This window comes from Bradyrhizobium daqingense (genome assembly GCF_021044685.1).
Lineage (GTDB): Bacteria > Pseudomonadota > Alphaproteobacteria > Rhizobiales > Xanthobacteraceae > Bradyrhizobium > Bradyrhizobium daqingense.
The window spans coordinates 853,062-909,286 of the sequence record NZ_CP088014.1 but is presented as its reverse complement, the minus strand read 5'-3'; the positions used below and the strand labels follow the sequence as shown (position 1 = coordinate 909,286).

The following is a 56,225-nucleotide window of genomic DNA, read 5'->3' as shown; positions in this document are numbered from 1 at the left end:
AAGCCCGCGCCTGCAGCCAACAACAACGAATCGAGCGGCGCGCCGAACTGAGTCTCAGACCCTCATGGTGAGGAGCCGCGCCTTTGCGCGGCGTCTCGAACCATGCAGGCCAAGATGTAACGGCGGGGCCTTCATCCTTCGAGACGCGCGCGAAGTCGCGCGCTCCTCAGGATGAGGGTTTGGCGGTTGAGCGTGCCGCCTAAGCGCTCACGGCGATATCACCCGACTGAATCCGCTTCACGCCGGCCTTGGCCATATCGGCCCAGGCCTTTGCCAGCGAGCCCTGCGTGTCGATGCCGCGGCAGGCGTCCTCCACCACATAGACCTCGAAGCCCGCCTTGCGCGCGTCGAGCGCCGTCCAGGCCACGCAGAAATCCGTCGCCAGCCCTGCGACGAAGACGCGCTTGATCTTGCGCCCCTTTAGATAGCCGGCAAGGCCCGTCGAGGTCTTGCCGTCGGCTTCGAGGAAGGCCGAGTAGCTGTCGACGTTCTTGTGAAAGCCCTTGCGGATGATGAGCTCGGCATGCGGGATCGCAAGGTCCTTCGACAGCGCGGCGCCCTCGGTGCCTTGCACGCAATGGTCCGGCCACAGCACCTGCTTGCCGTAGGGAAGATCGACGGTCTCGAACGGTTTCTTGCCGGAATGCGTTGACGCAAACGAGACGTGGCCGGGCGTGTGCCAGTCCTGCGTCAGCACCACGTTGGCGAACGCTTTCGCGATCTTGTTGATGACGGGCACCACCTGCTCGCCGTCCTTCACCGCGAGGCTCCCGCCGGGCAGGAAGCAGTTCTGCACGTCGATCACGAGCAGCGCGGACGCCTCATCCGGCTTGATCGATGAAGCTGCTAGCATCGCCGTGGGCGCGAGAGTCACCAGCGCCGTCGTTCCAAGCATCGCCAGGATTTGTCGCCGATCAAGCATCGTTCGCCTCCCCTTGGGATGATCTAATTGGGGAAGTATACGAACAGAAGCCCGAAAATGCAGCCGGTCTTGGTGAGGGGTTGCGCTGGGCCGGCCGACAGCGAGTGTTGAAGCGGCTCGGCCTACCCCTTCGGCTGAATCCCATCCCGCACGGCGCGGAAGCGTGCGAAGGCGGGCAGCCACTGGTCGCGCGGGGCGCTGGCGATGATGCGCAGCGAGGCGCCGCCGCTCGAGAAGCGGATCCACTGCACCACGGTCACCGGAACCTTGTCCTTGCCGCTGACGCCGTCGATCCGGGTCTCGAAACCCTGCTGGCCGTTGATGCGGATCGGCTCGGACATGGTGACGCGCGACTCGCGCACGCCGGGAATCTGGAGCGCCGCCTCCTGGGCGAAGCGGGCGCGATCGTCGGCGGCTTGCGGGGTGGCGCCGATCAGCCCGAGGATCATGAACGGTTTCGACTCGTAGCCCGTGCTCTCGTCGCCGTCGGCCAGGATGATGCTCGAGCCCGGCGCCAGCGTGCGGATGTCCTTGAACTCGGCGAGATCGGTGATCTTGAACGGCATCAGCCCGATCTGCTCTTCGGCCGAGACCTGCTTGCGGGTCACGGTGCTCGCAAACATCTGGCGCACCGCCTCATCGGTGTAGATCTTGGTGGCATTCTCCGGGATCTGCACCGCGACATAGCCGGAGAAGCCGGCGCCCGGCACGATCATCGAATAGCGCCGCACCGGGGTCTCGCCGGCCTTGCCGCTTTCGGTGGTGAAATAAGCGAGGCCCGCAGGCGTCTCGATCTTGTCCTGCTTGACGCCATTGGCGCCCGCCGGATTGGAGTTGAAGGCGCTCACGACCTCGCCATAGGCGGCCGGGGGCAGCTCGGTGATCAGCACCTTGACGCCGCCGTCCTCGCTCTCGAAACCCGGAAAAGTTTTTGCCGTATTGAGACCGACCAGCGGCACCATGCCAAGGCGCAGGCCGGGCGGGTAGACGGCGTCGGCAGCAAGCCCCGGAAACGCGGAGGCAATGAGGAGGGCGAGCGCGGCGAGGGGGCGGATCAGCTTCATGGGCACTCTGATTGGTTCACATTGAGGCCGTTCGATGGTCGTAGACCGGGCCGCTTTGTCGCGCGGAGCAGCGTGGTGGGGCTGCCCGGCCGGTCCGCCTTTAACGGGTTTGGCCCTGCCGTAACAGGGTGGGGCAGATGGCCGAGGCGGGACTTGCCGAGGCCCGGACCCGTTAATAATTCCTCTCCCGCAAGGCCGTTGGAGCCCGGATATGGTGCTCCAAAACCCAATGTTTTCACGGCAGAAACGTTGCTTCGGTCCTTGCGGGCCCCTCCCCCCCTCCTATATGAGCCTCAATCATCGCAATATCGCGGATGTTTGATCTTAGGGGGTTTCGGTTTGGGTGCCTTCTGGGCCCAGCCAACCTGCCGCAAAAAGAAGGATATCAGGACCATGGGAAAGGTCATTGGGATCGACCTCGGCACCACGAATTCGTGCGTTGCCGTGATGGATGGCAAGAACGCCAAAGTCATCGAGAATTCCGAAGGCATGCGCACGACGCCTTCGATCGTCGCCGTCACGGATGACGGTGAACGCCTCGTCGGCCAGCCGGCCAAGCGCCAGGCCGTCACCAATCCCGAGCGCACCTTCTTCGCAGTGAAACGCCTCATCGGCCGCCGCTACGACGACCCGATGGTCGAGAAGGACAAGAAGCTCGTCCCGTACAAGATCGTGAAGGCTTCCAATGGCGACGCCTGGGTCGAGGGCGACGGCCAGACCTACTCGCCCTCGCAGGTGTCGGCGTTCATCCTGCAGAAGATGAAGGAGACCGCGGAAGCCCATCTCGGCCAGAAGGTCGACCAGGCCGTCATCACCGTTCCCGCCTACTTCAACGACGCCCAGCGCCAGGCGACCAAGGACGCCGGCAAGATCGCGGGCCTCGAAGTGCTGCGCATCATCAACGAGCCGACCGCGGCCGCGCTCGCCTATGGCCTCGACAAGACCAAGGCCGGCACCATCGCGGTGTACGATCTCGGCGGCGGCACCTTCGATATCTCCATTCTCGAAATCGGCGACGGCGTGTTCGAGGTGAAGTCGACCAACGGCGACACCTTCCTCGGCGGCGAAGACTTCGACATGCGCCTCGTGGGCTATCTCGCCGACGAATTCCAGAAGGAGCAGGGCATCAATCTGCGCAACGACAAGCTTGCGTTGCAGCGCCTGAAGGAAGCCGCTGAAAAGGCCAAGATTGAGCTGTCGTCGACGACCCAGACCGAGATCAACCTGCCCTTCATCACCGCGGACCAGACCGGCCCGAAGCATCTGACGATGAAGCTCACCCGCGCCAAGTTCGAGGCGCTGGTCGATGACCTCGTCCAGAAGACCGTCGAGCCCTGCCGCAAGGCGCTGAAGGATGCCGGCGTCACCGCCGGCGAGATCGGCGAAGTCGTGCTGGTCGGCGGCATGTCGCGCATGCCGAAGGTCCAGGAAGTCGTGAAGCAGCTGTTCGGCAAGGAGCCGCACAAGGGCGTCAACCCGGACGAAGTCGTGGCGATCGGTGCCGCGATCCAGGCCGGTGTGCTCCAGGGCGACGTCAAGGACGTGCTGCTGCTCGACGTGACCCCGCTGTCGCTGGGCATCGAGACGCTGGGCGGCGTGTTCACCCGCATCATCGACCGCAATACCACGATCCCGACCAAGAAGAGCCAGGTGTTCTCGACGGCTGAAGACAATCAGAATGCCGTCACCATCCGCGTCTTCCAGGGCGAGCGTGAAATGGCGGCTGACAACAAGATGCTCGGCCAGTTCGACCTGATGGGCATTCCGCCGGCGCCCCGCGGCATGCCGCAGATCGAGGTGACCTTCGACATCGACGCCAACGGCATCGTCAACGTCTCGGCCAAGGACAAGGCCACCGGCAAGGAGCAGCAGATCCGCATCCAGGCCTCGGGTGGTCTGTCGGAAGCCGACATTGAGAAGATGGTCAAGGACGCCGAGGCCAATGCCGAGGCGGACAAGAAGCGCCGCGAGGCCGTCACCGCCAAGAACGAGGCGGACGGCCTGGTGCATTCGACCGAGAAGGCCCTGGCCGAGCACGGCTCGAAGGTCGCCGAGACCGAGCGCCGCGCCATCGAGGATGCCGTCAGCGACCTCAAGGAAGCGCTGAAGGGCGACGATGCCGAGGCGATCAAGGCCAAGACCCAGACGCTGGCCCAAGCTTCGATGAAGCTCGGCGAGGCCATGTACAAGCAGCAGGCCGAGGCCGACGCCAAGAAGGACGCGGCCAAGGACGACGTCGTCGACGCGGAATTCACCGAGGTCGACGACGACAAGAACAACAAGAAGTCCGCTTAAGCCCCGAGAGGGTGATCATGCGGGCGGCTTGGACCCCACACGCACCAAAGGCCTCCTCCCTCGCGGGGGAGGCCGTCGTGTCGGGAAGGGCGGGCCCGATGCCCGTTACGATCGATCAATTCCCAGCCGTTATGCCGAACGTCGCCGTGCCCTCTTCCGCCAAGAGGCGGAAGGATTATGTCGTTGCGCAGCGGCATCGTTTCGCTCCGACTTGTTTCGCGATTGGATAGACCGAGCTCATCATGTCCACGTCCACCAAGCGCTGCTACTACGAGACCCTCGAAGTCGAACGCGATGCCGACGAAGGCAAGCTGAAATCGTCGTTCCGCAAGCTGGCGATGAAATTCCATCCCGACCGCAATCCCGGGGATGAGACCAGCGAAGTCAAGTTCAAGGAAATCAACGAGGCCTACGAGGTCCTGAAAGACAGGGACAAGCGCGCGGCCTATGACCGTTACGGCCACGCCGCCTTCGAGCAGGGCGGCGGTGGCGCCGGCTTCGGCGCGGGCTTCGCCTCCTCTTTCTCCGACATTTTCGAAGACCTGTTCGGCATGGCCGGACAGCGCGGCCGCGGCGGCCGCGAGCGTGGCGCCGACCTGCGCTACAACATGGAAATCACGCTCGAGGAAGCCTTCAGCGGCAAGACCGCGCAGATCGAGATCCCGGTCTCGGTCACCTGCGAGGCCTGCTCGGGCATCGGCGCCAAGGCCGGTACCAAGCCGAAGACCTGCTCGACCTGCGGCGGCGCCGGCCGCGTGCGGCAGTCGCAGGGTTTCTTCACGCTCGAGCGCACCTGTCCCGGCTGCCAGGGCCGCGGTCAGATGATCGAGGACGCCTGCCCGTCCTGCTCGGGCCAGGGCCGGGTCACCCGCGAGCGCACTTTGTCGGTCAACATTCCGCAGGGCGTCGAGGACGGCACACGGATCAGGCTCGCCGGCGAGGGCGAGGCCGGGGTCCGTGGCGGCCCGCCCGGCGACCTCTACATCTTCCTGTCGCTGGCCCAGCACCAGTTCTTCCAGCGCGACGGAGCGGATTTGCATTGTCGCGTGCCGATCTCGATGGTGACGGCCGCCCTCGGCGGCGAATTCGAGGTGCCGACCATCGAGAAGACCAAGACCAAGGTGAAGGTGCCGGCCGGAACCCAGTCGGGCCGTCGATTCCGCATCGCATCAAAAGGCATGCCGGTGCTGCGCTCGCGCCAGATGGGCGACATGTACGTCCAGGTCGTGGTCGAGACCCCGCAGAACCTCACCAAGAAACAGCAGGAATTGCTGGCCGAGTTCGACAAGCTCTCTTCCGGCAACACCCAGCCGGAATCCGAAGGCTTCTTCGCCAAGGTCAAGGATTTCTTCGGTAATCGGGCGAGTTGACCCGTCTTGACCGTGCCGCCTTCGGCCTATACGTCTTTATGACCATTTTCTGACACGCCGCTCCCGCGGTCCCGTCCGGTCCTGACATGCCCTTGCCATCGTCCGCGCGTGCGTTGAAGAAGCCTCGTCTTGATGACGAGGTGCGGTTTCTCCGGTCGTGGATCGAAAAGCCGCTGCACATGGGCGCGGTGATGCCGTCAGGCAAGCTCCTGGCCCGGACCATGGCCCATTACGTCGATATCGACTCGGACGCCCCCGTGGTCGAGCTCGGACCCGGCACCGGCGCCATCACCTCGGCCCTGATCGAGCGCGGCGTCGACCAGAAGCGTCTCGTCCTCGTCGAGTACAATCCCGGCTTCTGTGCGCTGCTGCGCGACCGCTATCCGCAAGCCAAGGTGGTGCAGGGCGATGCCTATCGCCTGCGCGACACGCTGTGGAATGTGCTGAGCGCGCCGGCCTCCGCCGTCGTCTCCGGCCTGCCACTCGTCACGAAGCCGATGCTGACCCGGCTGCGGCTCATCCGCGACGCCTTCACGGCGCTGGCGCCTGGCGCGCCTTTCATCCAGTTCACCTACGCGGTGGTGCCGCCGATCCCGAAATCGCTGCACGGCGTGTCCACAGAGGCCTCGGAACGGATCTGGATGAACCTTCCGCCGGCCCGCGTCTGGGTGTATCGCAAGGACTAATTCCGCCGGCATCTCTCTTTGCGCGGCGGGCTCGTTTCGCCGAACGCATTGGATTGGATGTCAGCTCCCAAGATCCTGGTCATTCCCGGCTCGCTGCGCACCGGCTCGCACAATGCGAGGCTGGCGGCGGTCGCGGCCTATGAATTCGCCCAGGCCGGCGTCGACGTCACCCGTATCTCGCTCGCCGATTTCCCGCTGCCGATCTATGACGGCGATCTCCAGGCCAAGTCCGGCGTGCCCAAGCACGCCATCAATCTCAAGCGCATGATCGGCGCGCATCACGGCGTGCTGTTCGTCACGCCGGAATACAACGCCTCGGTGCCGCCGCTGCTGAAGAACGCCATCGACTGGGTCAGCCGCGTGCACGAGCTGCACGAGGCGCGCGGCGATGTCTTCCGCAATCGCCCCTTCGCGCTCGCCGGCGCCTCGCAGAGCCGGCTTGGCACCGCCCGCGCGCTCCAGGCGTTGCGCCTGATCCTGACCTCCTGCCACGCCAATGTGATCCCGAGCCAGCTCACGCTGGCCTTTGCCGACCAGGCCTATGACGATATGGACAGGCTCAAGAACGAGGCCGATATCGCCGCGTTGAAAGAGCTGGTGCGACAGTTGATCGACGTTTCCCAACGCATGATGTGAGGTGACATGACGCCAGCCGAGATCGCCCCGAAGGACCGCCTGATCGTTGCGCTCGACGTGCCGAGCGTCGATGCCGCGGAAGCAATGGTCGGCAGGCTCGGCGACAGCGTCACGTTCTACAAGATCGGCTATCAGCTCGCCTATGCCGGCGGCCTTCCGCTGATCGGCAAGCTCGCCGACAAGGGCAAGAAAATCTTCGCCGATCTCAAGATGCATGACATCGGCAACACGGTCACGCGTGGTGTGGAGAGTGTCGCCAAGCTTGGCGCAACCTTCGTCACGGTGCACGCCTATCCGCAGACCATGAAGGGCGCCGTCGAAGGGCGTGGCAGCGCCAGCCTGAAGATTCTCGCCGTCACCGTGCTGACCTCCTACAACGACGACGATCTGCACGCAGCCGGCTACCGGCTCGGCGTCTCCGAGCTGGTCGAGGCGCGGGCGCAGCAGGCACAGGTGCTCGGCATCGACGGGCTCGTCTCGTCGCCGGAAGAAGTCGGCAGCCTGCGCAAGATCGTCGGCCACCAGATGCGTCTCGTCACGCCCGGCATCCGGCCGGCGGGCTCGGCCAGCGGCGACCAGAAGCGCATCATGACGCCGGGCCGTGCCATCAGTGCCGGCGCCGATTATCTCGTCGTCGGACGGCCGGTGGTGGAAGCCGCGGACCCCAAGGCGATCGCTGAATCCATCCAGGCCGAGGTCGCTCAGGCGCTCGGCTGATCAACAACACAGGGAGAACGACGATGGCAAAAGGTTACTGGATCGGACGCGTCGATGTGAGCAATGACGAGGGCTATAAGCCCTATGCCGTCGCCAACGGCCAGATCTTCAAGAAATGGGGCGGCCGCTTCGTCGTGCGGGCCGGCAAGTTCACCACTGTCGAAGGTGCCAGCCGTACCCGCAATGTCGTGATCGAATTCCCGGACTACGAGACCGCGCTCGCCTGCTACAACTCGCCGGAATACCAGGCCAACATCAAGGTGCGCCAGCCGCACTCCGTCGCCGACCTCATCATCATCGAGGGCTATGACGGCCCGCAGCCGTCGTAGACGGGAGCGCCCCGTCGTATTCACGTGATGGACGCACGCTGATCGGCGAGCGGTTCGCCTCGAGCCGCCGGTTCGCCATTCCGTGCGAGACCGGTGGTCGCGTAACCCCCGACACATGCACCGAAGCCAGTTCCAATACGTTCCCGAAGGATCGATTGGTCGCACCACCCGCTGTCGTGGCCGCCTACTCAGCTTCCATTCGTTGACTCTTTTTGTCCCCAAATGGGGATTGCGACGCTGCTCAATTTTCAGCCAAGGTTGCTTTGCTCGAACTGTGCAACAGGACGATGGGTGTCTTCACACAGAAGGGCACCACGTCCCTCGTTGGAGGCAAGCCTACCCGCATCACGGAAATCTTGGATCAAGGAGCGGAAGTCATGGCACTCATCAACGGAACGGCAGGCGACGATACCCTTCCTGGAACGGCAGCTGACGACCAGATCAACGGGTTGGCAGGCAATGATACGATCACCGGGCTGGACGGCAACGACGTTGTGAACGGCGGCGCGGGTGACGACGATATCGATGGCGGCGCTGGCAACGATACTCTGAATGGTAATGCCGGTGTTGATACGATCGCCGGGGGCGACGGTGACGATGCCATCAACGGCGGTGCGGGCGACGACGATCTTTCGGGCGATGCTGGTCTGGACACGATCCACGGCAACGCAGGCAACGATACGATCGATGGCGGCCTGGGTAACGATCAGCTCTACGGTGACGCGGGCGCCGACTCGATCCACGGCGGAGATGACGATGATGTCGTCCACGGCGGTGCCGGAGCGGACACTCTTTGGGGAGATGCAGGCAATGATACGCTGAATGGCGATGCGGGCAGCGACACGCTGCACGGCGGCCTCGGAAACGACACATTGAACGGCGGCCTCGGCGACGATGTCATCAACGGTGATGAAGGCAACGACACGCTGAACGGTGGTCTTGGAAACGACACGCTGAACGGCGGTGCCGACGACGACGTTTTGAATGGCGGCGCCGGTAATGACACGCTGAACGGCGATGCGGGCAACGACACCATGAATGGCGACGCCGGAGATGACACCATGTTGGGTGGCGCCGGCGACGACACCATGAATGGTGGTGATGGCGCAGACGATCTCGATGGCGGCACGGGCAATGATACGCTGAACGGCGACGCGGGCGACGATACGCTTGCTGGCGGTGACAACAACGATACCCTAAACGGCGGAGACGGAGCCGACACGCTAGCGGGCGGAAATGGCAACGATACGCTTGCCGGGGAAGCAGGCGATGACGAGCTGGATGGTGGTAATGGCAACGACGTCCTCGATGGCGGGACGGGAGACGACGTCTTGACCGGCGGTGCAGGTGCCGACATCTTCAGTTTCGGTGACGACACCGCCACCAACTTCGGTGACGACGAGATAACGGACTTCAGTCTCACCGACGGGGACCTGATCCAGGTCGATGCTGCACCAGGATTCGATCCAAGTACGGTCGTGGTCAGCGATGATGGCACCAATACTGTGCTCGACTTCGGCTTCGGAACCATCCAACTCGATGGCGTCACGGGAGGCGCGACGCCATTCGAGACGATCGATGACATCAATGTGGCCGCTGGAGCCACGGTCATCGAAGTCGTGTGAGACCTGTTTGGCGGGGCGGCCGCTGGTCCGCCCCGCTGTTGCATTTCTGAAATCTGTACTCGTCAGTCCGTAAATTGCCTGCCGGTCATGTACTTGCGTCCGCCTGAAAGCCCAGCGGCTGGTAAGAGATCGCTGCTCGGATTGATTCCGGGGCGGTCCGCAGTCGTGTGGGTCTTCGCCTTCAGCGTCTCGGTGAACCTGCTGCTTCTGGTCGTCCCCCTCTATTCGATCGAGGTGTTCGACCGGGTGATTAGCAGCGGCAGCGTCGAAACGCTCGTCGGCCTTACGATGATCGCTGCAGCGGCTCTCGGCTTCAGCGCCGCATTCGATGTCCTGCGTAGCCGCCTCCTCAGTCGGTTCGCGGTCGGGTTCGAGCGGTGTGTCGCTCCAATTGTCCTCGAAGGCACTATCGTGGACGCGGCAAGTCGCGGCGATGGAGGGACGCACGATCTCGTCAAGGTTCGGGAGCTAAGGACATTTCTGTCAAGCGGTACCGTTACAACGCTGATCGACGCGCCTTTTCTGCCTGCCTTCATTCTCGTTCTATTCTTTCTCCACGTCTGGTATGGCGCCATCGCTTTGGTCGGGACGGCGATCCTGCTGGTGATGGGAATCATCAGCCGGTGGATCGCGCGCGTCGAAACCGCCGAGGCGTCGGGAGCCGCCCTGCGGACGCAGGCCGCACTGGACGGGATCGTCCGGCATGCCAGCCTCGTGCGCGCGATGGGGTGGACCCTCGGCGCAGTTCGTGAGTTCATGCGGCTCAACGATCAAGCACTGTCGCCCGTTGTCAGGGCGAGTGAACGTGTCTATGCGATTGGCGCTGCCGCGCGCATGGTCAGGATGATCCTGCAGATTGCCGCGATCGGAGCCGGCGCTTGGCTGGTACTGCAAAATGAGGTGTTGTCGGGCAGCCTGATTGCGAGTTCACTTCTGGTCGCGCGAACTCTCCAACCCATGGAAAGCTTGATCTCGGCCTGGCGCGCGCTCGCCTCCGCGCAGGAGGCCTGGACCCAGGTCCAGGCCGTAGCGGTGCCAGTGTTGGCGCGAAAGAGAAAGACCTTGCTCCCGGTACCGTCCGGCAGGCTGGTCGTTGAGCGCGTGGCCTACCGGCCTGCCGGAGCCAAACGCCCCATTCTCGCGGGCATAAACTTCGAGTGCCGCCCCTCGCAGATTGTCGTTGTCATAGGCCCGACGGGGGCCGGGAAATCGACCCTGCTCCGGCTGCTGGCGGCCCTTGAGCTGCCGAGCAGCGGCACGATACGGCTGGACCATGCCGCCCTCCATAACTGGGACGCCGATCAGCTCGGTAGGTTCGTCGGATATCTTCCCCAAGACGTGCAGCTCGTTGGCGGTACCGTAGCTGAGGCGATCGCCGGATTCGACGAACGCGCGCGCGATGAAGACATCACCGCGGCGGCGATGCTTGCACAAGCGCACGACATGATCCTCTCACTGCAATCTGGCTATCAGACCGAGATCGGCCGCGACGGCAACAAGCTTTCAGGGGGGCAGCGGCAGCGGATTGGCCTTGCGCGAGCGTTCTACGGCGATCGCAAGTTGTTGCTGCTGGACGAACCAAATGCCAATCTTGACCCAGATGGAGAGGAAGCGCTCTGCTCTGCGGCTTTGCAAGTCAGGGCGCGCGGCGCAACGTTGGTCATCGTGACGCACAGGCCTCGCCTCCTGACCATCGCGGATGCGGTATTGCTGCTGAGAGACGGTATGCAACTCGCCTTTGGACCCCCCAGCAAAGTCCTGCCTCTCCGTCCATCCGCCGTCACACCGCTATCGAAGCCGGCCGACGCCCCCCGTGAAGTAGAGTCCCGCGTGCATAGGGCCGGAGGAGCAAGTCGATGACATCGCCGGGCCATGATCGCAACATCGTCATTTCACGCCATGTGGTGACCGGCGATCGATGGGCAACGACCAGCGAACCAAGCTCCGATATGCGGCGCATCGTGGCGTGGGGGTGTGTGTTGCTCGTCTTGCAGTTCTGTTGTATCGGCGTTTGGGCGACTACGGTTCCGCTCCGCAGCGCTGTCGTGGCGTCCGGCTTCACCAAAGTGCATTCGAAGCGCAAAGCCGTGCAGCACCTCGAGGGAGGTATCATAAAGTCGATCTTGGTCAGGGAGAATGACCGTGTCCAAGCTGGTCAAGTCATTGCGCGGCTCGATACCACGCAGATCGAGGCGATGCTCGGTTCGTTCGAGGCGAAATTGTTCGCGGACCTTGCGATGGAAGCGCGATTGGCCGCCGAACGAGCGGGCGAGAAGGAAATACAATTCCCCGCTGAACTGCGGACGAGTTCTGCCGCGGCCGCGGGCATAGCCGTACTAACCCAGCGGGCGGAGTTTGCAGCGCGGTCGACGGCGATCGACGGTGAGCGAAAACAAATCGATCAGCAGATGCTGCAATCGGAAGAAACCATTCGCGGCCTGGAGGGCGACACGAAGGGGGCGGAGCAGCAACTTGCCCTTCTGAACGAAGAGATCGCGGATACGAGTTCCTTGCTCGCCAAGGGGCTCGCGCGCAAGCCGCGGCTATTGGCTCTTCAACGTAGCCAGGCTGAAACGAAGGGCCAGATCGCCCGCAATGCAGCATCAATCTCGCAGGCACGAACGAAGATCGCGGAGTTGGACGATAGGCGTCGACAGTTGGAGCTGGACCAGCAGCGGGACATTGCTAAGCAGTTACACGCCACCAGCTCAGAGGTTGGAGAGCTTCGACATCGAATTGCCGCGTTGCGCGATCAGCTTGTTCGGTCGGAACTGCGTGCACCGGAAAGTGGGAAGGTCGTCGGCCTCAACAGCAGGGGTCTCAGTGCCGTGCTTGCGCCCAGGGAAACTCTACTGGAAATCGTGCCTCTTGAAGATCGGCTTGTCATCGAGGCAACGCTGAAGCCGACGGATCGGCAAGAGGTTTACGCCGGACAGACCGCACGCGTGCGCGTCCTCGCATTGAACATCCGGCGAATACCGATGCTGGAGGCGAAGATCGTTGCAGTTGCCGCGGACGCCTTGAATGACCCCAAAACGGGCGTCGCCTCCTACATGGCCGAGCTCGAGTTAGGTACCACCACGCAGACAGCATATTACCTTTCGTCACTATTGCCTGGAATGCCCGTCGAGGTGTTCGTCGAGACGGGAGAAAGAACCTTTGCGGAGTATTTACTGCAGCCTATGGTGCTGCGGATCCACCGCGCTTTCAGGGAGAGTTAGGCTGCTGGCGCAAAGCCAACGGCTTCTATATTGCGGGAGGAGCGCTTGCACGAGAATGGCAAGGTACTGCCCCACTGGCAGAATGGAGGCGATTTCTACCCTACGGAGAGCGCATGCTCGACGATCGATGCTGAGGATCTGGCAGAACAATCCGTAAATCTAGCCGACCAGAGCATCGTCCAGCGGGCAATGGAGTACTTTGGTTGGAGAATTGCAGAGCTCCTCGAATGCCGCAGCTGCTATGTTGCGGCGGCAGTGCGTCGGAACTCCGGCCAGCAACTGCTTCAAGCGCGGATCGGGCAGGCGACCATCGATCCTTCGTGCACGGCTATGGTGACACGAATTGCTCGCAAGGGCGCTAGCACAGGCTGTACGTTACTCGAACCCGTCCATACGCGGACGACTTTCGTGCGAAAGCTGATCGGACCGGAACCGGTCGTGGAAGGTCATTCTGTAATAGGAAGGTTTACCGCTGGAGACGGCGTGACCGTGGTCTTTATCGCGGGATGGCATTCAACGGGTCTTACTCGGGCCGAGATTCCATGCTTGGGGCGTGCAATACGGGCGATTTGGAGCATGGCCCACGACCTCGCACGGGTGCAGCAACGCCAAGACGATGCGGCGACCTGGCTTGGAGTTTTGGCGTTTCCTGCCCTCATCGTTGACGCAGATCTTCAAGTTCACGAAATCAACAGCAGCGCGCAATCGCTGATCGCCAGAGGCGACCTCCTCAAGGCGAATGGTAACAGAGTGGCGGGGCGGAGCAGTTCGGTAACGATCGCCTTGAGAGCTGCGATCCACGAATCGTTGAGCTCGCGGGCCGATCGGGAATGGCTGGATACGACCGTACCGCTCTCGACTGAGCGCGAGCGGTTTGCCTTCGCCAGGATCGGAGCTGCACCGCCGCCTTGTGATACAGAAAAAGCGCTCGTCATCGTGCCGCAATTCGATGAGGTATCGGGAGCGCGCCGCATCGCCGCGGCTTTCGGCTTGAGCTTCGCGGAAGAACGGATTGTCACTCGAATACTTCAAGGTAAGTGTCCGCGAAAGATCGGTGCTGACCTCCGGCTGACCGAAGCGACCGTGAGAACCTATACCAAGCGCATAATGCTCAAGTTGGGGATCAATCGCCAATCCGAGTTCTTCGTGCTTCATCATCTCACGCAGTCGCCGTTCGGCTCGGGCATGCGCGAGAAGTCGGCCCGCCGCCTTTCCTCCACTGTTCGTTTGAGCGGATAGGTGCCCTGCTTGGAGGGGCTCGATCGACGAACGTCCAAATCGATCTTCGAAGCGCTCACAATGAAATCAATCCGTCCGCTCGCGGCCACCTCTTTCCTTCTTTCGTCGGCGATCGTGGTCGTTGTGTTCGCATTCCCTGGAATTGGCCTCGCCGACCCCATTCAACTTGGTATGCCGGTCGCCTGCGAGCCCGGGCAGACCTGCTACATTCAAAATTACGTGGATCGGGACCCGTCGCCAGCGGCAAGGGACTACAAGTGTGGCACGCTGACATACGATGGGCACAACGGAACCGACTTTCGACTCCCCTCACTGCAGGCGCAACGGGCCGGCGTTGATGTTCTCGCGTCCGCAAGCGGGCGGGTGTCGCGAACTCGGGAGAATCTGCCGGACGGAGCGTTTCAGAAAGCCGAGCGCGAGGCTGTTCGTGATGTCGAATGTGGCAATGGCGTCTTGATCGAACACGACGACCATTGGCAAACGCAGTATTGCCATTTGGCAAGTGGTAGTCTTCGCGTGAAGTCCGGCGACTCCGTCACGCGAGGGCAGCCGCTCGGCCGAGTAGGCCTATCGGGTTTGACCGAATATCCTCACCTCCACTTCACGGTTCGGCACAACGGGTCGATCATAGATCCTTTCGCCTTTGGCTCGAGCCCGGATTCCTGCGGGGGAGGAGAGATGCTCTGGGATGCCGCACTACAGGCGCGGCTTCGCTATCAAGAACGCACCGTTCTGAACGCCGGGTTCGCCACTGCCCCCGTGACGATGGAATTCATCGAGGATGGACGAACGAACGCTGAATTGCCTTCGGCGACCTCGGCAGCAATGGTCGCCTTTGTCCGCACCATCGGTTTGAAATCGGGCGACCTTCAGCGACTTGTCCTCAGCAGTCCCGGCGGCAAGGTGATTGCCGAGAACAACGCTGCGCCCGTCGAGAGCAACAAGGCGCAAGCCTTCCTGTTCACGGGTCGGAAGCGCCCCGCCAATGGCTGGGATCTGGGCACCTACAAAGCGGAATATACGGTCGAGCAAGCCGGCCAAATCGTGCTGAGAGAGCGCTGGGAACTCCCGGTTCAACCGCATTGAGCTGATGTTGTCTTGGGCCGCGAGAGCCCGCAATTGCTATGCGCGCGTGCCAAACCCCTCGTCCGCGCACCTCCGACAGTTCCATCAGTTGCCCAAACGGCCCCCGACCGGTAATAGGGCATTGAAAGGATCACACCATGTCGGACATGCGCTTGATTGTTGCTGGGGCCGGCGGCCGGATGGGCCGCGCGCTGGTGCGGGCAATTGCCGAGAGCAAAGGCGCGGTGCTGGCGGGTGCGCTGGAGGCGCCGGGCTCGGAGCTGCTCGGCAAGGATGCCGGCGTGCTCGCGGGCCTGCCGGCCAACGGCATCAAGCTCTCAGCCGATCTCTGGGCGATGTCGAAGGAGGCCGACGGCATTCTCGACTTCACCGTGCCCGCGGCGACCATCGCCAATGTCGCGATCGCCGCCGAGCGCGGCATCGTGCATGTCGTCGGCACGACCGGGCTGTCGGGCTCCGACAATGCCGTGATCAAGAGCGTCACCAACCGCGCCATCGTGGTGCAATCCGGCAATATGAGCCTCGGCGTCAATCTGCTTGCCGCGGTGGTCAAGCGCGTTGCCAAGGCGCTCGACCCGACTTTCGACATCGAGATCGTCGAGACCCATCACCGCATGAAGGTCGACGCACCCTCCGGCACGGCGCTGATGCTCGGCCAGGCGGCGGCGGCCGGCCGCGGCGTCACGCTCGATGATCATTCCGAGCGTGGTCGTGACGGCATCACCGGCGCGCGTCGGCCGGGCAACATCGGCTTTGCCTCCTTGCGCGGCGGCACGGTGGCAGGCGATCACAGCGTCACCTTCCTCGGCCCGTTCGAGCGGCTGACGCTGTCGCATCAGGCCGAGGACCGCATGCTGTTCGCCCATGGCGCGCTGAAGGCGGCGCTGTGGGCGCATGGCAAGAAGCCGGGACACTACTCCATGGCCGACGTGCTCGGCCTGTCTGACATCTGAACCAGAGCATGATCCGGAAAAGTGTGAAGCGGTTTTCCGATCAGATCATGCTCAAACGACAACGGTAACGGAAAGCAGTTGATGAGCGAACGTCTTCTCGTGCTCGTGCGCCACGGCCAGAGCGAATGGAATCTGAAGAACCTGTTCACGGGCTGGAAGGACCCCGATCTCACCGAGCTCGGCGTCAAGGAAGCCACCGAAGCCGGCCGCAAGTTGAAGGCGCAGGGACTCGAGTTCGACGTTGCCTTCACTTCCGTTCTGACGCGCGCGCAGCATACGCTCGACCTCATCCTCGGCGAGCTCGGCCAGGAGGGCCTGCCGACCTCGAAGGACCTCGCGCTGAACGAGCGCGACTATGGCGATCTCTCCGGTCTCAACAAGGATGACGCCCGCAAGAAATGGGGCGAGGACCAGGTGCTGATCTGGCGCCGCTCCTACGACGTGCCGCCGCCCGGCGGCGAAAGTCTGAAGGATACGCTTGCGCGCGCGCTGCCGTACTACGTGCAGGAGATCCTGCCCGGCGTGCTCAACGGCAAGCGCACCCTGGTCGCCGCCCACGGCAACTCGCTGCGCGCACTGATCATGGTGCTGGAAAAGCTCTCGCCGGAGGGCATCTTGAAGCGCGAGCTCGCGACCGGCGTGCCGATCATCTACCGCCTCAATGCGGATTCGACGGTGGCCTCGAAGCTGGATCTGGCGGGTTAGGCTTTCGCCACGAGCACGTTGCCGTAGGGTGGGCAAAGCGCAGCGTGCCCACCGTGCGTCTGCGATTCAGAAGGATGGTGGGCACGGCGCTGTGCGCCTTTGCCCACCCTACGACACTGCAGCTACTGCATCCCCAGCCGCCCGGCTTCCCAGCCCAGCATCGCCTGCTTGCGGGTGATGCCCCAGTGATAGCCGGTGAGCGTGCCACTCTTGCCGAGTGCGCGGTGACAGGGGACCACGAACGAGACCGGGTTCTTGCCGACCGCCGCTCCGACGGCGCGTGAGGCCTTCGGGCTATTGATGTTGCAGGCGATGTCGGAATAGGACACCGCGCGGCCCATCGGAATCCTCAGCAGCGTCTCCCACACCCGCACTTCGAAATCGGTGCCGATCAGGACCACGCGCAGCGGCTGGTCGGGCCGCCACAGCTTTGGGTCGAAGACGCGCGCGGCGAGCGGCGCGGTGCCTTCGTGATCTTCGACATAGGTCGCGTTCGGCCAGCGCCGCGTCATGTCGGCGAGCGCGATCTTCTCCTCGCCATGATCGGCGAAGGCCAGGCCCGATAGGCCGCGGTCGGTGGCGATCACGATCGCGGTGCCGAACGGCGAGGGATGGAAGCCGTAGCGCAGCGTCAAACCGGCGCCGCCGTTCTTCCATTCGCCCGGCGACATCGCCTCGTGGGTGACGAAGAGATCGTGCAGGCGGCCGGGACCCGACAGGCCGGAGTCGAGCGCGGCATCGAGGATGCTGGCGGAATCTCGCAGCAGCCCCTTGGCGTGATCCAGGGTGAGCGCCTGCATAAACGCCTTCGGCGTGATCGAGGCCCAGCGGCGGAACAGATGGTGCAACTCATCCGGCGTGACGCCGGCCGCATCCGCCATCGCCTCGATGGTCGGCTGCGCGCGCCAGTTCTCCGAGATGAACGCGATCGCCCGGCGCACGGAATCGTAATCGCGCAGGGCGGCGTTCTGGGGGCCCGGCTTGGCCAGGCGCTGGTCATGTATCGCGAGTGTCATCATGGCGGGAAATGTAGGCCTGCCCCGGGAGCGAAACCACCCGATTTCCGATCCGGCGATCAGGTCACCGGATTGTAGGTCGGGCCGCGCCTAGCGGCATTCAGGGCCTCAACCAAGCCTTTGTAAAAACTTGCTTTTTCTTCCGGTCCCAGGAAGCGTGCGATCTGGATCTGGTGGCCGCGCGAGATCAGGTAGAGATGCTCGATGCCGAAGTCCTCGTCGATCTCCATGTCGAGCCGGACCCAGAGCGGATTGAACGTCCATTCGGCGACCTGGCCGCGATGGCTGACGCGGCGCACGCGCAATTCGGAAGAGGTCACCACGATCTCCTCGCGGGCCCGCGCGGCGCGGAAATTGGCCTTGAAGGCCCACCAGATCACGAGAACGTCGAGGCCGAAGAAGAAGAGCACCGGCCACGCGCCCATCATCAGGAACACCAGGCCCGTGACGAAGCTGACGACGCTGACGAACAGCATCACGGCGAGGAAGCCGGTGCGGTTCAGCGAGCGATGCGGCGTCAGCAGCGCGGAGAAGATCTGCTCATCGCGGGGGTCTGCAGAAGCGCTGCGCTCAATTTCGTTGCCTGTGCTCATCGTCCCTCAGTATATCCCGATCATGGCGAAAATCACCCGCAAGCCGGCGCCGCGCAAAGCGGCCGTGCCGAAGAAAAAGGCAAAAGCGGTCGTCGCGAAGCCGAATGCCCCGGCCAAAAAATCGCTCAAGGCGACAAGGCGTTGGACTCCCGCCGAGGTCCACGAGGCCTTCAGCCGTTTCCACAAGGCCAATCCGGAACCGAAGGGCGAGCTCGAGCACGTCAATCCGTTCACGCTGCTGGTTGCCGTGGTGCTGTCGGCGCAGGCGACCGATGCCGGCGTCAACAAGGCGACGCGCGCGTTGTTCGAGGTCGCCGATACGCCGCGGAAGATGCTCGATCTCGGCGAGGAGCGCCTGCGTGAGTACATCAAGACCATCGGGCTCTATCGCACCAAGGCGAGGAACGTGATCGCACTATCTGCCAAGGTGCTGAATGATTTCGGCGGCGAGGTGCCGCGCACGCGCGCCGAGATCGAATCGCTGCCGGGTGCGGGCCGCAAGACGGCGAATGTCGTGCTCAACATGGCCTTCGGCGAGCACACGATGGCGGTGGACACGCACGTCTTCCGCGTCGGCAACCGCACCGCCCTTGCGCCGGGCAAGACACCACTCGAGGTCGAACTTGGTCTCGAAAAGGTGATCCCGGCCGAGTTCATGCTGCATGCCCATCATTGGTTGATCCTGCACGGCCGCTATACTTGCCTCGCACGCAAGCCGCGCTGTGAGGTCTGCCTGATCAACGATCTCTGCCGGTGGCCGGAGAAGACCGTGTGAGATCGTGGCGAGTCCGCTTTGGGGTGAAGTCGTGAGTCAACAAGAACAAGTTCCGTCGTCATCCGTCCCCACATCGCAGGCTCCGCCGCCCAGACCCACCCAGCGCCCGGCCCCTTCGCTCTGGAGCCGGCTCGCGATCCCGCTGTTCGCGGTAATCGTGGCGCTCGGCTTCGTCGCGCTGGCGACGCTGCGCTTCGACGAATGGGTCGGCAATGCCGCGATCCAGACCACCAATGACGCCTATGTCCGCGCCGAGCTGACTCGGCTGTCGAGCCGCGTCGCGGGTGAGGTGCTCAAGGTAGGCGTCACCGATTTCCAGCGCATCAAGGCCGGCGATCTCCTGATCCAGATCGACCCCGCCGATTACGAAGCGCAAGTTGCGGCTGCCGACGCCGCTGTGGCCGCTGCGCAAGCCGCGCTCGACAATCTCGCCAACCAGATCGAGCTGCAATACGCAACCATCGCGCAGGCACAGGCCGCGCGGTTGTCGGCCGAAGCCATGGAGGTCGAGGCCAGGCAGGAGCAGGAACGTCAGCAGTCGTTGTCGCAGACCGAATCCGGCACGCGGCAGCGGCTCGAGCAGGCGGTTGCCGCCTACGCCAAGGCGCAGGCCGACGTGCGCGCCAGCCGCGCCGTGATCGCCGCGCAACAGCACCAGCTCGAAGTGCTGCAAGGCAACAGGAAGCAGCGCGCCGCCGACGTCGAGGCGGCCAAGGCAACGCTGGCGAGCGCGAAGCTGAAGCTTGGATATACCAAGATATCAGCGCCGTTCGACGGCGTCGTCGGCGAGCGCCAGGTGCAGCCCGGGGACTACGTCAATATCGGCACCAATCTCATCAACGTGGTGCCGTTGCCGAAAGTGTATGTGATCGCGAACTACAAGGAGACCCAGCTCACGCATGTCGCACCGGGCCAGCCGGTCGAGATCAGCGTCGACAGTTTCCCGCGCGAGACGCTGCGCGGCCGGGTCGAGCGCATCGCGCCGGCGACCGGCGCGCAGGTGGCGCTGCTGCCGCCGGACAACGCGACCGGCAACTTTACCAAGGTGGTGCAGCGCATTCCTGTGCGGATCCAGTTCGACGAGGATCAGCCGCTGCTGGCGCGGCTGGTGCCGGGCATGTCGGTCGTCACCCGCATCGATACGAAGGCTGCGAATGGCGGAAAATGACGACGCCGATCGCGGGCCGCTTTCGCGCGGCGGCGTCGCGCCACGGCCGCTCTTTGCCGTGGCGGCGGTGCTGCTCGGCTCGTTCCTCGCCAATTTCGACAGCCGCCTGACCACGGTCGGTCTCCCCGACCTGCGCGGCGCGTTCTCGCTCTCCTTCGACGAGGGCGCCTGGCTCTCTACCGCCGGCATCGGCTCGCAGATCTTCATCGCGCCTGCGGTGGCCTGGCTCGCCACCGTGTTCGGCCTGCGCCGCGTGCTCGGCATCCCCAGCCTCGTCTATGCCGCCGTCTCGTTCATCATCCCGTTCGTGTCCGACTATACGACGCTGCTCGCGCTCAGCGTCGTGCATGGCCTCCTGCTCGGCACCTTCGTGCCGGCGACCTTGATGATCGTGTTCCGCAATCTGCCGATCCGCTGGTGGCTGCCGGCGATCTCGATCTATGCGATCCGTGTCGGCTTCGCCCTGGACAGCTCGACCTCGCTGGTCGGCTTCTATGTCGACCATCTCGGCTGGCAATGGCTGTACTGGCAGGGCGTGGTGATCGCGCCGCTGATGGGCCTGATGGTCTATCTCGGCACGCCGCACGAGCCGGTGAACCGCGCGCTGCTGCGCGAGGCCGATTGGGGCGGCATGCTGCTGCTTGGCGCCTCCGTCGCGATGATCTATGCCGGGCTCGACCAGGGCAACCGGCTGGACTGGTTCGGCTCCGGCACGGTGATGGCGCTGCTCGCCAGCGGCGCGGCGGTGTTCGTCGCCTTCCTCGTCAACGAGTCCCTGGTCAGGCAACCTTGGGCACATGTCAGCGTACTGTTCTCGCGCAATATCGGCTTGGGCCTGGTGCTGATCCTGCTCTACACGCTGACCAGCCTGTCCAATGCCTCGCTGGTGCCGAACTTCCTGGCTACCATTGGCTTGCTGAGGCCGGAGCAGAGCGGCATGCTGCTGCTCACCTATGGCGCCCTGCCGATGTTCGTGCTGGTGCCGGTCTCGATCTGGTTGCTCAGGCACTTCGATACGCGCACGGTGCTGGTGGTGGGATTCGCCTCATTCGCCGCGGCCAATCTCTGGGGCACGCAGCTCACCCACCTCTGGGCGCGCGAGGATTTCATCGGCATCGTGCTGTTGCAGTCGATCGGACAATCGCTGACCTTGCTGCCACTGATCATCACGCTGCTGTCCAACTCCGATCCGAGCCGCGCGACGTCCTTTGCCGCCTATATCCAGATCATGCGGCTCGGCGGCGCCGAGATCGGCGTCGCGTTGATGGGAACGTGGCTGCGCGTGCGCGAGCAGGTCCACTCTTTCTATCTCGGTCAGAACCTCAGCATCGGCGATGCCGATGTGGTGCAGCGACTGAAGCAGCTCGCCGACCATTTCGCCGCCCAGGGCACGGGATCGGCGCAGGCGCGCGCTGTCGGCACGCTCGCGGGAGTCGTCCAGCGCGAGGCCAATGTGCTCGCCTATATCGACGGCTTCTGGCTGTGCTTCTGGCTGGCGATGGCCGCGCTCGGTGTCCTCGCGTTCGTCACCCGCGCCCCGACGGGCCCGTTCACGCCGGCCCCGTTCGGCTTCGCGAGGATGCTCCTGCGCAAATGCGGGGTGACAGCGACGTAAGCACCGTCACCTCATCTGCCGCGCCGGCTCGATCAGCTCGGGGCGCGGGCCCGACAGGCGCTTGTGCATGTGGACCATGAAACCCATGGCGAATATCGGCGTCGCCAGATTGAGGACCGGGATCGAGACGAAGGCTGCAATGAACAGGCCGGCCGTGAAGATCGTCGCGGCGTTGTCGCGCCGCATCGCCTTGGCTTCCGCCGGTGGGCGGAAGCGCATCGCGGCGAGCTCGAAGTATTCGCGGCCAAGCAGCCAAGCCGCGGCGATGAAGAAGATCAGGAAACCGGCGCCGGCGAACAGCACCAGCGGCAGCGCGATCAGATAGATCAGGATCGTCAGCAGCGCGGTCTTGACGCCCTCGAAGATCGCCTGGCTGAACGGCAGCGCCACGCCGGGCCGCTCGGCGGGATAATGCTCGCGCTCGACGATGTCGGCGACATCATCGACGAACAGGCTCGCCACCAGCGAGGTGATCGCGGGCATCAGGAAGACGCCGCCGAACACCACGCCGAGGCCCGCCGTGATCGAGACGATCCAGGAGAGGACCTCGATCGACGAATGCCAGCCCGGTCCGAGCAGGCCCTCCAGCCAGACCCCACCGGAGGTCGCAAACCAGCTGAGCAGCCGCTGCAGGCCGATCGCCAGCGCGATGATCAGCACCAGCGCCAGCCCGATCGATCGCCACAGGATCGAGCGCATCGGCGGCGAGATCATTTGCGACAGCGCCTTGATGGCGGCATCCAGCATGGGGGCACCTCTCAGGTCAACACTTCGCGAGAGGTAGAGATGCATAGCGGTTTCGGCAAGGCAGACTTTCCTACCTGCGGCTTAACGCGGCTCGTGTCCCGGAGGCAGCGCGGCATGAAATGACGCGCTGCTGAGCCGGGACCCACGCGCTTGCGGTGAGATGGGCCCCGGCTCTGCGGCGCAACGCTGAAGGAGCGCTGCGCCGCGTCCGGGGCAAGATACCGTTTACTCATGCCTGTGCCCGTGCTTGCGTCCCTTCGCCGGCTTGCCGTCCCCCGTCGGGATCATCACCACGCGGCCGTAGCGCACGCCGCGTTCGGCGATGATGTGGTCGGCAAAATGCTTGACCTCGGAGGCGTCGCCGCGCAGCGCCGTCATCTCCATGCAATTGTTGTCATCGAGATGGACATGCAGGGTCGCCAGCGCGAGGTCGTGATGGCCGTGAAATTCCTGCACCAGGCGTTTCGACAGATCGCGCGCGGCATGGTCGTAGACATAGACGAGCCCGGCGACGCATTGGCCGGTCTGCGCGGTGTCCTCCGTGCTCTGCTGCAGGCCGGAGCGGGCGAGATCGCGAATGATTTCGGAGCGATTCTGATAGCCGCGTGCTTCGGCTGCGGCATCGATCTCTGCCAGGAGATCGTCCTCGATCGTGATCGTTATCCGCTGCATCAGGTCCTCTCCGTGCGTGCCGCCGAAAGGACCAGTTTTACACGGTATTCGCGGTGCTCACAGCTGCGTCGTGCGCAGCCGTAACGCATTCCCGACCACGCTCACCGAGGACAGCGCCATCGCCGCGGCCGCGATGATGGGGGAGAGCAGCAGGCCGAAGGCCGGATAGAGGACGCCTGCCGCGATCGGAATGCCGGCGGCGTTGTAGATGAAGGCGAAGAACAGGTTCTGGCGGATGTTGCTCATGGTCGCCTGCGACAGTTTTCGCGCCCGCACGATGCCGGTGAGATCGCCCTTGAGCAGGGTTACGCCGGCGCTCTCCATCGCCACGTCCGTGCCGGTGCCCATGGCGATGCCGACCTCGGCCGCCGCCAGCGCGGGGGCGTCGTTGACACCGTCGCCGGCCATCGCGACGCTGCGGCCGGCCTTTTGCAGCCTGGTCACCACCGCGCTCTTCTGGTCGGGCAGCACCTCGGCTTCGACCTCGGCGATGCCGAGCCGGCGCGCCACGGCCTCGGCGGTTGTGCGGTTGTCGCCGGTCAGCATGATCACCTTGATGCCCTCTGCCGCAAGTGCCTTCAGCGCCTCCGGCGTCGAGGCCTTGACCGGATCAGCGATCGCGAACAGGCCCGCGAGCCGACCGTCGACCGCCATGTTGATCACCGTGGCGCCATCGCCGCGCAGGCGCTCGGCCTCGGTGTCGAGCGGCTTGGTGTCGATGCCGATCGATGTCAGATATCTGGCATTGCCAAGTACGATGGTCTTGCCCTCGACCTTGCCCGTCGCCCCCTTGCCGGTCGGCGAATCGAACTGCTCGACCTGAGCGAGCGTGAGCTGCTTCTCCTTGGCCGCGCGCACGATGGCGTCGGCCAGCGGATGCTCGCTGGCGCGCTCGACGCTTGCCGCCATGCGGAGGATGTCGTCTTCCGCGAAGCCGGCGGCCGGAACGATCGAGACCACCTTGGGCTTGCCCTCGGTCAGCGTGCCGGTCTTGTCGACCACCAGCGTGTCGATCTTCTCCATGCGCTCCAGTGCCTCGGCGTTCTTGATCAGCACGCCGGCTTGCGCACCGCGGCCGACGCCGACCATGATCGACATCGGGGTGGCCAAGCCCAGCGCGCAGGGGCAGGCGATGATCAGCACGCTCACCGCAGCGACCAGACCGAAGGCCAGGCGCGGCTCCGGTCCGAACCAGGCCCAGGCCGCAAAGGCGGCGATCGCGACGACGATTACGGCGGGCACGAACCAGCCGGCGACCTGGTCGGCGAGCCGCTGGATCGGCGCGCGGGAGCGCTGCGCGTCCGCGACCATCTGCACGATCTGCGCCAGCAGCGTCTCGCGTCCGACCTTGTCGGCACGCATGATGAAGCTGCCGGACTGATTCAGCGTGCCCGCGATGACTTTTGCGCCGCTCTCCTTGGTAACAGGCATGGATTCGCCGGTGACCAGGGATTCATCGAGCGAGGAGCGTCCCTCCAGGATGATGCCGTCGACCGGCACCTTCTCGCCGGGACGAACGCGCAAGGAATCGCCGGCATGGAGCGTATCGATCTCGACCTCGTGCTCGTTGCCGTCAGCATCGAGGCGGCGCGCGGTCTTCGGCGCCAGCTGCAGCAGCGCCTTGATCGCGCCCGAGGTCGCGTCGCGCGCGCGCAGCTCCAGCACCTGGCCGAGCAACACCAGCACGGTGATGACGGCGGCCGCCTCGAAATAGACTGCGACCGCGCCGCCATGGCCGCGGAAATTGTCCGGGAATATCTGCGGCGCGACGGCGCCGAGGACGCTGTAGACATAGGCCACGCCCGTGCCCATGGCGATGAGCGTGAACATGTTGAGGTTGCGCGTCAGCAGCGATTGCCAGCCGCGCACGAAGAACGGCCAGCCGGCCCACAGCACCACCGGCGTTGCGAACGCGAACTGGATCCAGTTCGACAGCGTCGGATCGATCCAATTGTGGGGACCTGCGAGATGGCCGCCCATCTCCAGCACTACAGCCGGCAACGCCAGCACGCCGCCGATCCAGAACCGCCGCGTCATGTCGGCGAGCTCAGGATTGGGCCCGGTTTCCAGGCTCGCCACTTCCGGCTCGAGCGCCATGCCGCAGATCGGGCAGCTCCCCGGGCCGACCTGACGGATCTCGGGATGCATCGGGCAGGTGTAGATCGTGCCCGCGGGCATCTCGGGCGGGGGCGCCTTTTCCTTGGCGAGATATTTTGCGGGGTCGGCGGCGAACTTGGTGCGGCACCCGGCCGAGCAGAAATGGAACGTCTCGCCGTGATGCGTGAGGTGATGCTTCGAGGTCGCAGGGTCGACCGTCATGCCGCAGACGGGATCCTTCACCTTGGTTTCAGCATCATCATGGTCATGCGCGTGATGATGGGCGTGGCCGGAATGATCGCCATGTCCGCCGCAGCACGAGGAGGCCGCGGGCTTGGCCGCTGGGGGCGCTGCCTTCGCGGAACAGCCGCACCTGGAATGCGTTTCCGCCCCGTGATGATGCCCGTTTTCTTCGCTGTTCATTTGCGACGCTCCGGCCTCTTGCAACCTATACCCGGTAGGGGTATATAGACGCCATGCGCAACGACATCAAGGCGTCAGTCGGAAAACGTCTCGGCCGGATCGAGGGCCAGGTTCGCGGCCTCTCGAAAATGGTGGAGGAAGACCGCTATTGCATCGACATCGTTACGCAGATCTCGGCGGTGCGCGCCGCGCTGCGCCGGGTCGAGGAGGAGGTCCTGAAGGACCACGTCGCCCATTGCGTCGAGCACGCCATCGCCAGCGGCGACAAGGCCGATCAACGCGAGAAGATCGCGGAGCTCATGGCGGTGATCGGGCGGGCGGAAAGGTAACGCGCTCTCTCCGCCGTCATTGCGAGGAGCTCTTGCGACGAAGCAATCCAGACTGCCACCGCGGTAACAGGTCTGGATTGCTTCGCGGAGCCTGTCATCGGGCCGCGCTTCGCGCGGATCCGTTGGATCGCAATGACAGTTGTGGTGACGAGAGTCGCACCCCACTCTCAGCTGTCGTCCCTGCGAACGCAGGGACCCATAACCACAGGGAGATGTTTGGCGACGGCTGGTCGTTCGGGACTTCTACCGCAGGCAATCGATGGATCACGCGGTAGGGGTCCCTGCGTTCGCAGGGACGACACGGTGCTTATGCCGCGATCTCGCAAGTATCGCCACGGCGGCGTGCCCGATACGTCGCGAGCTCGCTCAGCTGCACAAAATGCTCGGAGAAAGTCGCGTCTATTTCCGCGTGGCGCGGACTCACTTCTTCAGCCGGAATCGTAGCCGACGCCTCCTCGTCAATCGCTTCAGGAACAACCGGCGGCGCACGGAGCGTTTCTGGAAACACACTGAAAGTGCCCGCTACCTCCTCGAGCGGCTTTTGCATGTCGGCCCAGTGCAAGGCCGTGTAGTCGAAGCCGTGCACGATGGTGGGTTTGACGACTTCGAAATAGGGCGAGATGTCGAAGTCGCGGGGCATGTAGAGCGAGGAATCGCGGATGTGCAGGATCTCGCGGCGGGCGGCGCGGCTTCCGGCCTTGGTGATCTTCGGCAGGATCGGATAGCGCACGGCATCGAACGCCTGCGCGATCAAGGCCGAGCAGATGATCTTGGTCGGATCGCCTGACCCGAGCGCGATCATGCGCCGCCGCCAGCGCTGCGGGATCGGCATCGGGAACAGGTAGCGCATGAGGTCGACGATGTTCTTGGTGTCGTAGCCGAAGCCGATGCGGTTGATCGCATAGCGGCACACCGTGGTGCGGTCTTCATAGGACAGCCCGACAGGGCGGCAGAGGCGGGTGTGATAGGGGAAGTATTTCGACAGCGGCGCAGAGGTGACGCCCTCGCCGATATTGGCCTCGATCAGCACGTGCGGCTCGCCGTCCGCCTCTTCCGCACCCTCGATCGGACCGACATAGAGCGCCGCGTGCGACCAGGTCGACTGGGTCAGATATTTGATGATGCCGGAGATGCGGTTGTTGCCCTCGACCAGTAGCACGTCGCCGGCCTCGATGACGCCGCGCAGGTGCTCCGGGTCGCTCGGCGTGAACGGCTCGTAGCCCGGCACCTCCTTCGAGAGGTACGCGGCAATCAGCTTGCCGACTGAGTCCAGGACCGTCCCCATTACACACTCCCCCCACGACCTTTTCCGGTCGTCTTTTTCCCTTCTCTATCATGGTCGAAACGTGTTGCAATTCGGTTCATCACTCTGTGAGATCAAGCACGATTGATTCACCATGATGGTTGCTGCGCAACATCAGATACGGCAAGGTTCTCTGGCTGTTCCCGTCCGCCGCAAGTCCCCGGAAACCATGACATGACAATCACGCGCCGCGGTTTCCTCTCGGCGTCGGCGGCCCTTGCCGCGGTGCCGGTCCTGCGCGCGACCGCCGCGCCCCTGCCGCGCGAGGCTGACATCGTCGTGATCGGCGCCGGGGCTGCGGGAATTGCCGCAGCGCGGCGCATCATGGCGGCGGGCCGCAAGGTCGTGGTGGTCGAAGCCGCCGGTGAGATCGGTGGGCGCTGCATCACGGACAGCAGGACCTTCGACGTGCCGTTCGACCGCGGTGCACGCTGGATGCACAATCCCGAGACCAATCCGATGATCCGCCTGGCGCGCAGCGCGGGTCTCGACGTGCTGCCGGCCCCCTCGGGCCAGAAGATGCGCATCGGCCGCCGCAATGCGCGTGCCGGCGAGACCGAGGAATTCCTGGCCGCTTTGGTCCGGGCCAACCGCGCCATCGACGAGGCCGCGCGCGGCAAGCTGGATACGTCCTGCGCCTCGGTGCTGCCGAAGGATCTCGGTGACTGGGCCGGCGCGACTGAATTCATGCTGGGCGCGGGCTTTGCCGGCAAGGATCTGAAGGAGCTGTCGGCAATCGACAAGGCCCGCGCGCAGGACCGCACCGGCGCGATCGCGTGCCGCCAGGGTCTGGGGACCCTGATCGCAAAACTCGGCGAGCAGGCGCCGGTGGCGCTGGCGACACCGGCGAGCCGGATCGTCTGGAGCAATCGCGACGTCGCTGTAGAGACGCTCAGCGGCAAGATCGTCGCCCGCGCCGCCATCGTCACGGTTTCCACCAACGTGTTGATGTCGGGCGCCATCAAGTTTGCGCCCGACATCCCCAAGCGCACGTTGGATGCGGCCTCGAAGCTCAGCCTCGGCAGCTACGATCATATCGTGCTGCAATTGCCGCGCAATCCGCTCGGGCTTGCGCGCGACGACATTCTCATCGAGCAGAGCAGTTCGACGCGCACCGCGCTGATATACGCCAACATCGGCGGCTCCTCGCTGTGCTCGATCGATGTCGGGGGCTCGTTCGGCCGCGATCTCTCCGAGCAAGGCGAGAAGGCGATGGCGGCCTTCGCCAAGGAGTGGATCACGAAGCTGTTCGGCAGCGAGGCTGCGGCCGCCGTGCAGAAGACCAGCGCAACGCGCTGGAATGCCTCACCTTACGTGATGGGCGCAATGTCGGCATCCTCGCCCGGCGGCCAGCTCTCGCGAAAAATACTGACGGAACCGATCGGCAACATGTTCCTCGCTGGCGAAGCCACGCACGAGACGCTCTGGGGCACCGTCGACGGGGCCTGGGAAAGCGGCGAACGCGCCGCGGACTCAGCCTTGCGGAAGATCGGCGCGCTCAAGGACGAGCCGGCGGACGTGCCGACGCAGTCGACGAAGAAGCGGCGGGCAAGACCTCAATAGGGTAACCAAGCTGCAACGCACTCCGCCGGGACGACCCCGCGGAGAGAGTCAGCGCAACACCCCGTCCAGCACCGGCAGTCCGGTGATCACAGCTATCGCGATCAGCGCATAGCAAATACGGCGGAACATTGTCTCACTCGCTCGGCCGAACAGCGAGGCGCCGAAGGCGACGCCGAGCGCATAAACCGGGCCGACGATCAGTGACAGCGTGAGCGACTCGCGGGAGATCAGGCCCGTGGTGGCATAGCTGACCATCGAGAAGAAATCCGACGCGCCGAAGAACAGCACGATGTTGGCGCGTGCGACGATCGGGGCGATGGGACGGCCGAGCCAATAGCCGACGATCGGCGGGCCGCCGGTCTGCGCCATGCCGCTGCAAAAGCCCGAGAGGCCGCCGATGCCGACCGAGAGCCAGGCGTGGTCCTTGCCGCGGTATCGCCAGCCCGACAGCAGCAGAAGCAGCAGCGCCGCGACGAAGCAGGAGATGATCCAGCGCGTGGTGACGGGTTCGAGCACGCTGAGGAAATAGGTGCCGACGGGCACGCCGATCAGCGCGCCCAGCACGATCACGGCCGTGGCCTTGCGGTCGGCCTTGCGCCATGCGTCGGGCAGGAGCGGCGCGGCCGCGACGAAATCGATCACGAGCAGCAAGGCGGCAACCAGCCGCGGCGCCGCGATGCTGCTCGCCAGCGGCATGAAGATCAGTGCCGAGCCGAAGCCGGAGAAGCCGCGCGCGGTGCCCGAAACGAAAGCGACGGCGCAGAGCGCCATCGCAAGAGTGAGACTGACGTCCTTCGGAAGAAAGTCGGTGAGACTCATGCTCCGTTCTTCGGCGTCATGCTCGCAAGACGCCGCCGGTCTTCTTCGTGACCTCGGCCACGATCTTGGTGCCGACGGCCTCGATCTCCTGGTCCGTCAGGGTCTTCTCGCGCGGCTGGATCGTCACCGCGATCGCGATCGACTTCTTGCCGTCATCGATGCCCTTGCCCTCGTAGACGTCGAAGACGTTGACGCCGGTGATCAGCTTCTTGTCGACGCCCTGCGCGGCGCGCACGATGTCGCCCGCCTTCACCGTGCGGTCGACGATGAAGGCAAAGTCGCGCGAGACGGGCTGGAATGCCGAGAGCTCGATCAGGGGCTTGGCGCGGGTCGGCTTCCTCTTGGCCTCGGGGATGCGATCGAGGATCACCTCGAACACCATCAGCGGGCCGTCGGCGCCGAGCGCCTCCAGCGCGCGCGGATGCATCTCGCCGAAATGGCCGAGCACGTTCTGCGGGCCGATCTGGATCGTGCCGGAGCGCCCCGGATGCAGCCAGCCCGGACCGCCGGCGACGATCTGCAGCGCCTGCATCGGCGCACCGGCGGCAGCCAGCACCGCCAGCGCGTCGGCTTTGACGTCGAACAGGTCGGCCTGCGCCGAGCCGGACCAGTGCCTTCCCGGCCCTTCAGAGGAAGCAAGACCACGGCGCACGCCGCTCGCCGCCATGAACTGATCCTGCGGGCGGTCGCCTTTGAACAATTGGCCGACCTCGAACAGCACGACATCGCCAAAGCCGCGATCGGCATTGGCCTGCGCCGCCGCGATCAGGCCCGCCAAAAGGGTCGGACGCATGTCGGACAGGTCCGAGGCGATCGGATTGGCCACCTCCAGCTCGCGCTGGCCGCCGCCGAACAATTGGGCGGCAGGCTTTGCGATGAACGACCACGTCACGGCCTCGACCATTCCGCGGCTTGCGAGCGCACGCCGCGCGCGGCGGGTGCGGAGCTGCAGCGGCGTCAGCACTGGCTTGCGCGCGTCCTCGCCGCGCTCGAATGGCGTCATTGGCACCTTGTCGACCCCGAAAATGCGCACGATCTCCTCGACGATGTCGGCCTTGCCGTGCACGTCGGAGCGCCAGGACGGCACCGCGACCTTCACCACAGGACCCGGGCCCGCCATCATGAATCCGAGATGGCTCAGGATGCGCTTCATCTCGATTTGCGGCACCTCGATGCCGGACAGGCGCTTGACCTCGGTGATCGGGAATTCGATCAGGCGATCGTCACCAAAAGTTTTGCCGACAACGAATGTCTCGGACGGCGAGCCACCGCACATCTCCATCACCAGCTTGGTCGCGAGCTCCAGGCCCGGCACCATGAAGGCCGGATCGACGCCGCGCTCGAAGCGGTAGCGTGCGTCCGAATTGATGCCGAGCTTGCGGCCGGTCTGGGCGATGTTGATCTCGTTCCACAGCGCCGATTCGATCAGCACGTCGGTGGTGTCGTCGTCGCAGCCCGAAGCTTCGCCGCCCATGATGCCGGCGAGCGATTCGACGCCGTGCTCATCCGCGATCACGCAGATCGAGGGATCGAGATTGTAGGTACGACCGTCGAGCGCGAGCAGGCTCTCGCCCTCGCGGGCGCGACGCACGACGAGATTGCCCGTCACCTTCCTGGCATCGAACACGTGCAGCGGTCGCGCGCGATCGAAGGTCATGAAATTGGTGATGTCGACCAGCGCGTTGATCGGGCGCAGCCCGATCGCGGTCAGCCGCTTCTGCAGCCATTCCGGCGACGGCTTGTTCTTCACGCCACGCACGAGGCGGAGCGCGAAGCCTGGGCACAACGTGGCATCCTCGACCGTGACTTTCACCGGGCAGGGGAATTCGCCCTTGATCGGCTTGATCGTGGGATCCTTGAATTTGCCCATGTCGGCAGCGGCGAGGTCGCGCGCGATGCCGTGCACGCCGGTGCAGTCCTGCCGGTTCGGCGTCAGATTGATTTCGACCACGGGATCGCCGAGCGCGGCCCATTCGGCATAGCCGGCACCGATTGGCGCGTCCGCCGGCAATTCCATGATGCCGTCATGGTCGTTGGAGATCTGCAGCTCGGCCGCCGAGCACAGCATGCCGCGGCTCTCGACGCCGCGAATGGTGCCGACGCCCAGCGTGATGTCCTTGCCGGGAATGTAGGTGCCCGGCGGCGAGAACACGCTGACGAGGCCGGCGCGCGCATTCGGCGCGCCGCACACGACCTGCACCGGCGCGCCGCCGTCGCCGGTGTCGACCATGCAAACCCGCAAGCGATCGGCGTTGGGATGCTGCTCGGCCGAGATCACCTTCGCGATGGTGAAAGGCTTCAGCGCCTTAGCCTTGTCCTCGATGTTCTCGACCTCGAGCCCGATCATGGTGAGCTTCTCGGCGAGCTTTTCCAGCGGCTCGTCGGTGTCGAGATGATCCTTCAGCCAGGAGAGGGTGAATTTCATGGCTGCTTTTTCTCCACGGAGATGGTCGGCTCCCTCTCCCGCTTGCGGGGGAGGGCTGGGGTGGGGGCTCTCTCCGCGATGGTAGTCGCGATTGTTTCGAGAACGCCGCCACGATTCGTCATGACATCGAGATTGCTGAAGCGGAGCACCTTGAAGCCCTTGGCTTCGAGCGCGGCAGAGCGACGCGCATCCGCGCGCTCGCCTTCGTCTGAGAAATGCTGGCCGCCATCGAGCTCGATGACGAGCTTGGCTGCATGGCAGATGAAATCGGCGATGTAGCGATCAATCGGTACCTGGCGACGAAAGCTCGCGCCGTTCAACCGAGCTGCACGCAGCTCCGACCAAAGGATGCGCTCTGCATCAGTCGAGTCGCGTCTGAGCGCGCGCGCATTGGCGCGCAGCTTGGGCGATATTTTCCAGTCCGGATGCTTGGGATCGACCATTGGCAGCCCCATCGCGGAGAAACCCTCTCCCCAACCCTCCCCCGCAGGCGGGGGAGGGAGTCCGACCTGTCGAGTGAACGGCGAATACGTATCCATACGACGAACGCTACGCACGCGCTCCATCCGTTCCCTCCCCGGCTTGCCGGGGAGGGTTAGGGAGAGGGTTATCTCCTCAGCGGGAACGGTGCGAGTCTTCGAATGCCCGATCACAGCCCTCACGAGCTCAGCCCCCCCGCCAGCGTCGGCACCTCCAGCGGCTTGAAGCCGTAGTGGCTCAGCCAGCGGACGTCGCTGTCGAACAGCTGGCGTAGGTCGGCGATGCCGTATTTCAGCATGGCGATGCGGTCGATGCCCATGCCCCAGGCAAAGCCCTGGTACTCGTCGGGATCGATGCCGCAGGCGCGCAGCACGTTCGGGTGCACCATGCCGCAGCCCAGAATCTCCAGCCAGTCCTCACCCTCGCCGAAGCGGATCTCGCCCTTGTCGCGGCGGCACTGGATGTCGACTTCCAGCGACGGCTCGGTGAACGGGAAGAACGACGGGCGGAAGCGCATGTTGATGTGATCGACCTCGAAGAACGCCTTGCAGAACTCGTGCAGGATCCATTTGAGGTGGCCGAGGTGCGAGGTCTTGTCGATGACGAGGCCTTCGACCTGGTGGAATTGCGGCGTGTGGGTCGCGTCCGAATCGATGCGATAGGTGCGGCCCGGGCAGATCACGCGGATCGGCGGCTTCTGGCTCAGCATCGTGCGCACCTGCACCGGCGAGGTGTGGGTTCGCAGCAGCATGCGCGAGCCGTCCTCCTTCGGATGGAAGAAGAACGTGTCGTGCATCTCGCGCGCCGGATGACCTTCCGGGAAGTTCAGCTTGGTGAAGTTGTAATCGTCGGTCTCGATGTCGGGGCCTTCGGCGACCGAGAAGCCCATGTCGGCGAAGATCGTGGTCAGCTCGTCCCAGACCTGGCTCAGCGGATGGATGCGGCCGGCCTCCGCCGCAGCATCGCGCAGCGGCAGGGTGACGTCGACGGTCTCGGCGGCGAGCCGCGCATCGAGCGCGGCCGACTTCAGGACGTCGCGCCTTGCTGCGATCGCCCGGGTGACCTCATCCTTGGCCTGGTTGATCGCGGCGCCTTGCGTCTTGCGCTCGTCCGGCGACATCTTGCCGAGCGTTGCCAGCAAGGCCGAGATCGAGCCCTTCTTGCCGAGCGCTGCGACGCGCACGGCTTCGAGCGCGGCCTCGTCGGTGGCCGCGGCGATGTCGGCGATGATCTGGGCTTGGAGCTGGGCAAGATCGGTCATGGCAATCCCTTTTGGCCAGGATGCTGAGCCGATGATCCTAGCCCGTCACGCCCGGCCAAAAGCGCGAAGCGCGTCTTCGCGTTAGATTCGCCGGGCATCCACGTCGGAGAAGTGTATGCGCGAGAGATGACGGCCGGGGCGATGAAAGCGCGAGACGCGCCTGTGCCCTGGCCATCACAAGCTGAACGCTGCGCAGAGCGGCGGCTTACGCCGCCAGCGCGGCCTTGGCCTTCTCGGCGATCGCCTGGAACGACGCAGGCTCGTTGATCGCGAGATCCGACAGCACCTTGCGGTCCACAGTGATCCCGGACTTAGCCATGCCGTCGATAAACTTGCTGTAGGTCAGTCCGAACGGACGGACGGCCGCGTTGATGCGCTGGATCCAGAGCGCGCGGAACGTCCGCTTCTTGCGCTTGCGGTCGCGGAAGGCATACTGCATCGCCTTCTCGACCGCCGGCTTGGCGGCGCGGATGGTGTTCTTGCGGCGGCCATAGAAGCCCTTGGCGGCCTTGTAGACTTTCTTGTGCTTGGCGTGGGCGGTCACACCGCGTTTGACGCGAGACATGACAAAAATCCTTCAGAGATGACTTGGTTTTCGGATCGCCGCGCGATGCGCGGCAGCGGTGGCAGTGATCGTGGACGCGATCAGGCGTTCGGCAAGAAGTACTTCTTGACGTTGTCGCCGTCGGTCTTGAACAGCACGCGGGTGCCGCGGAGCTGACGGATCTGCTTCTTCGTCCGCTTGATCATGCCGTGACGCTTGCCGCGCTGGGCGTGCATCACTTTGCCGGTGGCAGTCACCTTGAAGCGCTTTTTAGCGCCCGATTTGGTCTTCAGCTTGGGCATTTGGCTCTCCTATGGCCACAACAGAAATCCGCCCGTGAAGGCGGCTGGCCGTCTAAAATGCTCGTTAGAGCGTTGATTGTGCTCAGGTTTTTGCGAACAAGCGCGAAACCCGCACGAACACCGCCACGGCAGCCCTTAATCAGCCGGGCGATGAAGGCTGGGCTTATGACAGAGGACGGGCCGATTGGCAACGATGAACCGCCGGAACCTGCCCGCAGACTATTGGAGGTTGCCACCCCAATGTCCCACGCCTTCATGTCCCGGAGCAGGACCCATGGCCCGTTTCCCGCAATCGATTTCCTCTTTCTCGACCCTCGCCCGTCCGCGCCGCCTGGCGCTGCTCGCCGTGCTCGCCGCCACCATGATGCCTCAGGCGGCCGATGCCCGCGCCGGCGGCTATGACGGCATCTGGAACGTCACCTTTGCCACCACGCGCGGCAATTGCAGCTCCGGCTACAGCGTTCCCTTCAGCGTCACAGGCAGTCGCGTCTCCTCCGCCGGCGGCGGCCGGGTCTCGGGCAAGGTCAACCGGTCCGGCGCCGTCGCCGTCCAGGTCTCGGTCGGCGCCTCCCACGCGACCGGCGGCGGCCGGCTCGCCGGCGTGAACGGCGCCGGCTCGTGGAAGGGCGTCATTTCCGGCGATCCGTGCAGCGGCACCTGGCAGGCGACGCGGACGTAGTCGCCAAGAGGCTGGTGCGCTCCCTCGCCCGCAGGCGGGAAGGTGAACAACAAAACGGCCCGCCGGAGATCCGGACGGGCCGTTGAGCTCTCAGTCCTGACAAACCGGCGTCAGCGCGGCGCCAGCACCATGACGACCTGGCGACCTTCGAACCGTGCGTCCTGCTCGACCTTGGCGAGTTCGGCGACGTCGGTCTTGATCTTGTCCAGCAGCTTGGTGCCGATCTCCTGGTGCGCCATTTCGCGGCCGCGATAGCGCAGCGTGATCTTGACCTTGTCGCCCTCTTCGAAGAACCGCTGCATCGCGCGCATCTTCACGTCGTAATCGTGATCGTCGATCATGGGGCGGAGCTTGATCTCCTTGATCTCGACCGTCTTCTGCCGCTTGCGGGCTTCCGCGGCTTTCTTCTGAGCGGAATACTTGTATTTCCCGTAATCCATGATCTTGCAGACGGGAGGGCTGACGTTCGGCGAAATCTCGACCAGATCCATGCCGGCTTCCTGGGCCATCTTGATGGCCACGACCGTCTCGACCGTGCCTTTGTTGTCACCGGTCTGATCGATCAGCTGGATCTGCGCATTGCGAATATCATCATTGATGCGCGGCCCGTCTTTGCTGGCAGCGGGCGGAGCTTTATTGGGACGGCGAATGGGTGGTTCTCCAAAGTTGTGAAAGAAGCAGCTATCTTGAAGGAAGATGCGTTTGCCGGCAAGCAAGTCGCCCGTGTGAGACGCGAAAAACCCTCAAATGCGAGGCATTTTGGTCACGCCCTTTCCCACGCCGACCGACATAGACACCTTGCCCCTGTTCCGCAAGCGTCCCAAGGGTCAATGCAGGGTCAATGCCGGGTCGGGCCGCGCGACAAAGTCCGTCCGAGCGGCTCAAACTGCACAGCCAGAGTAAACGTTCCATGACCGATGCAATTCCCGATAGCGTGCTCGAGTTCATTACCGTCGGCGAAGGTCCGTCGGCGCGTAGGATCGCGGTGCGCCGACGTACCGGAGAGGGCCCCGGACTGGTCTGGCTCGGCGGATTCAAGTCGGACATGCAGGGCGGCAAGGCCCTGGCGCTGGACGGCTGGGCCAGGGAGCACGGCCGTGCTGTGGTCCGGTTCGACTATTCCGGTCACGGCGAATCCGGCGGCGAATTCGTCGATGGAACCATCGGGCATTGGCTGGAGGATAGCATGGCGGTGTTCGAGCGCTTCTGCGCCGGCCCACAGGTTCTGATCGGCTCCTCCATGGGCGGCTGGATGGCGCTGCTGCTCGCGCGCGAGATCAGGAAGCAGCAAGAGAAGGAGCAGGCCAGAGCGTCGCTCGCGGGTCTCGTCCTGATCGCGCCGGCGCCCGATTTCACCGAGGAGCTGATGTGGAAGAATTTCCCTTCTTCGGTGAAGAAGGAGATCGAGACCAAAGGTGTCTGGATGCGGCCGTCGGAATATGGCGACGGCTCGCCCTATCCGATCACGCGAAACCTGATCGAGGAGGGGCGCAATCATCTCTTGCTCGGCAGCGCCATCGATCTCGGCTGCCCCGTCCGCATCCTGCAAGGCGCGAAAGACCCTGATGTGCCGTGGCAGCACGCGTTTGCCTTGACGCATCGTCTGCCCGCCGACGACGTCGTGCTGACCATGATCCAGGACGGTGACCACCGCTTGTCGCGCCCGCAGGACATCGCGCGAATTCTTGCGGCGGTGGCGGAGATCGGGTGAAGTTGTTTCTACAATGCACGCTGTCATCGTCCGCGAAGTCGGACGATCCAGTACGCCGCGGCGATTGTGACTGAGCCGGGAAGCCTCGGAGTACTGGATGCCCCGCCTTCGCGGGGCATGACAGCAACGGCAAGGAGAAGCGCCGATGACCACCACCGCCATGCTGCGCGCTTTCTGCGACGCGGTCGAGCAGCGCAACGGGAAAGCCTTCGCTGAGCTGTTCACCGAGGATGGCGTCTATCACGACGTTTTCTACGGCGCCTTCGTCGGCCGCGCCAAGATCGCCGAGCTGATCGACGACTGGTTCTATCGCACGGCGACCGACTTCCGCTGGGACATGCACGCCCCCGTCACCGACGGCACCACGCTCTATGCGCGCTACACATTCAGCTATCGCTCGACGCTGTCGGAAGCGAACGGCGCGCGGGCGATGTTCGAGGGTGTGGCGATCATGACGCTGAAGGACGGCAGGATCGCGAGCTATCACGAGGTCGCCAATACCGCGCCGGCCTTCGTCGACCTGAAGTTTGCGCCCGAGCGGATCGCGAAGATCGTCGCCAAGCAGGGCGCCGAGCTGAAAGCGCGGCCGGAGATGCAGCGGCATCTGGCTTAAGTCGTCATTCCGGGGCGCGCGGAGCGCGAACCCGGAATCCCGAGATTGCTGCGCGAGATTCCGGGTTCAGCCCTGCCGGCTGCCTCGGAATGACCGAGTCTACCTTTTCGACGGATTCGCCATCGGCTTGCGCTGCGCCAGCGCGGCGACGGTCGCGGTGCCGATCGGGCCTTCTTCGTCATAGAGCCAGCATTCGCCGATCGCCACACCATCGGTGGCGTGATGGTTCACCACCTCGAAGCCGATCCAATTTGTCACCGGCAGGCGGTGCAGATAGATGGTGACGTCGCTGTTGATGTAGCCGAGCCCCTTGTCGCCGGCATTCGCAAACGGGCTGGCGAAATCGGCGCCGGTGGCGACATGCACGAACGGCGTCATCGGCACGCCCGCGACGAGCTCGCGCACCTCGCTCATCCAGAGTTTTCGCGGTCCAAGCGAGCCCATATGGCCGACGATGGGACGTGTCGCCCATTTGCCGTTCATGCCGAGTCTGGGATCGGTGGGTTTCGGAATGTCTGATGGCTTCGGCACGTCCCAGTTCGGCGGCGACCAGACATTGCCTTCAGGATTTTGCGTTCGCCGCAGCAGCTGGCACGAGGCACGTGCCATGCTGACACCGCCGGAGACGAACTCCGCCTCCACCACACGGATGCGCATTCCGTCGCGCACGAGGCGCGTCGTCACTTGAATCGGCTTGTCGATGGTCGGCAGCCGAAACATGTCGACGGTGAGCCGCGCCGGCACGAATTCGGGTCCGGAATGGCGCTCCTCGATGGCGAAGCCGAGCAGGCCGATGATGACGCGTCCGTGCAGCGATTTCGGATCCCACGGACCATTCGCCACTTCCGTCGGATGGAATGTATCGCCGTCGCGGGTGAAGAAAGGCATGTTTGTCATGATGCGCGAGATTGAAGAAACGCGCGGGGAAATCAAGGGTGGTGGTGCGCGCAACGACGCGACAATAACGGTGTCATCGCCCGCGAAGGCGGGCGATCCAGTACGCCGAGGCAGCAGTGATCGAGTCGAGAAGCCGCGGCTTACTGGATGCCCCGGTCAAGCCTGGGCATGACAGCGGTGGATTAGGAGAAGGCGTGCCACTCCTCACGCACACTCTCGTCGGATTCTTTGTCCAACGCAGCGTGCCTCAACTCGGCACACTCGTCCCGCGCCACCAACTGCCCCAGCGCCCACACCGCAGCGCCACGCACCAGAGGACTCGCATCCTCCAGCAATCGCCGCGCCTCACCCGCCAGCGCAGCATCGCCCGAGTTGCCGATCGCGATCAGCACATTGCGCACGAACCGATCGCGGCCGATACGCTTGACCGGAGATTTCGTGAACAGCGCACGGAATGCCGCGTCGTCCAGCCGGGCGAGCTCAGCGAGAGAAGGCGCCCGCAATGCGTCGCGTGCGGCGAGTTTCGCTTCCCGTCCCTCCTGCGCGAACTTGTTCCACGGGCATGCGGCGAGACAATCATCGCAACCATAGATGCGATTGCCGATGGCCTTGCGGAATTCGCGCGGGATCGGTCCCTTGTTCTCGATGGTGAGATAGGAGATGCAGCGCCGCGCATCGAGCTTGTAGGGCACGGGAAATGCCGCGGTCGGGCAGATGTCGAGACAGGCCCGGCACGAGCCGCAATGGTCGATCTCGGCCTCGTCACGCGGCAGGTCGAGCGTGGTGTAGATCGCGCCGAGGAACAGCCATGAGCCGAACTCGCGCGAGACGAGATTGGTATGCTTGCCCTGCCAGCCGAGGCCTGCGGTCTGCGCCAAGGGTTTCTCCATCACCGCCGCGGTGTCGACGAACACCTTCACCTCCGACGGCGCGGTTGCGACCAGCCAGCGCGCGAGCGCCTTCAGCCGCTTCTTGATGAGGTCGTGATAATCATCGCCCTGTGCATAGACCGAGATCGCCGCGTGTGTGCGCTGCTCCAGGATCGCGAGCGGATCCTGGTCGGGGCCGTAATTGACGCCGAGCATGATCACAGAGCGCACGTCTTGCCACAGCCCGCGCGGATCGACGCGGCGCTCCGGCTGCGCCGCGAGCCAATCCATGTCGCCATGGCCACCCGAGGCAATGAATTCGAGAAAGTATTTTCCCGCGTTCTCGATCGTGCCAGGTGCGGTGATGCCGATGCAGTCGAAGCCGAGCGCGCGCGCTTCGCGTGCAAGCGCGGTACGAAGCTCATCAATGTCGATGCTGGGTTTAATCACCGATGCATCCACACGCGTCATGGCCGGGCTTGTCCCGGCCATCCACGTTCTTGTGTAGTCCTCACCGAGACAGGAAGTGCGTGGATGCCCGGGACGAGCCCGGGCATGACGCGCACCATCAGAAATCCAGGTCCACGTAGGTCCGCGACGCCGGCACGCCGGCCAGCCATTCGCTCAGCAGCGGACGGAACGACGGGCGGGATTTCACCCGCGCGTACCACGCCTTGGCTGCGTCGTCCTCGCTCCATGGCACGTCGCCCAGATAGTCGATCGCCGAGAGATGCGCCGCGGCGGCGAGATCCGCGTAAGTGAGCCGGTCGCCGGCGAGGAAGTTGCGAGTCTGCGCCAGCCAGCCGATATAGGCCAGATGATAGCGTACGTTCGCCTTGGCGGCGCGCATCACGTCGGCCGAGGGCGGGCCGCCGCCGTCCTCCTCGTTCATGAACCGCTTGTAGATGCGCTCGGTGACGAGAGGATGCGAGACCTCCTCGAAGAACTTTTCGTTGAACCAGGCCATCAGCCGGCGCACCTCGACGCGCTCGGCAATCGTCTCCGGCATCAGGCGCTTGGCGCCCATCTCGGCACCGTAGGCCTCGTCGACATATTCGGCGATGATCGCCGCGCCCGGAATCGGCGGCTGCTCGTCGTCCACCATCACGGGCGTCGTGCCGGCAGCATTGAGCAGCAGAAACGCCTCGCGCCGCTCCCAGCTGCGCTCCTCGACCAGCTTCAGGTCGAGCCCGTATTCACCCACGATCAGGCGGATGAAGCGCGAATGCGGACAGAACGGATGATGAAACAGCGTAAACATGAAGCCTTTGACTATTTGATGGTGCTTAAGAATCCATCAATGTTTGTGCGGCGCCACACTAGTCCTTCAAAACCGCGAAGCAAGGGCGTGATTTGGCATTTTGCGATTGCGGCATGGGGGCGAATAGGCGAGAAGGGCCCCGCTTTTCCAGCCGAATTGGACCGTAAATATGTCAGATGCAATACGGGCAGTGATCCTCGGCATCATCGAGGGCGTGACCGAGTTCCTTCCCGTGTCCTCGACCGGTCACCTGCTGCTTGCCGAGCGCTTCTTTCACCTCGGCGAAGGTGCCTTCTGGGATTCGTTTACGGTTCTGATCCAGCTCGGCGCGATCCTCGCGATCGTCGGGCTGTATTTCAGGAAGCTGTGGGACGTCGTCATCGGCTTCTTCAGCGGCGATGCCTATGCTCGCCGCTTCGTGATCGGCGTGCTGGTCGCATTCCTGCCGGCTGTCGTCGTCGGCCTCGTGGCCGGCAAATATATCAAGCTCCTGCTGTTCAATCCGTGGGTCATCTGCTTCACGCTGATCGTCGGTGGCGCCATCCTGCTCTGGGTCGACAAGCTCGAGCTCAAGCCGCGCGAGCATGATGCCACGAAGTTTCCGCTGCTGATGTATCTCTATATCGGCATCGCGCAGTGCGTGGCGATGATCCCGGGCGTGTCGCGTTCCGGCGCCAGCATCGTGGCCGCAATGCTCCTCGGCGCTGACAAGCGCGCGGCGGCGGAGTTTTCCTTCTTCCTCGCCATCCCCACCATGATCGGCGCGTTCGCCTACGATTTCTACAAGAGCCGCGCCGAGATGACGATGGATAACATCAACATCGTCGCGATCGGCTTCGTGGTGTCATTCATCACTGCAATCATTGTGGTGAAGACGTTTTTGACCTATGTCACCCGGCACGGTTTCCTGCTGTTCGCCTGGTGGCGCGTCATCGCCGGCACGCTCGGCCTGATCGCGCTGGCGCTCGGGCATTAACCTCTCGGGCTACACTTCCACCTCGCCTTCAACGCAAAATAAGCTTTTGATCGGTAGTCAGTTTCCAACGCCGGGCGCGCGTCCGGCACAGGAGCTGAGCCATGACCCTCGTCAGCGGCTGGGGGCGCTTCCCGGTCGTCGATAGCGACGTGCTGCGTCCGCGCTCGTTCGCGGCGGTCGGCGAGGCCGTCGCGGCCGGCACGATCGCGCGCGGCAACGGCCGCGCCTATGGCGATGCCGCGATCGGAACCGTCCGGACCGTCACGATGACCGGCTTCGACCGGGTCAGGTCGTTCGATCCCGCAACCGGCCGTATCCGCCTCGAAGCCGGCGTGCTGCTCGCGGACCTGATCGAGACCTTCGGTCCGCGCGGCTTCCTGCCCTTCGTCGTGCCCGGTACGCGCTTCGTGTCGATCGGCGGTGCCGTTGCGGCTGACGTGCACGGCAAGAACCATCATTGCGAGGGCGGCTTCGGCCGCTATGTCGACAGCATCTTGCTGCGCACCGGGCAGGGCGAGGTGATCGAAGCCTCGCGCGAGCAGAACTCTGATGCGTTCTTCGCGACGATCGGCGGCATGGGCCTGACCGGCATCATCCTGGAAGCGACGATGCGGCTGCGCACCGTCGAAACCGGATGGATTCGCGAGCGCGTGATCTGTGCATCCGATCTCGACGCGGCAATGCGCGCGCTCGATGCGGGCGATAGCGCGACCTATTCGGTGGCGTGGATCGATTGCGTGGCGCGCGGCAAGGATCTCGGCCGCTCGCTGATCTATCTCGGTGAGCATGCCGGCAAGGACGAGCTCACGGAGGGTGCCGCTGCATTTCCTGTCGGCAAGGATTCCGGCCTCGGCGTGCCCGTCGATCTGCCCGCGATGACGCTGAACCGCTACAGCATCCGCGCCTTCAACGAGATGTATTACCGCATGGGTGCACGCCGCGCCGGCGGCAGCCGGGTGGTCTCGCTCTATCCTTATTTCTTTCCGCTCGACAGCATTGCCGACTGGAATCGCATCTATGGCAGGCGGGGTTTCCTCCAGCATCAATGCGTGATCCCGGAAGCCGGTGCGCGCGATGTGCTCGGCGAGATCCTCGAGCGCGTCGCACGGCGTGGCGATGCTTCCTTTCTCGCGGTGCTCAAGAAGCTCGGCCAGGGCGACGGCATCCTGTCGTTTCCGCTGCCCGGCTACACGCTGGCGCTGGATTTCCCCGTGCGGGGCGACATCCTGAATTTCCTCGACGAGATCGATCGCCTCGTCGTCGCCGCGGGCGGGCGGCTCTATCTTGCCAAGGATGCGCGCCAGTCGCGCGCGACCTTCGCGGCCGGCTATCCCGCCTTGCAACGCTTCAACGCGATCCGCAAATCGCTCGATCCCGCCGGCAACATCCGCTCGAAGCTATCACAACGTCTGTTCGATGAGGTCTAGCCGTGATGTCACGCAAATCCGCTATCGTGCTGGGTGGCTCCTCCGACATCGGCCGCGCCACCGCGCGCGCCTTCGCCAAGGCGGGATACGATGTCGCGCTCGCGGGCCGCGACGTCGCCGCGCTGGAGCCCGACGCCGCCGATCTGCGCGCGCGCTACAATGTCGAGGTGGGTCTGCATAAATTCGATGTGCTCAACACTGCCTCGTTCGATGGCTTCGTCGCCGGCCTGCCGGCGCTGCCTGACGTCGTCATCTCGATCGTCGGCCTGCTCGGCGTGCAGCAAAATGCCGAGAGCGATCTCGCCCATGCCGCCACGATCATGCGCTCCAACTACGAGGGTCCGTCGCTGATCCTCGGTCTATTCGCCGAAAAATGTCTGGCCCGCGGCAGCGGCACGCTGGTCGGCGTATCCTCCGTCGCCGGCGATCGCGGCCGCGCCTCGAACTATGTCTATGGTTCGGCGAAAGCCGGCTTCTCCGCCTTCCTGTCCGGCTTGCGCGCCCGCGCCAGCCACGGCGGCGTCCACGTCGTCACCGTCAAGCCTGGCTTCGTCCGCACCAAGATGACGGAAGGCATGAAGCTGATCGGCCCGCTCACGGTGGAGGCGCCGGTGGTCGGCGATGCGATCCTTGCCGCCGTCGGGAACAAGACCGACGTCGTCTATGTCAGCGGCAAATGGCGCCTCGTGATGCTGATCATCAAGACGTTGCCGGAAGCGGTGTTCAAGAAGCTGAAGTTTTGAGGCCGTCGTCGCGGCAGCAGTCCGCTGTCTGGCCCTGCTCGTCCCACATACTCGTCATGGCCGGGCTTGACCCGGCCATCCACGGGCATCCGTGATTGCAGCGAGACGTGGATGCCCAGGACATAGGCGAGCAAAGCGACGCCGTTCTTCGAACGGCTATGCCCGGCCATGACGACGGAGAGAGACGGGCCTCACACGCTCATGCGCTGGAACTGGCCCTGCGGGCGGAAGCGCCAGAGATATTGCGGAGCGATGGCTTCCAGCGAATCCGGCGTAATGCCGAGCCCCTCCAGCGTCAGGCTTGCCGCCTTAGCCGCATCCGACACGATATTGTCGCGCTCGAGCATCGTGACCTGGTCCGCCGTCAGCTTTAACGCGCCCGGCGCGAATTGCAGGACAGCGGCCTGGAGACGGGCGAGGCCGAACGACAGCGGGACCAGCATCCGCTCGCGGTCGGTGATCTCCAAGATGGTCTCGATGATCTCGCGCATGGTCAGCACTTCCGGCCCGCCGAGCTCATAGGTCGCGCCTGCAACGGCCTTGCCGTCGACGGCCTCGGCGATCGCGGTGGCGACGTCGCCGACATAGACCGGCTGCATCCTTGTATCGCCGCCGATCAGCGGCAGCACCGGCGACATCCGGGCCAGCGCGGCAAAGCGGTTGGTGAACTGGTCCTCGGGGCCGAACATCACGGAGGGGCGGAAGATGGTCGCCGCCGGCACCGCGGCCTTCACGGCCGCCTCGCCGGCCGCCTTGGCCTTGGCGTAGAGGGAGGGCGATTCGGCGTCTGCGCCGATGGCGGAGACATGGATCAGCTCGGCGCCGGCCGCGGCGGCTGCCTTGGCGACCGTTTCGGCCCCCCTGGCCTGGACGGCGTCGAAGGTCTGCGCACCACTTTCGGTCAGGACGCCCACGAGGTTGATGACGACATGCGAATCACGCAGCGCCGCCGCGACCGAGGCCGGATAGCGCAAATTGGCCTGCACGGTGTGGACCTGCCCGACCTTGCCGGAGGGCTGGAGGTATCCGGCCAGTTCCGGCCGCCGCACCGCGACCCGGATCCGGTAATCCCGCTTGCACAGGGCGCGGACGACATTCCGGCCCAAAAACCCCGATCCGCCGAAAACCGTGACGAGCGTGTCCAGATTCGATGCCATGGGGTCGGTTCCTGCAGGGTGGGTCGCGTATCGTCAGGCTTGTATCGGGCCGGTTTGCGATGCGCAATCGGCATCCCGAAACCGGCTTCAAGCATGAATTGACAACCGCGTCACCGAACCGTAGTAACCGCCTCCGTGCCCCAAACGGCATGCCCAGGTGGTGGAATTGGTAGACGCGCTGGCTTCAGGTGCCAGTGGCTTAACGGCCGTGAAGGTTCGAGTCCTTTCCTGGGCACCATTTGAGATTTGTGTGGCTGCGCTTGGCAGGCCGCTCCTCTAAAGATCCTTCGGGCTCTTTGACGACGAAGGCAGGCGCTCGGCCTCGCCCGCCAATCTCGCCTCCAACCGGTCAAAAACTTCGGAAATCGGCTTTCGCCGCTTCGTCTCGGCATCGGCGAGCCCACGGGCAAGCGCGGCCTTCAAGGCGATCAGCCTTGTGGGATATTTTTCAGAGCGTTCTTCTGAATTTGTAGGTTCCGCCATACTGCCTCTCCTCCGGCCGCCCCTCACACCACGCTCCGCCCCGCCCGCTCCGCCACCGCCTTCTGCACGAAATACATCATCACCAGCGTGACGATCGTCGTGGTGACGACGACGTAGCCGATCCGCTCGAAATGGAGCAGCGAGCCGTCCGCTCCTTGCGCGATGATCGCGGCGGCGAGCACCGAGCCGAGTCCGCCAGAGAGCTGCTGCAGCGAGGCGCTGACGGCGCTGAACGAGCCGCGCTGGCTCGGATCGGGGATCGCCGAGATCAGCGCCTGCGACGGGATCATGCGCGAGAAGATGCCGACGAACATCAGCACGTTGACGATGATCGCGGTCGTCAGCGAGACGTGGCCGAGATGGGTGTAGATCAGCACCATGACGACGGTCATCACGCAGCCGAACACGAAGGTCGGATATTTGCCGAACGCGTCGCTGGCGCGGCCGACCAGCGGCCCCGTAACGATACTGAACAGGCCGGAGACGAGATAGATCGTCGGGAGATGCGTGATGTCGATGCCGAGATTGTGCACGGTGAAGGCGCTGGAGAACGGCATCAGCATGTAGCCGCCCGTCGCCAGCAGCGTCGTGACAGCGAAGGCCAGCGTATAACGCGGCTCGCCGATGGTCGCGACCAGATGGCGGAACGGGTTTCTGTCCTGCTGCAGCTTCAGATGCGCGTCGACCGGCTCCATGGCGAAGGCGATGACCGCGATCGCGGCGATCGACAGGGCGACGATCGCAAAGAAGCAGACATGCCAATTCCAGTGATTGGCGAGAAACAGCCCGGCGGGAATGCCGAGCACCTGGCTTGCGGCGAAGGCGGTCTGGATGAAGCCCATCACGCGGCCGCGCAGATGCAGCGCGAACAGGTCGGTGACGATGGCGAGCACGACCGATCCGATCACGCCGCCGAACAATCCGGTCACGATCCGGCCGATCAGCAGCACATGGAAGTTCGGCGCCATCGCGCAGAGCAGCGTGCCGAGCGTGAAGCCGACATAGAAGAACAGCAAGAGGCGCTTGCGGTCGAAGCGATCGGCAAAGCCGGCGGCGAGGATGCCCGATAGGCCCGCACTGAACGCGTAGGCCGACACCGCGACGCCGAATTGCCCGGCCGTGATGTTGAGCGCCGGCATCAGGATGGCGCCGAGCGGCGACATGATGATGAAGTCGAGGATGATCGTGAACTGCGTGAACGCCAGCAGCGCGATCAGGAGCGCCTGGTAGCGCGAGAAGCCGCGCTGGCGCTCTGTCAAGTCGTCGATCGGCGCGGCGAGCGTCGGTTCGGTCATTGGCACCTGATTCACGGTCGGCGGGCGGAATGGGAACTGGGCAGATAGGGTGGGCTTGGACGATGTCCACGGGGCACGAGGCAAAAGCCCTGCTGGCTAAGGTCGCTCGCGCCGGATTGTGGGATCCGGGCAACAGGCCTGCGGCGGGCGCGGTCCGCCGCTCCGGGTGATTAAGCCGGCCTTAGCGAATGCCCTCTAGGCTCGCGACCGTCCATTTCCCTGCTCCCCGGCCGGATGCCGGTCATTTTGCGGTCAGTAAGAGCGTTTTCGGATGGAGCAGCCTGCCCGCCAGTACAACTCCAAGGCCTCCGCACCGTCGGCAATTGCGGCTGCGCGGACGCTCGTGATCGATCTCGAAGGCGCGCTGCTGCGCTCCGAGCTGCTGATGGAGGCGCTGTTCAGTGCGCCCGCCCGCATGTTGGCCCGCTTCGGCGCGGGTGGACAGGCGGGCATGGCCGCGCTCACGCGCATCCTGGCCAAGGCCGAGATCGACTACGCCCATCTGCCCTATGATTCCGATGTGCTGAACCGGGCGCTGGCAGCGCGGGCGCGGGGCGAGAAGATCTATCTCCTCGCCGGACGTTTCCCCGATCATGCCGCTGCGATCGCCGCGCATCTTGGCTTCGACGGCGTCGTCACGCCGGCCGAACTCGCCGCGGGCGAGGGGCTGCCGTTCGATCCCGGCGCGATCGAACGCATCGACAGCCGCCGCGAAAGCCGCGTCAGTTGGAAGACCTGGGCGAAGGCGTTGCGTGTCTATCAATACGCCAAGAACACGCTGGTGTTCGTGCCTGCCATCACCGCGCATCAGTTGAACCTGCCGACGCTCTCTTATGCGCTGCTGGCGTTCTTGGCGTTCTCGGCCTGCGCCTCGGGGGCCTATCTGATGAACGATCTCTTGGATCTCGCGGCCGACCGGCAGCATCCGACCAAGCGCCATCGTGCGCTCGCGGCCGGCGATCTGCCGATCTCCTCGGCGCTGATGGCCATCCCGGCGTTGTGGCTGTTCGCGCTGGTCGCCAGCCTCTGCATCTCGCCACTCTTCCTCGGCGTGCTCGGTGCCTATCTCGTCACCACGATCGCCTATTCGCTCGCGCTCAAGCGCAAGATGCTGGTCGACGTCGTGACGCTCTCGGGCCTCTACGCGCTGCGCATCATCGCCGGCGCGGTCGGCGTCGGTGTGGTGCTGTCGGAATGGCTGTTGATCTTCTCGCTGTTCGTGTTCACCTCGCTCGCTTTGATCAAGCGCTTCAGCGAGCTCAGCATGCGCGAGAGCGCAGGCCTCGCCGATCCCTCCAACCGCGATTACAGGATCACCGACCTGCACATCATCGCCGCGATGGCGGCGGCGAGCGCCATGAACGCGGTGACCGTGTTCTCGCTCTACGTCTCCTCCTCCGCGGTGACGCCGCTCTACAGCCGTCCCTGGATGCTGTGGCTGCTCACCCCGCTGCTGCTGTACTGGTTCGGCCGCGCCCTGATGATGGCGCACCGCCGCGAGATGCCCGACGATCCGATTCTCTATGCCTTCCGCGACGGTCCGAGCCGCACCGCGGTCGCGGCGATGATCTGCATCATGCTGGCGGCGATTTGACGGTGCCCGTAAGGTCACGGCCGGCGCTTGCGCGCCCCGCCGCGAGTGGGTACATCGCGAGCCATGCGGATTAGCCTAGTTGGCCGACCGACCGATTCGAGGTTTTGAAACGCCATGACCGTACGCCTGCATCGCGGCGACCTGCCCGACCTCACCCGCTACGCCGGAGCGGTGGCGATCGACACCGAGACCATGGGCCTCAATCCGCACCGCGACCGGCTCTGCGTGGTGCAGCTCTCGCCCGGCGACGGCAGCGCCGACGTGGTGCAGATCCCCAAGGGCCATACCGACGCGCCGAACCTGAAGGCCCTGCTCGCCAATCCCGCCATCACGAAGATCTTCCACTTCGCGCGGTTCGACGTCGCGGTGCTGTACCAGACCTTCGGCGTCATGACAGGGCCGATTTATTGCACCAAGATTGCCTCGCGCCTGACCCGCACCTACACCGATCGCCATGGCCTGAAGGACCTCGTGCGCGAAGTGCTCAACATCGACCTCTCCAAGCAGCAGCAGTCCAGTGACTGGGGTTCCGACAGCCTGACCGAGCCGCAGCTCGCCTACGCCGCGTCCGACGTGCTGCATCTGCATGCCTTGCGCGAGCGGCTCGATGCCATGCTGGTGCGGGAAGGCCGCAGCCAGCTGGCGCAGTCCTGTTTCGACTTCCTGCCGACTCGTGCCGTGCTTGACCTCCAGGGCTGGGCGGAAGAGGACATTTTCGCGCATTCCTGACGCCGCGCGGGCCCGCTAGATTCAGGGTTGTCGCCCCGTTTCGGACACTTTCGTAACGGCCTGTCCAAGCCTGATAATGCCGAAGGCTGCATATTTCGGCGGCGCCGGGTACAATGGGACGCGCCCTGCAACCGGACCAGGCGAGCGGCACCTCAGGAGCTCAGGTGAATTCGGCCCAGAATCCCACTTACGACGCCGCGCTTGCGGCGAAGTTTGCCAGCGCGGCGCGCCACAGCCGCCTGGTGCGGATTCTGCGCATCGCGGTACCGGGAGCGGTGCTGCTGTCCATGGCCGCCATCGTCGGCGTGTCGATCTTCAATCCGTTCCGCATGCTGATGCCGAAGCTGCCGCTCGATTCCGGAAGCCTGGTGGTGTCAGGCACCAAGATCACGATGGAATCGCCGCATCTGGCCGGCTTCACGCCGGATCAGCGGCCCTATGAGCTCTGGGCCAAGACCGCGACCCAGGACATCACCGATCCTGATCACGTCGATCTCTCCGACCTGCGCGCAAAGGTGCTGATGGAGGATCAATCCACCCTGTTCCTCGACGCCCGCACCGGCCGCTTCGACAACAAGCAGCAGCAGCTCGATCTGCGCAAGGACATCCTGCTGCGCACCTCGAGCGGCTACGAGGCGCGGCTGAACTCCGCCTTCGTCGACATGAACAAGGGCACGGTGACGTCGGATGAACGCGTCGACGTCAAGCTGACCAACGGCACGCTGAGCGCCGACCGGCTGCGGATCACGGAAGGCGGCGAGCTCATCCGCTTCGAAGGCAACGTGGTGATGCACCTCGACAAGCTGGAGGAGCCCGCCGCCGCGCAGCCTGCGCCTCAAGCCGAGCCCGCGCCCCTGCCCGCGAAGACGCGGACGCCTCAGAACAAATCTGCCAACTCGAAGTGATTTTCATGAACGTTTTTTTCTCGCGCAACGACAGCAAGCGCAGCGTGATCATCCGCGCCGCAGCAGCGCTGGTCGCAGCCGCCGTTGCACAGGGCGCCGGCGGAGCTGCCCTTGCGCAGACCTCGATGCAAGGCGTGCCCAACGCGATGCAGGGTTTTACGCAGAACCGCGATCAGCCGATCCAGATCGAGGCGGCCTCGCTCGAGATGCGCGACAAGAAGAAGGAGGCGACCTTCGCCGGCAACGTGAAGGTCGTGCAGGGCGACACCACCATGACCTCGAAGACGCTGGTGGTGTTCTACGATTCCGGCGGCGACAAGCCCGCCGCGCCGCCACCGGGGGCGAAGGGCGCCAAGGCGCCGATGCAGTCGGCGACGCCGGGCCCGGGCGGCAGCTCCTCGATCAAGCGACTGGAAGCACGCGGCAATGTCGTGGTCACCCAGAAGGACCAGGTGGTGACAGGCGAGACCGCCGTGTTCGACACCAGGACCAATCTGATCACCATGCTCGGCGGCGGTGGTGGCCAGGTGGTCCTGACGCAGTGCAAGAACGTCATGCGCGGCGACCGGCTGACCGTCGACATGACCACGGGGGTATCGCGCGTGGAATCCGACACTGGCCGGGTCCAGGTCCTGCTGCCGCAGGGCGCCGGCAGCGACTGCGGTCAGGGTGCCAAGCCCGGCGCCGCGCCGCCTGTGCAGATCCCAGGCACAAGTAAACAAAAGTAAATTCAGGCACTTGCTCCCGATCGACCTGAGACGAGGTTGAAGCTTGGCCGGCGAGACTGTATCTAGCGCGCAGGGCTTTCGAAGCGGGGTTCGCCGCTTTTCGGGCGTGTCTCACTGGGCATGAGACATCCCTTCACTCATGCTGCACCGGCGAATCGCCGCCGGGCGGCAGATCGCGTGAGCGCCGCGGACAACCGCGCAAGGCTAGAAGGCGGGGATGGTCGATCTCTTCAGCATGTTCCGTCGGCGCCCCGCTGAGCGCGGCCGGCCAGGATTTGCACGTCAGGACATCACCGCGCTGGGTGATGCCGTTGGCGGCCTCGTGCCCAGTCCCATCAGGGATCAGCCGGCGCGCGTGGTCGACCAGTTCCAGCCTGACTACGATGCCGATCCGCGCCAGCAGGCGGTTCACCCCGTCAGAAGCGCCGCCGCGTCCAACGGCGCCGGCGGGCCACAACTGCTGAAGCGGCCGGGCTTCCTGGCTGTGCATGGCGTGAAGAAGTCCTTCGGCAGCCGCCAGGTCGTGCGTGGCGTCAGCATCTATGTGCGGCGCGGCGAAGCGGTCGGCCTGCTCGGTCCCAACGGCGCCGGCAAGACCACCGTGTTCTACATGATCACGGGCTTGATCAAGGCCGATCATGGTGCGATCGAGCTCGATGGTCACGACGTGACGAAGCTGCCGATGTATCAGCGCGCGCGGCTCGGCATCGGCTATCTGCCGCAGGAAGCTTCGATCTTTCGCGGCCTCACCGTCGAACAGAACATCCGCGCGGTGCTCGAAGTGGTCGAGCCCTCGCGCAAGAAGCGCGAGCAGCAGCTCGATTCGCTGCTCGACGAGTTCAACATCACGCGCCTGCGGAAATCGCCGTCGATCGCGCTGTCCGGCGGTGAGCGGCGCCGCGTCGAGATCGCGCGCGCGCTCGCGACGCGTCCGAACTACATGCTGCTCGATGAGCCCTTTGCCGGCATCGATCCGATCGCGGTCGGCGACATCCAGGACCTCGTCCGCCACCTCACCAACCGCGGCATCGGCGTCTTGATCACCGACCATAATGTCCGCGAGACGCTCGGCCTCACCGATCGCGCCTACATCGTCTATGCCGGTGAAATCTTGACCGAGGGGACTCCGGATGAGATCGTTGCCGATCCGGACGTCCGCCGCCTTTACCTTGGCGAGGAATTCCGCCTCTAGCCCGTTTTTCCAATTCGTCAAGGCGTGTACATCGGGCTCGGACTAGGATAAGCAAAAATCGGACCAATTTTTGGGAACGGTTCTTGCTTCATGGCGCTTACGCAGAGATTAGAGTTCCGGCAATCGCAGTCGCTGGTCATGACGCCGCAGCTGATGCAGGCGATCAAGCTGCTGCAATTGTCCAACCTCGATCTCACCACCTTCGTCGAGGAGGAACTCGAGCGTAACCCCCTCCTGGAGCGAGCCAACGACGAGGCCAACAGCGGCGAGGCGGCGGCTGAGGCCGGCCAGTTCGGCGATGGCGAGGCTGGCGGCCAGGGTGAGGGTCACGACGACGGCTTTGGCGGCAGCGCGGAGGGCTTCGAGCCCGGCCAGGAAGAATGGATGAGCAAGGATCTCGGCACCCGCGCCGAGATCGAGCAAACCCTGGACACCGGCCTCGACAACGTCTTCTCCGAGGAGCCGGCGGAGGCGGCCGCGCGCAATGCCCAGGACGCTGCGCCGACCACCTACACCGAGTGGGGCGGCGGCGCCTCCGGCGACGAGGACTACAATCTCGAGGCCTTCGTCGCCGCCGAGGTGACGCTCTCCGACCATCTTGCAGAGCAGCTCTCGGTCGCCTTCACCGCGCCGGCGCAGCGCATGATCGGCCAGTACTTGATCGACCTCGTCGATGAGGCCGGCTATCTGCCGCCGGATCTCGGCCAGGCCGCCGAACGTCTCGGCGCATCGCAACAGGACGTCGCGGGCGTCCTCGCCGTGCTGCAAAAATTCGATCCGCCCGGCGTCTGCGCGCGCAACTTGAGCGAATGCCTGGCAATCCAGCTGCGCGAGCTCGACCGCTACGATCCGGCGATGCAGGCGCTGGTCGAGCATCTCGATCTCCTCGCCAAACGCGACATCGCGTCCTTACGCAAGCTCTGCGGCGTCGACGACGAGGACATCGCCGACATGATCGGCGAGATCCGGCGGCTCAATCCGAAGCCCGGCATGAAGTTTGGATCGGCCCGGCTCCAGACCATGGTGCCGGACGTCTATGTCCGCCCCGGTCCGGACGGCGGCTGGCATGTCGAGTTGAACAGCGACACCTTGCCGCGTGTGCTGGTGAACCAGACCTACTATTCCGAGCTGTCGAAGAAGCTCGGCAAGGACGGCGACAAGTCCTACTTCACCGATGCGCTCCAGAACGCGACCTGGCTCGTGCGCGCGCTCGACCAGCGCGCCCGCACCATCCTGAAGGTCGCCACCGAGATCGTGCGCCAGCAGGACGGCTTCTTCACCCATGGCGTCGCGCATCTGCGGCCGCTCAATCTGAAGGCCGTCGCCGACGCCATCCAGATGCATGAATCCACGGTGTCGCGCGTCACCGCCAACAAGTACATGGCGACCAATCGCGGCACGTTCGAGTTGAAATATTTCTTCACGGCCTCGATCGCCTCGGCCGACGGCGGCGAGGCGCATTCCGCCGAAGCCGTCCGCCATCACATCAAGCAGCTGATCGATTCGGAAGAGCCGGCGGCGATCCTGTCGGATGACACCATCGTGGAACGCTTGCGCGCTTCGGGCATTGATATTGCCCGCCGCACGGTCGCGAAGTACCGCGAAGCCATGCGCATACCCTCTTCGGTGCAACGCCGCCGTGACAAGCAGAGCGCTCTTGGTAACGTCCTCTCCACCGCAATGTCCGATCGCTCCCGCAACACCGAACCGGCCTAATTGCACTGGCGCGGAATCGCGCTACTCTCGGCTCCCCTTTGCAACCGATCCAAGCACGCGCATGATCCGGACAAGTGCACAGCGGCTTTCCCTCTCCACAAGCGCGGAGCGTGGTGCGGATCATGCGCAGGGAACGACTTCGGCTGCGACGACGCGTCGTCGCAGCTGAGGAGCAAACCAAGCGAGGCATCCATGACTCTTCGGATTTCGGGCAAGAGCATCAGCGTTGGTGAGGCCCTGCGCGGCCGAGTTGCCGGCCGCACCGACGAGGTGCTGCGCAAATATTTCGACGGCAGCTATTCCGGGCATATCACGCTGAGCAAGGATGGCTTCGGCTTCCGCACCGACTGTGCGCTGCACCTCGATTCGGGGGTTACGCTCGAAGCCGATTCGAACGCGCCCGATGCCTATGCCAGCGCCGATCAGGCGCTGCTGATGATCGAGAAGCGGCTGCGCCGCTACAAGAACCGGCTCAAGGACCGTTCCGCCCGCAAGGCCCATGCCGCCTCCGAGGCGATGGCTGCGCTCGATGCAACGAGCTATGTGCTCGAGGCGCCCGGAGAGGGCGAAGAGGAAGTCACCGGCTACAGTCCCGTGATCATCGCGGAGCAAACCACGTCGCTGAAGCAGCTCTCAGTCAGCGAAGCCGTCATGGAACTCGACCTCAGCGGAGCACCTTGCCTGGTATTCCAGCATGGCTCGTCAGGCCGGGTGAACATCATTTACCGCCGCGCGGATGGCAATGTGGGCTGGATCGATCCGCCGGGAGCCAAGGTCGACGGCAAGGCGGGCGGTTAGGCCGGGGCGGGGGGGCCGTACGATCCCGGCCCTTAACAATGACCCGTGGCAAAGCCGCACGCGGGAGTTGGCACCGGGATTGCGTTGGAGTAGAAGCGCCCCACATCAGCACCGGGACTAAGTCCCCCTCCTGCTTCATGTTATTGACGCCGGCCCCGCTTGGTCTTCCAAGATGGCCAAATCGGAACTGACGGTTTAATTCACCTCGGAAAGCTTCCATGCCGATTACCGATCTGGTCGCACCCGAGGCGATTCTCCCGGCATTGAAAGTCAACAGCAAGAAGCAGGCCTTGCAGGAGCTCGCGGCCAAGGCTGCCGAGCTGACCGGCCAGAACGAACGCTCCGTGTTCGAGGTGCTGCTCCAGCGCGAGAAGCTCGGCACCACCGCGGTCGGCTACGGCGTCGCCATTCCCCACGGCAAGCTGCCCAAGCTCGAAAAGATCTTCGGCCTGTTCGCGCGGCTCGATCGTCCGATCGATTTCGAGGCGATGGACGGCCAGCCGGTCGATCTCGTCTTCCTGCTGCTCGCCCCCGAAGGCGCCGGCGCCGATCACCTCAAGGCGCTCGCCCGCATCGCGCGCCTGCTGCGCGACCAGGACATTGCCAAGAAGCTCCGCGCCTCGCGCGATGCCCAGGCGATCTATTCGGTGCTGGCCCTGCCGCCCGCGACGGCGGCGTAATCGTCACTCCCTGACTGCGAGAGTGCGAGCGTCTTAACTCACTCTCGTGCCCCGGACCCAGCGCAGCGCTCGTCAGCGGTGCGCTACAGAGCCGGGGCCCATGTCACCCCCATGTCACCGCATCTCCTCATGCTGCCTTCTGGATCCCGGCTCTGCGCAGCAGCGTTGCACGCTGCAGCGCGTCCGGGACACGAGACTTGAGCGCGCTGTGTCCTCGCACTCCGTCGTTTGTGTCCTCGCACTCCGTCGTTGCTTCGTCGCAAGTGCTTCTCGCAATGACGATGCAGAAGCGTCATCCGCGACAAAAGAACGCGCGTCGCATTCGCTTGAGCCAAAGCGCGATTGCGGCTTCGCATCCGTCTGTCTTTGTCGAAAACTAAGCTCAAAGCGTCGTCGTCGCGCTCAAAACGTCATGCTACGGCGCTTTGCGCTCACCTCTCACAAGCTGCATTTCCAAAAGTATCTGGGTGTTGCTGACCGAGTACAGCGGGCGTGAATCAGCCGATGTATCTTACCGGTGTTTTCTATTGCTGATTGTCGGGGGAATGATGATGAAGCGACTGCTACTGGCGACGTCGGCTCTGATTGTTGCAGGCTCGGCTCAGGCTGCAGATCTGGGCGCCCGTCCCTACACGAAGGCACCGATCGCTGCGGCCGTGCCTTTCAGCTGGACCGGCTGCTATGTCGGCGGTCATGTCGGCGGCGGTGCGAGCCGAACGGGCTTCACCGATCCCGGCATTGGAACGGGAGCTGTCATCTCGCCCGCAATGACAATAGGCAATGTGCCTGGTG

The 56,225-nt window shown here is 64.4% G+C and carries 54 protein-coding genes and 1 tRNA gene (2 of these 55 cut by a window edge); 35 read left to right on the top strand and 20 right to left on the bottom strand.

The genetic code is table 11. From position 1 onward, the window contains the following. Positions 1-51: the final stretch of a nucleotide exchange factor GrpE gene (gene grpE, locus LPJ38_RS04170; RefSeq protein ID WP_145630416.1), read on the top strand. It extends 567 nt beyond the left edge of the window; the window shows 51 of its 618 coding nt (coding positions 568-618); its start codon lies beyond the left edge, outside the window; the stop codon is at positions 49-51. 148 nt (positions 52-199) lie between these two features. Here the strand turns inward: grpE and pncA are convergent, their stop codons facing one another. Together pncA and LPJ38_RS04160 are read right to left on the bottom strand one after the other, a co-directional pair. Further along, a complete protein-coding gene (gene pncA, locus LPJ38_RS04165) occupies positions 200-922 on the bottom strand; it encodes a bifunctional nicotinamidase/pyrazinamidase (RefSeq protein ID WP_145630417.1) in 723 nt (240 codons plus the stop codon). Between the two features lie 122 nt (positions 923-1,044). Then, the gene (locus tag LPJ38_RS04160) at positions 1,045-1,986 is read right to left on the bottom strand and encodes a hypothetical protein (RefSeq protein ID WP_167520342.1); all 942 of its coding nucleotides are present in this window, start codon (positions 1,984-1,986) and stop codon (positions 1,045-1,047) included. 393 nt (positions 1,987-2,379) lie between these two features. Here LPJ38_RS04160 and dnaK point away from each other — a divergent pair, with 393 nt between their 5' ends. From dnaK to LPJ38_RS04095, 13 genes are all read left to right on the top strand, one after another. Continuing rightward, on the top strand, positions 2,380-4,281 hold the full coding sequence (dnaK, locus tag LPJ38_RS04155; protein ID WP_145630419.1) for a molecular chaperone DnaK: 1,902 nt from the start codon (positions 2,380-2,382) through the stop codon (positions 4,279-4,281). Positions 4,282-4,523: 242 nt separating this feature from the next. Beyond that, positions 4,524-5,651 (top strand): molecular chaperone DnaJ, encoded by a 1,128-nt coding sequence (dnaJ, locus tag LPJ38_RS04150; RefSeq protein WP_145630421.1) that lies wholly within the window; start codon positions 4,524-4,526, stop codon positions 5,649-5,651. Positions 5,652-5,737: 86 nt separating this feature from the next. Beyond that, positions 5,738-6,337, top strand: a complete 600-nt coding sequence (locus tag LPJ38_RS04145) for a class I SAM-dependent methyltransferase (protein ID WP_060734385.1) — start codon at positions 5,738-5,740, stop codon at positions 6,335-6,337. Positions 6,338-6,394: 57 nt separating this feature from the next. Further along, positions 6,395-6,973 carry an NADPH-dependent FMN reductase gene (locus LPJ38_RS04140; RefSeq protein ID WP_145630422.1) on the top strand — a complete coding sequence of 193 codons (579 nt, stop codon included), beginning with the start codon at positions 6,395-6,397 and terminating at the stop codon, positions 6,971-6,973. A 6-nt stretch (positions 6,974-6,979) separates the two neighbouring features. Then, on the top strand, positions 6,980-7,690 hold the full coding sequence (gene pyrF / locus LPJ38_RS04135; RefSeq protein WP_145630423.1) for an orotidine-5'-phosphate decarboxylase: 711 nt from the start codon (positions 6,980-6,982) through the stop codon (positions 7,688-7,690). Between the two features lie 23 nt (positions 7,691-7,713). After that, positions 7,714-8,019 carry a DUF1330 domain-containing protein gene (locus LPJ38_RS04130; RefSeq protein ID WP_145630424.1) on the top strand — a complete coding sequence of 102 codons (306 nt, stop codon included), beginning with the start codon at positions 7,714-7,716 and terminating at the stop codon, positions 8,017-8,019. A gap of 377 nt (positions 8,020-8,396) precedes the next feature. Further along, positions 8,397-9,644, top strand: a complete 1,248-nt coding sequence (locus LPJ38_RS04125) for a calcium-binding protein (RefSeq protein ID WP_145630425.1) — start codon at positions 8,397-8,399, stop codon at positions 9,642-9,644. Between the two features lie 165 nt (positions 9,645-9,809). Beyond that, positions 9,810-11,504: a type I secretion system permease/ATPase gene (locus LPJ38_RS04120; protein ID WP_167520343.1), complete on the top strand. Its 1,695-nt coding sequence runs from the start codon at positions 9,810-9,812 to the stop codon at positions 11,502-11,504. Continuing rightward, positions 11,501-12,865: an HlyD family type I secretion periplasmic adaptor subunit gene (locus LPJ38_RS04115; RefSeq protein WP_231088572.1), complete on the top strand. Its 1,365-nt coding sequence runs from the start codon at positions 11,501-11,503 to the stop codon at positions 12,863-12,865. The genes LPJ38_RS04120 and LPJ38_RS04115 overlap by 4 nt, the downstream gene beginning before the upstream one ends. A 45-nt stretch (positions 12,866-12,910) precedes the next feature. Further along, positions 12,911-14,104: a helix-turn-helix transcriptional regulator gene (locus LPJ38_RS04110; protein ID WP_145630427.1), complete on the top strand. Its 1,194-nt coding sequence runs from the start codon at positions 12,911-12,913 to the stop codon at positions 14,102-14,104. 9 nt (positions 14,105-14,113) lie between these two features. Continuing rightward, a complete protein-coding gene (locus tag LPJ38_RS04105; RefSeq protein WP_231088571.1) occupies positions 14,114-15,190 on the top strand; it encodes a M23 family metallopeptidase in 1,077 nt (358 codons plus the stop codon). 137 nt (positions 15,191-15,327) lie between these two features. Next, the gene (gene dapB / locus LPJ38_RS04100) at positions 15,328-16,143 is read left to right on the top strand and encodes a 4-hydroxy-tetrahydrodipicolinate reductase (RefSeq protein WP_145630428.1); all 816 of its coding nucleotides are present in this window, start codon (positions 15,328-15,330) and stop codon (positions 16,141-16,143) included. A gap of 81 nt (positions 16,144-16,224) precedes the next feature. Beyond that, a complete protein-coding gene (locus LPJ38_RS04095; protein ID WP_145630429.1) occupies positions 16,225-16,848 on the top strand; it encodes a 2,3-bisphosphoglycerate-dependent phosphoglycerate mutase in 624 nt (207 codons plus the stop codon). A 122-nt stretch (positions 16,849-16,970) separates the two neighbouring features. Here the strand turns inward: LPJ38_RS04095 and LPJ38_RS04090 are convergent, their stop codons facing one another. Continuing rightward, on the bottom strand, positions 16,971-17,867 hold the full coding sequence (locus LPJ38_RS04090; protein ID WP_145630430.1) for a methylated-DNA--[protein]-cysteine S-methyltransferase: 897 nt from the start codon (positions 17,865-17,867) through the stop codon (positions 16,971-16,973). A gap of 56 nt (positions 17,868-17,923) precedes the next feature. Beyond that, positions 17,924-18,457, bottom strand: coding sequence for a DUF2244 domain-containing protein (locus tag LPJ38_RS04085; protein ID WP_145630431.1), 534 nt, complete (start codon positions 18,455-18,457; stop codon positions 17,924-17,926). A 22-nt stretch (positions 18,458-18,479) separates the two neighbouring features. On the opposite strand from LPJ38_RS04085, the gene nth reads away from it, so the two are divergent. The 3 genes from nth to LPJ38_RS04070 are packed head-to-tail and all read left to right on the top strand — an operon-like array spanning position 18,480 to position 22,015. Next, a complete protein-coding gene (gene nth, locus LPJ38_RS04080; RefSeq protein WP_167520344.1) occupies positions 18,480-19,232 on the top strand; it encodes an endonuclease III in 753 nt (250 codons plus the stop codon). 31 nt (positions 19,233-19,263) lie between these two features. After that, positions 19,264-20,400, top strand: a complete 1,137-nt coding sequence (locus LPJ38_RS04075) for an HlyD family secretion protein (protein ID WP_145630432.1) — start codon at positions 19,264-19,266, stop codon at positions 20,398-20,400. Next, positions 20,387-22,015, top strand: coding sequence for an MFS transporter (locus LPJ38_RS04070; protein ID WP_145630433.1), 1,629 nt, complete (start codon positions 20,387-20,389; stop codon positions 22,013-22,015). The genes LPJ38_RS04075 and LPJ38_RS04070 overlap by 14 nt, the downstream gene beginning before the upstream one ends. 6 nt (positions 22,016-22,021) lie before the next feature. Here the strand turns inward: LPJ38_RS04070 and LPJ38_RS04065 are convergent, their stop codons facing one another. The 3 genes from LPJ38_RS04065 to LPJ38_RS04055 form a co-directional block, all read right to left on the bottom strand. Next, positions 22,022-22,762, bottom strand: coding sequence for a sulfate transporter family protein (locus tag LPJ38_RS04065; RefSeq protein WP_145630434.1), 741 nt, complete (start codon positions 22,760-22,762; stop codon positions 22,022-22,024). 225 nt (positions 22,763-22,987) lie between these two features. Next, positions 22,988-23,434, bottom strand: coding sequence for a nickel-responsive transcriptional regulator NikR (gene nikR / locus LPJ38_RS04060; RefSeq protein ID WP_145630435.1), 447 nt, complete (start codon positions 23,432-23,434; stop codon positions 22,988-22,990). Between the two features lie 57 nt (positions 23,435-23,491). Next, positions 23,492-25,954: a heavy metal translocating P-type ATPase gene (locus tag LPJ38_RS04055; RefSeq protein WP_145630436.1), complete on the bottom strand. Its 2,463-nt coding sequence runs from the start codon at positions 25,952-25,954 to the stop codon at positions 23,492-23,494. Between the two features lie 53 nt (positions 25,955-26,007). Between LPJ38_RS04055 and LPJ38_RS04050 the strand changes: the two genes are divergently transcribed. Further along, positions 26,008-26,283: a metal-sensitive transcriptional regulator gene (locus tag LPJ38_RS04050; protein ID WP_145630437.1), complete on the top strand. Its 276-nt coding sequence runs from the start codon at positions 26,008-26,010 to the stop codon at positions 26,281-26,283. 307 nt (positions 26,284-26,590) lie between these two features. Here the strand turns inward: LPJ38_RS04050 and LPJ38_RS04045 are convergent, their stop codons facing one another. Beyond that, positions 26,591-27,568, bottom strand: a complete 978-nt coding sequence (locus LPJ38_RS04045; protein WP_145630438.1) for a YiiX/YebB-like N1pC/P60 family cysteine hydrolase — start codon at positions 27,566-27,568, stop codon at positions 26,591-26,593. A 192-nt stretch (positions 27,569-27,760) separates the two neighbouring features. Here LPJ38_RS04045 and LPJ38_RS04040 point away from each other — a divergent pair, with 192 nt between their 5' ends. Continuing rightward, positions 27,761-29,149, top strand: coding sequence for a flavin monoamine oxidase family protein (locus LPJ38_RS04040; protein WP_145630439.1), 1,389 nt, complete (start codon positions 27,761-27,763; stop codon positions 29,147-29,149). A 48-nt stretch (positions 29,150-29,197) separates the two neighbouring features. Here LPJ38_RS04040 and LPJ38_RS04035 read toward each other — a convergent pair whose 3' ends face one another. The 6 genes from LPJ38_RS04035 to rpmI form a co-directional block, all read right to left on the bottom strand. Further along, positions 29,198-29,968, bottom strand: a complete 771-nt coding sequence (locus tag LPJ38_RS04035) for a sulfite exporter TauE/SafE family protein (RefSeq protein WP_145630440.1) — start codon at positions 29,966-29,968, stop codon at positions 29,198-29,200. Positions 29,969-29,984: 16 nt separating this feature from the next. Continuing rightward, positions 29,985-32,393 carry a phenylalanine--tRNA ligase subunit beta gene (gene pheT / locus LPJ38_RS04030; protein ID WP_145630441.1) on the bottom strand — a complete coding sequence of 803 codons (2,409 nt, stop codon included), beginning with the start codon at positions 32,391-32,393 and terminating at the stop codon, positions 29,985-29,987. Next, on the bottom strand, positions 32,390-32,836 hold the full coding sequence (locus LPJ38_RS04025) for an endonuclease domain-containing protein (protein ID WP_208750513.1): 447 nt from the start codon (positions 32,834-32,836) through the stop codon (positions 32,390-32,392). The genes pheT and LPJ38_RS04025 overlap by 4 nt, the downstream gene beginning before the upstream one ends. A 215-nt stretch (positions 32,837-33,051) precedes the next feature. After that, positions 33,052-34,134, bottom strand: coding sequence for a phenylalanine--tRNA ligase subunit alpha (gene pheS / locus LPJ38_RS04020; RefSeq protein WP_145630442.1), 1,083 nt, complete (start codon positions 34,132-34,134; stop codon positions 33,052-33,054). A 205-nt stretch (positions 34,135-34,339) separates the two neighbouring features. Continuing rightward, positions 34,340-34,699, bottom strand: a complete 360-nt coding sequence (rplT, locus tag LPJ38_RS04015; RefSeq protein WP_008539880.1) for a 50S ribosomal protein L20 — start codon at positions 34,697-34,699, stop codon at positions 34,340-34,342. Positions 34,700-34,779: 80 nt separating this feature from the next. Continuing rightward, entirely contained in the window at positions 34,780-34,980 is a 201-nt protein-coding gene (gene rpmI, locus LPJ38_RS04010) for a 50S ribosomal protein L35 (protein ID WP_008539890.1), read from the bottom strand. Between the two features lie 274 nt (positions 34,981-35,254). On the opposite strand from rpmI, the gene LPJ38_RS04005 reads away from it, so the two are divergent. Then, on the top strand, positions 35,255-35,659 hold the full coding sequence (locus LPJ38_RS04005) for a hypothetical protein (protein ID WP_145630443.1): 405 nt from the start codon (positions 35,255-35,257) through the stop codon (positions 35,657-35,659). Between the two features lie 110 nt (positions 35,660-35,769). Here the strand turns inward: LPJ38_RS04005 and infC are convergent, their stop codons facing one another. After that, on the bottom strand, positions 35,770-36,309 hold the full coding sequence (gene infC / locus LPJ38_RS04000) for a translation initiation factor IF-3 (RefSeq protein ID WP_145630623.1): 540 nt from the start codon (positions 36,307-36,309) through the stop codon (positions 35,770-35,772). A gap of 260 nt (positions 36,310-36,569) precedes the next feature. On the opposite strand from infC, the gene LPJ38_RS03995 reads away from it, so the two are divergent. Beyond that, positions 36,570-37,370 (top strand): alpha/beta hydrolase, encoded by an 801-nt coding sequence (locus LPJ38_RS03995; protein ID WP_145630444.1) that lies wholly within the window; start codon positions 36,570-36,572, stop codon positions 37,368-37,370. Between the two features lie 145 nt (positions 37,371-37,515). Further along, entirely contained in the window at positions 37,516-37,983 is a 468-nt protein-coding gene (locus LPJ38_RS03990; RefSeq protein ID WP_145630445.1) for a nuclear transport factor 2 family protein, read from the top strand. A gap of 99 nt (positions 37,984-38,082) precedes the next feature. Here LPJ38_RS03990 and LPJ38_RS03985 read toward each other — a convergent pair whose 3' ends face one another. From LPJ38_RS03985 to LPJ38_RS03975, 3 genes are all read right to left on the bottom strand, one after another. Next, a complete protein-coding gene (locus LPJ38_RS03985) occupies positions 38,083-38,880 on the bottom strand; it encodes an acyl-CoA thioesterase domain-containing protein (RefSeq protein ID WP_145630446.1) in 798 nt (265 codons plus the stop codon). A gap of 182 nt (positions 38,881-39,062) precedes the next feature. Then, positions 39,063-40,199, bottom strand: a complete 1,137-nt coding sequence (gene queG, locus LPJ38_RS03980; protein WP_404438246.1) for a tRNA epoxyqueuosine(34) reductase QueG — start codon at positions 40,197-40,199, stop codon at positions 39,063-39,065. A 118-nt stretch (positions 40,200-40,317) separates the two neighbouring features. Further along, positions 40,318-41,010 carry a glutathione S-transferase family protein gene (locus LPJ38_RS03975; protein ID WP_145630448.1) on the bottom strand — a complete coding sequence of 231 codons (693 nt, stop codon included), beginning with the start codon at positions 41,008-41,010 and terminating at the stop codon, positions 40,318-40,320. 169 nt (positions 41,011-41,179) lie between these two features. Between LPJ38_RS03975 and LPJ38_RS03970 the strand changes: the two genes are divergently transcribed. From LPJ38_RS03970 to LPJ38_RS03960, 3 genes are all read left to right on the top strand, one after another. Further along, positions 41,180-41,986 carry an undecaprenyl-diphosphate phosphatase gene (locus LPJ38_RS03970; protein WP_145630449.1) on the top strand — a complete coding sequence of 269 codons (807 nt, stop codon included), beginning with the start codon at positions 41,180-41,182 and terminating at the stop codon, positions 41,984-41,986. A 101-nt stretch (positions 41,987-42,087) separates the two neighbouring features. Next, a complete protein-coding gene (locus LPJ38_RS03965; protein WP_145630450.1) occupies positions 42,088-43,413 on the top strand; it encodes an FAD-binding oxidoreductase in 1,326 nt (441 codons plus the stop codon). Positions 43,414-43,415: 2 nt separating this feature from the next. Beyond that, on the top strand, positions 43,416-44,156 hold the full coding sequence (locus tag LPJ38_RS03960) for an SDR family oxidoreductase (protein ID WP_145630451.1): 741 nt from the start codon (positions 43,416-43,418) through the stop codon (positions 44,154-44,156). Between the two features lie 191 nt (positions 44,157-44,347). Here the strand turns inward: LPJ38_RS03960 and LPJ38_RS03955 are convergent, their stop codons facing one another. Next, the gene (locus LPJ38_RS03955; protein ID WP_145630452.1) at positions 44,348-45,313 is read right to left on the bottom strand and encodes a complex I NDUFA9 subunit family protein; all 966 of its coding nucleotides are present in this window, start codon (positions 45,311-45,313) and stop codon (positions 44,348-44,350) included. Between the two features lie 151 nt (positions 45,314-45,464). On the opposite strand from LPJ38_RS03955, the gene LPJ38_RS03950 reads away from it, so the two are divergent. Continuing rightward, positions 45,465-45,551 (top strand) — tRNA-Leu (locus LPJ38_RS03950). 268 nt (positions 45,552-45,819) lie between these two features. Here the strand turns inward: LPJ38_RS03950 and LPJ38_RS03945 are convergent. After that, the gene (locus LPJ38_RS03945) at positions 45,820-47,091 is read right to left on the bottom strand and encodes an MFS transporter (protein ID WP_145630453.1); all 1,272 of its coding nucleotides are present in this window, start codon (positions 47,089-47,091) and stop codon (positions 45,820-45,822) included. A gap of 271 nt (positions 47,092-47,362) precedes the next feature. Between LPJ38_RS03945 and LPJ38_RS03940 the strand changes: the two genes are divergently transcribed. The 9 genes from LPJ38_RS03940 to LPJ38_RS03900 all read left to right on the top strand — a co-directional run. Continuing rightward, entirely contained in the window at positions 47,363-48,685 is a 1,323-nt protein-coding gene (locus LPJ38_RS03940; protein ID WP_145630454.1) for a UbiA family prenyltransferase, read from the top strand. Between the two features lie 114 nt (positions 48,686-48,799). Beyond that, on the top strand, positions 48,800-49,414 hold the full coding sequence (locus LPJ38_RS03935; RefSeq protein ID WP_145630455.1) for a ribonuclease D: 615 nt from the start codon (positions 48,800-48,802) through the stop codon (positions 49,412-49,414). Between the two features lie 164 nt (positions 49,415-49,578). Next, positions 49,579-50,319, top strand: a complete 741-nt coding sequence (gene lptC / locus LPJ38_RS03930; protein ID WP_145630456.1) for an LPS export ABC transporter periplasmic protein LptC — start codon at positions 49,579-49,581, stop codon at positions 50,317-50,319. Between the two features lie 5 nt (positions 50,320-50,324). Continuing rightward, on the top strand, positions 50,325-51,047 hold the full coding sequence (locus tag LPJ38_RS03925) for an LptA/OstA family protein (RefSeq protein WP_167520346.1): 723 nt from the start codon (positions 50,325-50,327) through the stop codon (positions 51,045-51,047). Positions 51,048-51,264: 217 nt separating this feature from the next. Then, on the top strand, positions 51,265-52,239 hold the full coding sequence (gene lptB / locus LPJ38_RS03920) for an LPS export ABC transporter ATP-binding protein (RefSeq protein WP_145630458.1): 975 nt from the start codon (positions 51,265-51,267) through the stop codon (positions 52,237-52,239). A gap of 90 nt (positions 52,240-52,329) precedes the next feature. After that, positions 52,330-53,955 carry an RNA polymerase factor sigma-54 gene (gene rpoN / locus LPJ38_RS03915; protein WP_145630459.1) on the top strand — a complete coding sequence of 542 codons (1,626 nt, stop codon included), beginning with the start codon at positions 52,330-52,332 and terminating at the stop codon, positions 53,953-53,955. Positions 53,956-54,147: 192 nt separating this feature from the next. Beyond that, positions 54,148-54,753 carry a ribosome hibernation-promoting factor, HPF/YfiA family gene (gene hpf / locus LPJ38_RS03910; RefSeq protein ID WP_145630460.1) on the top strand — a complete coding sequence of 202 codons (606 nt, stop codon included), beginning with the start codon at positions 54,148-54,150 and terminating at the stop codon, positions 54,751-54,753. Positions 54,754-54,971: 218 nt separating this feature from the next. Next, positions 54,972-55,433, top strand: coding sequence for a PTS IIA-like nitrogen regulatory protein PtsN (gene ptsN / locus LPJ38_RS03905; protein ID WP_008141251.1), 462 nt, complete (start codon positions 54,972-54,974; stop codon positions 55,431-55,433). Between the two features lie 467 nt (positions 55,434-55,900). Beyond that, positions 55,901-56,225 carry the 5' end (the start) of an outer membrane protein gene (locus LPJ38_RS03900; protein ID WP_231088570.1) on the top strand. It continues 599 nt past the right edge of the window, so the window shows 325 of its 924 coding nt (coding positions 1-325); it begins with the start codon at positions 55,901-55,903; the stop codon falls past the right edge of the window.

What these genes read in the sequence shown, in the direction of transcription:
- pheS (WP_145630442.1), bottom strand. Translation starts at nt 34,134, where the DNA reads ATGACCGATCTTGCCCAGCTCCAAGCCCAGATCATCGCCGACATCGCC.
- LPJ38_RS03970 (WP_145630449.1), top strand. Translation starts at nt 41,180, where the DNA reads ATGTCAGATGCAATACGGGCAGTGATCCTCGGCATCATCGAGGGCGTG.
- LPJ38_RS04145 (WP_060734385.1), top strand. Translation starts at nt 5,738, where the DNA reads ATGCCCTTGCCATCGTCCGCGCGTGCGTTGAAGAAGCCTCGTCTTGAT.
- LPJ38_RS03935 (WP_145630455.1), top strand. Translation starts at nt 48,800, where the DNA reads ATGACCGTACGCCTGCATCGCGGCGACCTGCCCGACCTCACCCGCTAC.
- LPJ38_RS04005 (WP_145630443.1), top strand. Translation starts at nt 35,255, where the DNA reads ATGGCCCGTTTCCCGCAATCGATTTCCTCTTTCTCGACCCTCGCCCGT.
- hpf (WP_145630460.1), top strand. Translation starts at nt 54,148, where the DNA reads ATGACTCTTCGGATTTCGGGCAAGAGCATCAGCGTTGGTGAGGCCCTG.
- LPJ38_RS04040 (WP_145630439.1), top strand. Translation starts at nt 27,761, where the DNA reads ATGACAATCACGCGCCGCGGTTTCCTCTCGGCGTCGGCGGCCCTTGCC.
- rpmI (WP_008539890.1), bottom strand. Translation starts at nt 34,980, where the DNA reads ATGCCCAAGCTGAAGACCAAATCGGGCGCTAAAAAGCGCTTCAAGGTG.
- pyrF (WP_145630423.1), top strand. Translation starts at nt 6,980, where the DNA reads ATGACGCCAGCCGAGATCGCCCCGAAGGACCGCCTGATCGTTGCGCTC.
- LPJ38_RS03965 (WP_145630450.1), top strand. Translation starts at nt 42,088, where the DNA reads ATGACCCTCGTCAGCGGCTGGGGGCGCTTCCCGGTCGTCGATAGCGAC.
- rpoN (WP_145630459.1), top strand. Translation starts at nt 52,330, where the DNA reads ATGGCGCTTACGCAGAGATTAGAGTTCCGGCAATCGCAGTCGCTGGTC.
- dnaJ (WP_145630421.1), top strand. Translation starts at nt 4,524, where the DNA reads ATGTCCACGTCCACCAAGCGCTGCTACTACGAGACCCTCGAAGTCGAA.
- LPJ38_RS04050 (WP_145630437.1), top strand. Translation starts at nt 26,008, where the DNA reads ATGCGCAACGACATCAAGGCGTCAGTCGGAAAACGTCTCGGCCGGATC.
- LPJ38_RS04085 (WP_145630431.1), bottom strand. Translation starts at nt 18,457, where the DNA reads ATGAGCACAGGCAACGAAATTGAGCGCAGCGCTTCTGCAGACCCCCGC.
- ptsN (WP_008141251.1), top strand. Translation starts at nt 54,972, where the DNA reads ATGCCGATTACCGATCTGGTCGCACCCGAGGCGATTCTCCCGGCATTG.
- nikR (WP_145630435.1), bottom strand. Translation starts at nt 23,434, where the DNA reads ATGCAGCGGATAACGATCACGATCGAGGACGATCTCCTGGCAGAGATC.
- LPJ38_RS04025 (WP_208750513.1), bottom strand. Translation starts at nt 32,836, where the DNA reads ATGGTCGATCCCAAGCATCCGGACTGGAAAATATCGCCCAAGCTGCGC.
- LPJ38_RS03985 (WP_145630446.1), bottom strand. Translation starts at nt 38,880, where the DNA reads ATGACAAACATGCCTTTCTTCACCCGCGACGGCGATACATTCCATCCG.
- LPJ38_RS04140 (WP_145630422.1), top strand. Translation starts at nt 6,395, where the DNA reads ATGTCAGCTCCCAAGATCCTGGTCATTCCCGGCTCGCTGCGCACCGGC.
- dapB (WP_145630428.1), top strand. Translation starts at nt 15,328, where the DNA reads ATGTCGGACATGCGCTTGATTGTTGCTGGGGCCGGCGGCCGGATGGGC.
- LPJ38_RS04095 (WP_145630429.1), top strand. Translation starts at nt 16,225, where the DNA reads ATGAGCGAACGTCTTCTCGTGCTCGTGCGCCACGGCCAGAGCGAATGG.
- LPJ38_RS04065 (WP_145630434.1), bottom strand. Translation starts at nt 22,762, where the DNA reads ATGCTGGATGCCGCCATCAAGGCGCTGTCGCAAATGATCTCGCCGCCG.
- LPJ38_RS04115 (WP_231088572.1), top strand. Translation starts at nt 11,501, where the DNA reads ATGACATCGCCGGGCCATGATCGCAACATCGTCATTTCACGCCATGTG.
- dnaK (WP_145630419.1), top strand. Translation starts at nt 2,380, where the DNA reads ATGGGAAAGGTCATTGGGATCGACCTCGGCACCACGAATTCGTGCGTT.
- LPJ38_RS04160 (WP_167520342.1), bottom strand. Translation starts at nt 1,986, where the DNA reads ATGAAGCTGATCCGCCCCCTCGCCGCGCTCGCCCTCCTCATTGCCTCC.
- LPJ38_RS03990 (WP_145630445.1), top strand. Translation starts at nt 37,516, where the DNA reads ATGACCACCACCGCCATGCTGCGCGCTTTCTGCGACGCGGTCGAGCAG.
- LPJ38_RS04130 (WP_145630424.1), top strand. Translation starts at nt 7,714, where the DNA reads ATGGCAAAAGGTTACTGGATCGGACGCGTCGATGTGAGCAATGACGAG.
- LPJ38_RS04090 (WP_145630430.1), bottom strand. Translation starts at nt 17,867, where the DNA reads ATGATGACACTCGCGATACATGACCAGCGCCTGGCCAAGCCGGGCCCC.
- LPJ38_RS04035 (WP_145630440.1), bottom strand. Translation starts at nt 29,968, where the DNA reads ATGAGTCTCACCGACTTTCTTCCGAAGGACGTCAGTCTCACTCTTGCG.
- lptB (WP_145630458.1), top strand. Translation starts at nt 51,265, where the DNA reads ATGGTCGATCTCTTCAGCATGTTCCGTCGGCGCCCCGCTGAGCGCGGC.
- LPJ38_RS03925 (WP_167520346.1), top strand. Translation starts at nt 50,325, where the DNA reads ATGAACGTTTTTTTCTCGCGCAACGACAGCAAGCGCAGCGTGATCATC.
- LPJ38_RS03995 (WP_145630444.1), top strand. Translation starts at nt 36,570, where the DNA reads ATGACCGATGCAATTCCCGATAGCGTGCTCGAGTTCATTACCGTCGGC.
- LPJ38_RS04045 (WP_145630438.1), bottom strand. Translation starts at nt 27,568, where the DNA reads ATGGGGACGGTCCTGGACTCAGTCGGCAAGCTGATTGCCGCGTACCTC.
- LPJ38_RS03945 (WP_145630453.1), bottom strand. Translation starts at nt 47,091, where the DNA reads ATGACCGAACCGACGCTCGCCGCGCCGATCGACGACTTGACAGAGCGC.
- LPJ38_RS04070 (WP_145630433.1), top strand. Translation starts at nt 20,387, where the DNA reads ATGGCGGAAAATGACGACGCCGATCGCGGGCCGCTTTCGCGCGGCGGC.
- pncA (WP_145630417.1), bottom strand. Translation starts at nt 922, where the DNA reads ATGCTTGATCGGCGACAAATCCTGGCGATGCTTGGAACGACGGCGCTG.
- LPJ38_RS03975 (WP_145630448.1), bottom strand. Translation starts at nt 41,010, where the DNA reads ATGTTTACGCTGTTTCATCATCCGTTCTGTCCGCATTCGCGCTTCATC.
- LPJ38_RS03940 (WP_145630454.1), top strand. Translation starts at nt 47,363, where the DNA reads ATGGAGCAGCCTGCCCGCCAGTACAACTCCAAGGCCTCCGCACCGTCG.
- LPJ38_RS04125 (WP_145630425.1), top strand. Translation starts at nt 8,397, where the DNA reads ATGGCACTCATCAACGGAACGGCAGGCGACGATACCCTTCCTGGAACG.
- pheT (WP_145630441.1), bottom strand. Translation starts at nt 32,393, where the DNA reads ATGAAATTCACCCTCTCCTGGCTGAAGGATCATCTCGACACCGACGAG.
- LPJ38_RS03955 (WP_145630452.1), bottom strand. Translation starts at nt 45,313, where the DNA reads ATGGCATCGAATCTGGACACGCTCGTCACGGTTTTCGGCGGATCGGGG.
- LPJ38_RS04055 (WP_145630436.1), bottom strand. Translation starts at nt 25,954, where the DNA reads ATGAACAGCGAAGAAAACGGGCATCATCACGGGGCGGAAACGCATTCC.
- nth (WP_167520344.1), top strand. Translation starts at nt 18,480, where the DNA reads ATGGCGAAAATCACCCGCAAGCCGGCGCCGCGCAAAGCGGCCGTGCCG.
- rplT (WP_008539880.1), bottom strand. Translation starts at nt 34,699, where the DNA reads ATGTCTCGCGTCAAACGCGGTGTGACCGCCCACGCCAAGCACAAGAAA.